This window comes from Streptomyces sp. NPDC048496, from assembly GCF_043200055.1.
Taxonomy (GTDB): Bacteria; Actinomycetota; Actinomycetes; order Streptomycetales; family Streptomycetaceae; genus Streptomyces.
This window is the reverse complement of the sequence record NZ_JBICXB010000008.1, coordinates 170152-224918: the sequence shown is the minus strand read 5'-3', so window position 1 is coordinate 224918 and position 54767 is coordinate 170152. Positions and strand designations below refer to the sequence as shown.

The 54767-nt window shown below is 69.8% G+C and carries 46 protein-coding genes and 1 riboswitch; of the genes, 34 read left to right on the top strand and 12 right to left on the bottom strand.

Going from position 1 to position 54767, the window contains the following annotated elements; translation table 11 throughout:
* Window positions 1–223: 223 nt before the first annotated feature.
* Together ACGFSA_RS12120 and ACGFSA_RS12115 are read right to left on the bottom strand one after the other, a co-directional pair.
* Window positions 224–874 carry an IS3 family transposase gene (locus ACGFSA_RS12120; RefSeq protein ID WP_393303170.1) on the bottom strand — a complete coding sequence of 217 codons (651 nt, stop codon included), beginning with the start codon at window positions 872–874 and terminating at the stop codon, window positions 224–226.
* Window positions 871–1179 carry a transposase gene (locus tag ACGFSA_RS12115; protein WP_393303168.1) on the bottom strand — a complete coding sequence of 103 codons (309 nt, stop codon included), beginning with the start codon at window positions 1177–1179 and terminating at the stop codon, window positions 871–873. Before ACGFSA_RS12115 ends, ACGFSA_RS12120 begins: the two co-directional genes overlap by 4 nt.
* 285 nt (window positions 1180–1464) lie before the next feature.
* Between ACGFSA_RS12115 and ACGFSA_RS12110 the strand changes: the two genes are divergently transcribed.
* From ACGFSA_RS12110 to ACGFSA_RS12090, 5 genes are all read left to right on the top strand, one after another.
* On the top strand, window positions 1465–1962 hold the full coding sequence (locus tag ACGFSA_RS12110) for a hypothetical protein (protein ID WP_393303166.1): 498 nt from the start codon (window positions 1465–1467) through the stop codon (window positions 1960–1962).
* Between the two features lie 79 nt (window positions 1963–2041).
* Window positions 2042–3742: a hypothetical protein gene (locus ACGFSA_RS12105; RefSeq protein WP_393303164.1), complete on the top strand. Its 1701-nt coding sequence runs from the start codon at window positions 2042–2044 to the stop codon at window positions 3740–3742.
* 11 nt (window positions 3743–3753) lie between these two features.
* On the top strand, window positions 3754–4479 hold the full coding sequence (locus ACGFSA_RS12100) for an ABC transporter ATP-binding protein (RefSeq protein ID WP_393303162.1): 726 nt from the start codon (window positions 3754–3756) through the stop codon (window positions 4477–4479).
* Complete coding sequence (locus ACGFSA_RS12095; RefSeq protein ID WP_393303160.1) at window positions 4476–5693, top strand: ABC transporter permease; 1218 nt, start codon at window positions 4476–4478, stop codon at window positions 5691–5693. The genes ACGFSA_RS12100 and ACGFSA_RS12095 overlap by 4 nt, the downstream gene beginning before the upstream one ends.
* 4 nt (window positions 5694–5697) lie before the next feature.
* Window positions 5698–6723: a hypothetical protein gene (locus tag ACGFSA_RS12090; protein WP_393303158.1), complete on the top strand. Its 1026-nt coding sequence runs from the start codon at window positions 5698–5700 to the stop codon at window positions 6721–6723.
* Window positions 6724–7328: 605 nt separating this feature from the next.
* On the opposite strand, the gene ACGFSA_RS12085 is transcribed toward ACGFSA_RS12090, so the two are convergent.
* The 4 genes from ACGFSA_RS12085 to gcvT form a co-directional block, all read right to left on the bottom strand.
* Window positions 7329–8711 (bottom strand): L-serine ammonia-lyase, encoded by a 1383-nt coding sequence (locus ACGFSA_RS12085; RefSeq protein ID WP_393303156.1) that lies wholly within the window; start codon window positions 8709–8711, stop codon window positions 7329–7331.
* Between the two features lie 156 nt (window positions 8712–8867).
* Window positions 8868–10127 carry a serine hydroxymethyltransferase gene (gene glyA, locus ACGFSA_RS12080; protein WP_393303154.1) on the bottom strand — a complete coding sequence of 420 codons (1260 nt, stop codon included), beginning with the start codon at window positions 10125–10127 and terminating at the stop codon, window positions 8868–8870.
* A gap of 20 nt (window positions 10128–10147) precedes the next feature.
* Window positions 10148–10525: a glycine cleavage system protein GcvH gene (gene gcvH / locus ACGFSA_RS12075; protein WP_037690095.1), complete on the bottom strand. Its 378-nt coding sequence runs from the start codon at window positions 10523–10525 to the stop codon at window positions 10148–10150.
* A 69-nt stretch (window positions 10526–10594) separates the two neighbouring features.
* Complete coding sequence (gene gcvT, locus ACGFSA_RS12070) at window positions 10595–11710, bottom strand: glycine cleavage system aminomethyltransferase GcvT (RefSeq protein ID WP_393303152.1); 1116 nt, start codon at window positions 11708–11710, stop codon at window positions 10595–10597.
* A gap of 142 nt (window positions 11711–11852) precedes the next feature.
* Window positions 11853–11950, bottom strand: a riboswitch (glycine riboswitch).
* Window positions 11951–12109: 159 nt separating this feature from the next.
* On the opposite strand from gcvT, the gene ACGFSA_RS12065 reads away from it, so the two are divergent.
* The 3 genes from ACGFSA_RS12065 (at window position 12110) to ACGFSA_RS12055 (ending at window position 14787) form a co-directional block, all read left to right on the top strand.
* Entirely contained in the window at window positions 12110–12784 is a 675-nt protein-coding gene (locus ACGFSA_RS12065; RefSeq protein WP_393303151.1) for an AAA family ATPase, read from the top strand.
* A 103-nt stretch (window positions 12785–12887) separates the two neighbouring features.
* Window positions 12888–13658 (top strand): enhanced serine sensitivity protein SseB, encoded by a 771-nt coding sequence (locus ACGFSA_RS12060; RefSeq protein WP_393303149.1) that lies wholly within the window; start codon window positions 12888–12890, stop codon window positions 13656–13658.
* Between the two features lie 352 nt (window positions 13659–14010).
* The gene (locus tag ACGFSA_RS12055; protein WP_393303147.1) at window positions 14011–14787 is read left to right on the top strand and encodes an enhanced serine sensitivity protein SseB C-terminal domain-containing protein; all 777 of its coding nucleotides are present in this window, start codon (window positions 14011–14013) and stop codon (window positions 14785–14787) included.
* A gap of 131 nt (window positions 14788–14918) precedes the next feature.
* Here the strand turns inward: ACGFSA_RS12055 and ACGFSA_RS12050 are convergent, their stop codons facing one another.
* Window positions 14919–15050 carry a hypothetical protein gene (locus ACGFSA_RS12050; RefSeq protein WP_393303145.1) on the bottom strand — a complete coding sequence of 44 codons (132 nt, stop codon included), beginning with the start codon at window positions 15048–15050 and terminating at the stop codon, window positions 14919–14921.
* A 129-nt stretch (window positions 15051–15179) separates the two neighbouring features.
* On the opposite strand from ACGFSA_RS12050, the gene ACGFSA_RS12045 reads away from it, so the two are divergent.
* The 8 genes from ACGFSA_RS12045 to ACGFSA_RS12010 all read left to right on the top strand — a co-directional run bounded on the left by ACGFSA_RS12045 (window position 15180) and on the right by ACGFSA_RS12010 (window position 24454).
* Window positions 15180–16178 (top strand): ABC transporter permease, encoded by a 999-nt coding sequence (locus tag ACGFSA_RS12045; RefSeq protein ID WP_393303143.1) that lies wholly within the window; start codon window positions 15180–15182, stop codon window positions 16176–16178.
* A gap of 116 nt (window positions 16179–16294) precedes the next feature.
* Entirely contained in the window at window positions 16295–18076 is a 1782-nt protein-coding gene (locus ACGFSA_RS12040) for an ABC transporter substrate-binding protein (RefSeq protein ID WP_393303187.1), read from the top strand.
* A gap of 113 nt (window positions 18077–18189) precedes the next feature.
* A complete protein-coding gene (locus ACGFSA_RS12035; RefSeq protein ID WP_393303141.1) occupies window positions 18190–19188 on the top strand; it encodes an ABC transporter permease in 999 nt (332 codons plus the stop codon).
* Window positions 19185–20294: an ABC transporter ATP-binding protein gene (locus ACGFSA_RS12030; RefSeq protein ID WP_393303139.1), complete on the top strand. Its 1110-nt coding sequence runs from the start codon at window positions 19185–19187 to the stop codon at window positions 20292–20294. The genes ACGFSA_RS12035 and ACGFSA_RS12030 overlap by 4 nt, the downstream gene beginning before the upstream one ends.
* Window positions 20295–20314: 20 nt before the next feature.
* Entirely contained in the window at window positions 20315–21526 is a 1212-nt protein-coding gene (locus ACGFSA_RS12025) for an ABC transporter ATP-binding protein (protein WP_393303137.1), read from the top strand.
* 18 nt (window positions 21527–21544) lie between these two features.
* On the top strand, window positions 21545–22216 hold the full coding sequence (locus ACGFSA_RS12020) for a trimeric intracellular cation channel family protein (protein ID WP_393303135.1): 672 nt from the start codon (window positions 21545–21547) through the stop codon (window positions 22214–22216).
* 89 nt (window positions 22217–22305) lie between these two features.
* Window positions 22306–23151: a thioesterase family protein gene (locus ACGFSA_RS12015; RefSeq protein WP_393303133.1), complete on the top strand. Its 846-nt coding sequence runs from the start codon at window positions 22306–22308 to the stop codon at window positions 23149–23151.
* A 133-nt stretch (window positions 23152–23284) separates the two neighbouring features.
* Window positions 23285–24454 (top strand): cysteine desulfurase family protein, encoded by a 1170-nt coding sequence (locus tag ACGFSA_RS12010; RefSeq protein ID WP_393303131.1) that lies wholly within the window; start codon window positions 23285–23287, stop codon window positions 24452–24454.
* On the opposite strand, the gene ACGFSA_RS12005 is transcribed toward ACGFSA_RS12010, so the two are convergent.
* On the bottom strand, window positions 24447–25163 hold the full coding sequence (locus ACGFSA_RS12005) for an N-acetylmuramoyl-L-alanine amidase (RefSeq protein ID WP_393303129.1): 717 nt from the start codon (window positions 25161–25163) through the stop codon (window positions 24447–24449). The two genes, ACGFSA_RS12010 and ACGFSA_RS12005, sit on opposite strands and share 8 nt — an antisense overlap.
* A gap of 61 nt (window positions 25164–25224) precedes the next feature.
* Between ACGFSA_RS12005 and mnmA the strand changes: the two genes are divergently transcribed.
* The gene (gene mnmA, locus ACGFSA_RS12000; RefSeq protein WP_393303127.1) at window positions 25225–26376 is read left to right on the top strand and encodes a tRNA 2-thiouridine(34) synthase MnmA; all 1152 of its coding nucleotides are present in this window, start codon (window positions 25225–25227) and stop codon (window positions 26374–26376) included.
* A 3-nt stretch (window positions 26377–26379) separates the two neighbouring features.
* Here mnmA and ACGFSA_RS11995 read toward each other — a convergent pair whose 3' ends face one another.
* Window positions 26380–26715, bottom strand: a complete 336-nt coding sequence (locus ACGFSA_RS11995) for a DUF427 domain-containing protein (RefSeq protein ID WP_393303125.1) — start codon at window positions 26713–26715, stop codon at window positions 26380–26382.
* 98 nt (window positions 26716–26813) lie between these two features.
* On the opposite strand from ACGFSA_RS11995, the gene ACGFSA_RS11990 reads away from it, so the two are divergent.
* From ACGFSA_RS11990 to ACGFSA_RS11920, 15 genes are all read left to right on the top strand, one after another.
* On the top strand, window positions 26814–27353 hold the full coding sequence (locus ACGFSA_RS11990; protein WP_393303123.1) for a TIGR00730 family Rossman fold protein: 540 nt from the start codon (window positions 26814–26816) through the stop codon (window positions 27351–27353).
* Between the two features lie 28 nt (window positions 27354–27381).
* Complete coding sequence (locus ACGFSA_RS11985) at window positions 27382–28071, top strand: SDR family oxidoreductase (RefSeq protein WP_393303121.1); 690 nt, start codon at window positions 27382–27384, stop codon at window positions 28069–28071.
* Between the two features lie 119 nt (window positions 28072–28190).
* Entirely contained in the window at window positions 28191–29216 is a 1026-nt protein-coding gene (locus ACGFSA_RS11980) for a methionine synthase (protein WP_393303119.1), read from the top strand.
* A 29-nt stretch (window positions 29217–29245) separates the two neighbouring features.
* Window positions 29246–31441, top strand: a complete 2196-nt coding sequence (ligA, locus tag ACGFSA_RS11975) for an NAD-dependent DNA ligase LigA (RefSeq protein WP_393303117.1) — start codon at window positions 29246–29248, stop codon at window positions 31439–31441.
* 301 nt (window positions 31442–31742) lie between these two features.
* Window positions 31743–33899, top strand: a complete 2157-nt coding sequence (locus ACGFSA_RS11970; protein ID WP_393303115.1) for a putative bifunctional diguanylate cyclase/phosphodiesterase — start codon at window positions 31743–31745, stop codon at window positions 33897–33899.
* 163 nt (window positions 33900–34062) lie between these two features.
* Window positions 34063–34359, top strand: coding sequence for an Asp-tRNA(Asn)/Glu-tRNA(Gln) amidotransferase subunit GatC (gatC, locus tag ACGFSA_RS11965; protein ID WP_358862620.1), 297 nt, complete (start codon window positions 34063–34065; stop codon window positions 34357–34359).
* Window positions 34360–34364: 5 nt separating this feature from the next.
* Window positions 34365–35867: an Asp-tRNA(Asn)/Glu-tRNA(Gln) amidotransferase subunit GatA gene (gene gatA / locus ACGFSA_RS11960; RefSeq protein ID WP_393303113.1), complete on the top strand. Its 1503-nt coding sequence runs from the start codon at window positions 34365–34367 to the stop codon at window positions 35865–35867.
* Window positions 35864–36103: a hypothetical protein gene (locus tag ACGFSA_RS11955; RefSeq protein WP_393303111.1), complete on the top strand. Its 240-nt coding sequence runs from the start codon at window positions 35864–35866 to the stop codon at window positions 36101–36103. Before gatA ends, ACGFSA_RS11955 begins: the two co-directional genes overlap by 4 nt.
* A 16-nt stretch (window positions 36104–36119) precedes the next feature.
* Window positions 36120–37628, top strand: a complete 1509-nt coding sequence (gene gatB / locus ACGFSA_RS11950; RefSeq protein WP_393303109.1) for an Asp-tRNA(Asn)/Glu-tRNA(Gln) amidotransferase subunit GatB — start codon at window positions 36120–36122, stop codon at window positions 37626–37628.
* Window positions 37629–38023: 395 nt separating this feature from the next.
* Window positions 38024–40135: a phosphocholine-specific phospholipase C gene (locus tag ACGFSA_RS11945; RefSeq protein ID WP_393303107.1), complete on the top strand. Its 2112-nt coding sequence runs from the start codon at window positions 38024–38026 to the stop codon at window positions 40133–40135.
* 314 nt (window positions 40136–40449) lie between these two features.
* The gene (locus ACGFSA_RS11940; protein ID WP_393303105.1) at window positions 40450–42669 is read left to right on the top strand and encodes an MMPL family transporter; all 2220 of its coding nucleotides are present in this window, start codon (window positions 40450–40452) and stop codon (window positions 42667–42669) included.
* 21 nt (window positions 42670–42690) lie between these two features.
* Window positions 42691–43245 carry a GNAT family protein gene (locus tag ACGFSA_RS11935; RefSeq protein ID WP_366136806.1) on the top strand — a complete coding sequence of 185 codons (555 nt, stop codon included), beginning with the start codon at window positions 42691–42693 and terminating at the stop codon, window positions 43243–43245.
* A gap of 102 nt (window positions 43246–43347) precedes the next feature.
* Window positions 43348–44004: a hypothetical protein gene (locus ACGFSA_RS11930; protein WP_393303103.1), complete on the top strand. Its 657-nt coding sequence runs from the start codon at window positions 43348–43350 to the stop codon at window positions 44002–44004.
* Window positions 44005–44312: 308 nt separating this feature from the next.
* Entirely contained in the window at window positions 44313–44486 is a 174-nt protein-coding gene (locus ACGFSA_RS11925; protein ID WP_393303099.1) for a hypothetical protein, read from the top strand.
* A gap of 58 nt (window positions 44487–44544) precedes the next feature.
* Window positions 44545–47667, top strand: coding sequence for an AAA family ATPase (locus ACGFSA_RS11920; RefSeq protein ID WP_393303097.1), 3123 nt, complete (start codon window positions 44545–44547; stop codon window positions 47665–47667).
* Between the two features lie 149 nt (window positions 47668–47816).
* Here ACGFSA_RS11920 and ACGFSA_RS11915 read toward each other — a convergent pair whose 3' ends face one another.
* The 3 genes from ACGFSA_RS11915 to ACGFSA_RS11905 all read right to left on the bottom strand — a co-directional run bounded on the left by ACGFSA_RS11915 (window position 47817) and on the right by ACGFSA_RS11905 (window position 50412).
* Window positions 47817–48068: a DUF6191 domain-containing protein gene (locus ACGFSA_RS11915; protein ID WP_393303095.1), complete on the bottom strand. Its 252-nt coding sequence runs from the start codon at window positions 48066–48068 to the stop codon at window positions 47817–47819.
* 37 nt (window positions 48069–48105) lie between these two features.
* Entirely contained in the window at window positions 48106–49341 is a 1236-nt protein-coding gene (locus ACGFSA_RS11910) for a PQQ-dependent sugar dehydrogenase (RefSeq protein WP_393303093.1), read from the bottom strand.
* A 114-nt stretch (window positions 49342–49455) separates the two neighbouring features.
* Window positions 49456–50412: an aldo/keto reductase gene (locus ACGFSA_RS11905; protein WP_393303185.1), complete on the bottom strand. Its 957-nt coding sequence runs from the start codon at window positions 50410–50412 to the stop codon at window positions 49456–49458.
* A 154-nt stretch (window positions 50413–50566) separates the two neighbouring features.
* On the opposite strand from ACGFSA_RS11905, the gene ACGFSA_RS11900 reads away from it, so the two are divergent.
* Window positions 50567–51517: a 2-hydroxyacid dehydrogenase gene (locus tag ACGFSA_RS11900; RefSeq protein ID WP_393303091.1), complete on the top strand. Its 951-nt coding sequence runs from the start codon at window positions 50567–50569 to the stop codon at window positions 51515–51517.
* Window positions 51518–51802: 285 nt separating this feature from the next.
* Entirely contained in the window at window positions 51803–54640 is a 2838-nt protein-coding gene (locus tag ACGFSA_RS11895) for a putative bifunctional diguanylate cyclase/phosphodiesterase (protein WP_393303089.1), read from the top strand.
* The last annotated feature ends 127 nt before the right edge of the window (window positions 54641–54767 follow it).

The window sequence follows — 54767 nt, the reverse complement described above, 5'->3', positions numbered from 1 at the left end:
CCTCGACCCCGCGGCCATCACCCGGATCGCCCGAGCCGCCCTCGTCCTGCTCCAGCTCGAACACGGCCGCACCGCCTGAACGAAGATCACAAAGCGTCACGAGACGTTACCGAGAAAGGTTCACTGACCAGGTGGTGCCCGGCGTGGAGGCGACGTGAATCTGGTCTGCTGCTTTCTTGTGGAACGTGGGAAGACACACTTCGATGCCTCAACTCTGCGTTTTTTACGCAGTGTTGTGAAAGGGAGCCTTCCAAGCGGACAACCCGCAAGGAACTGAGTACCGATGCGAGGTGTGTTGGCGGACCGGGAGTTCGCCGGGGGCGACCTCGCGGCTGGCCAGCGCGTACTCCAGCGAGGTGAGGACCAGGTCGGCGTCCGCGCGGGCGGAGGTCTCCCAGGCCACGACTCTGCGGGAGAAGGCATCTCGGATCGCCGACAGCCAGAGCGGTCCCTCCACGGTCGAGATCATGGTCGGGTCGGTAACCCACAATCGGTTCGGTGCGGACGCCGTGAAGTCGCGTTGTACCAGGTCAGGGGCAAGGTCGGCGTCCGGGTCTCGGCGAGTGGAACCCTTGCCCCTGCGAGGGCTGATCCCGGCCAGGCCGGCCTCCCGCATGGGGCGCTCGACCCGCTTGCGGCCGACGTGGACGCCCTCGCGTTTGAGGACGGCGTGGACCCTGGGCGATCCGTAGATGCCGCCGGAATCCTGGTGGATCTGCCGGATCTGCCCGGTCAGTTCGATGTCCTGGCGGCTCCGCTCGCAGGGCTGCTTCTCGGCCCGGCGCCAGCGGTAGTAGGTGGAGGAAGGGATGTGCAGTTCCCGGAGTACGGGCTCGACCCCCAGGTGCGGGTGCTCGGTAAGGAGCGCGGTCACCTGGGCCGGGTCGGGTCGACCTGTGCGGCGAAAAAAGCCGAGGCCGTCCGCAGGACCTCGTTCACCCGGCGCAGTTCCCGTACCTCGCACCGCAGTTGGGCGAGCTCTTCCTTCTCCTCGGTGGTGAGCAGGTCATCACGCTCGCCGGCGTCGGCTTCGGCCTGCCTGATCCAGTTGCGCAGGGCCTCGTGATGCACGCCGAGATCCTCGGCCATGCGGCGGATCACGGGCTTCGGCTCGGCAGTCCGGTACATCCGCACTGCACGCTCACGCAACTCCAGCGGGTACTTCCTCGGGGCAGGCATCGTCTGGGCTCCTCTCATGAAACCCATCTGACCTGCTGTCACCACTCCCCACATCGTGGGGGATTCTCACCCGCGACTGCTGACCAGGCCATGTCAAGACGGACATTTCTGCCCTGCTTCCTCAAAAAAACCTCAGGAAAGTGAAGGTTTCTGGGGTCTCATGGATCACCTATGTATGTTCTCCACCACGACCTCGGGGGGAGCGTCGGCTGCGGCCGAACGCTGGCCCTTGCGGTCCGATGTCGACGTCATCAAATCCGTACGACAACGACCAAGGAGCGCACCATGGGTATATCGATCCGCACTCGTCTCGCGGGGGCCGGCGCCGCAGCCGTCGCCGTCGCCGGGTTGGTCCTGGCAGCTGGCCCCGCCAGCGCCACCAGTGACTCTGCCACCTGGAACCTCTCGGGTGGCGACCAGTTCCAGGTCAACGCCTGGCACTGTGGCACCTACGTGAGCGCGTGTGACTGGACGGCCTCGACCAAGTTGCTGGGCAACAACCCGTCCAACGCCCAGTGGATTCAGAACCGCGCCGAGCTCGAGGCGCACGGCATCAGCGCCAGCCTGACGATCTCGAAGTCGCCCAGCGCAACGCTCACCATGAAGAGCAAGTCGCTCGGCGAGGTGCGCTGGCGTAACACCAACACGTGGATCGCTGACACCAGCGGTCAGATGAAGCCGAACTTCAGCACCACCTACGTCTCCACCCGGAGCTGCGGTTCGGGCCAGGTGACATCGTCGATCTCCGTCTCGGAGAAGTGCGTCTACGCCGGGGCCTTCTGACAGATGTTCCGGCTGGGGTGGGCACCGTCCCGCCCCAGCCGTTCCCGCCCCTCGCCGACGGAGTATCACGGAGTCTCTGATGACCACGCGCACCGCGACCTGGTGGAGCCGCTCGCTCACCGTTTCGGCAACCGGCCTCGCGTGCTGCCTGCTTCTGGTCGGCTGCGAGGCCAAATCCGACGCAGCTGAACCCGGCGACGCCGCACCTGTCACGCAAGAACTGTCGCTCCTGGTGAGCACACAGAATGGCATGTATTACCCCCCGTTCCTGCGAGACGAACCCGCGGGCCCGGAGAGCAATTCCTACGCGATGCGCCTGAAGACACTGCTCGGCCCAAAGCCCCAACTGGGCCTGAGCGCCAAATCGGGGGCGTTCTTCCGGCAGGAGGCCATCGGAACGTCCCCCCTGTGGGGGCGTAGTTGGCTCGCCCCTCTTGCCTCCGCCGGCGCAGCAGATCTGCTGACCGCATCCGACGCCGCCGCGCTGCGAAGCATGCGCACGCCGCAGGGATGGTTCAGCGAGCCCGGTAACCAGCACCCGGACGACGGCCCCTACCGGGCGGCGGCTACCGCGGCAGCCTTGGAGGCACTCGCTGCGAGTGGTGGGATCACCGAGGACGACCGCACTCTGACATTGCCGTGGCTGAAGCAGGCCGCCGAAGCCGGCGACGGCCTGGCACTCAGTGAGGCCGCTGACCTCGCTCGTGGCTTCCGATTGGTGGGAGCCTCCGTTCCGCAGATGCTCGTGGCAGTGCGTGCACCTTCCATCTCTGACTTCACCACCCTGGGGGAGAAGGAGCGCTACCAGGCGCTGCTGGACGCATACAATTACGCGGTGTTGACCCAGGCTGCGGGCGTGCCCTCGAAACTCGACACGAAACTTTGGGCCAAGCTGGTGCAGCACAATGCCGCGTCGCTTGACTACCGCGACCTGTACTACGCGGTTACCGTCGCACAGGCCGCTGGTACGCCGTCAGACTCCTACGCTGCAGTGCGGAACAGGGTCACCGCAGACACTCTGCCTGATGGAACGATACGCGACTCCACTGCTTACGCGGGCAGTCCGGAGGCGTCGGTCTACGGCTTGCGACTGCGTGCGCTGGCAGGAGAGTCCACGCGTGACAGCACTCAGGCAGCGGCGCTCCGCAAGATCGCGGCTGAGCCGCAGATATCTGCGGACCTGCATGTCCGGCTCACGATCGCCGCCGCCCTGAAGCTGGCAAGCGGAGCTGAACCAACCGCCGCAGACAGTGCGTTGTGCCACTCCGCCCAGGCGGTGCCCACCGCTGTTTCCCCGGAGAACGCCGAGGCATGGTCGCGGGCGGCTCTGGCCTGCGCGGACATGGGTGTCAGCACACCGCAGCCACAGGCTGCCGCGTGGTCCCTGGACGACCCTGCCAAAGTAACGGCCGCAGCCACGGTGGTCACGACACTCTCCGACACCGGCCATTCAGGATCGGTTCCGCAGTGGGTCACCGCGGCCGAACTGCGGTCCTGGGCCGCCAATCCGGAGCGTCTGCCATCGGTGAGCGCCTATGCGACGGTGGTCAGGGCTTACCTGGTCGTTGGCGGATCGATGGACAGCGAGATCGGTGAGGCGATTGACAGAGGCATGGAGGCGCATCGCGGCTGCGCGCAGCTGCCCAGTCTGTATCGTGCCGATCCCTCGCAGTCTGGCTGTGACCTCAAGGCCACCTGGAGCGCCTGGAAACTCACACTCCTCAGGGGCGGTCAGCTACGCGCCCGCACGACGCCATCAGGTGAACCTTCTAAGAAATGAGCCGCCGAACCATGACCGACAGGCCACCCGTGACACTCTCCGTGCAGTCGGTACGCAAGTCGTACGTGCTGCGCGGGCAGCGGGTTGACGTCCTTGACAACGCTGCGCTGGAACTGCCTGCCGGGCGTATTACCGCACTGATTGGCCGCTCGGGGTCAGGCAAGACCACGCTGCTCCAGATCATGGGGCTACTGCTGCCGCCCGACAGCGGCACCGTGCTGGTCGATGGCTGCGACGCCTGGTCACTGCCCGAACGGGAGCGGACCCGGCTGCGACGCTCCTCGCTTGGGTTCGTCTTCCAGGCGTTCAACCTGCTGCCGCAGCACAGCGCCCTGCGCAACGCGGCCCTGCCGTATCTCGGCAGCACCAAGGCCGGAGCGCAACAAGCCCGGGATCTGCTGGAACGGGTCGGCCTGGCCGATCGGGCCGAGCACCATCCCAGCGAGCTGTCCGCCGGCGAACAGCAGCGCGTCGCCCTGGCCCGGGCCCTGGTCAACAACCCCGGCACAGTCCTGGCCGACGAGCCGACCGGCAATCTGGACGCCGACAGCGAGCAGCGCATGCTCGAACTCTTCCGGCAGGTTGCCGACGAAGGCCGGGCCGTGCTGCTGGTCACGCACAGCGCCACCGTCGCCTCCTACGCCGACAGCGTGCTGCGGATGGACCGCGGAGCGCTGACTACAGAGGAAGACCGCGACACTGACCTGGCCGCGGATACGCAGGAGACCCCCCGATGAACCCCTTCGCCATGGCAGCCGCCAACGTCCATTCCATGTGGCGCCGGTTCATCGGCCTCACCGTTCTCCTGGCCGTGGCAGCCGCGGTCTGCGTCACGGCCCTCGGCATCTCCGACCGGGCCGACAGCGCCGCCCGCGACCGTGTCCAGGAGGGCACGGCCAACCGCAGCGTCACGGTCGACAGACTCATGGAGCGGACCGACTCCAAGCCGCTCAGCACCGAGACTGTGCGGACCCTGTCCGGCATGCCGAACGTCACCTCGGTCGAGCCACGCGCCCAGGTGTCCTTCGGCTACAAGGACCAGCAGGTGCCCGGCGTACTGCTCTACGCCACGACCCCGCGCCCCTCGCTGCTGCCCCCGCTGCTGAAAACCGTCCGCACGCAGCTGTTTCCGCTGCACCCGGGTGAGATCGTGCTACCCAAGCGGGCCCAGGGGAGCGACCTGACACCCCTGCTGGGGCACAGCATCACCGTCACCACCACCCGAAGCACCTCCGCCGGACAGGGCACCGGGGTGCCCGTATCGGTCCGGGTGGTGGGCCTGTTCGACCCGGCCTGGCAGCTGGACGGTCCTGACGCAGCGTACGCCGACGAGGCCACAGTGGTCCGATGGGCCGCGGCGAAGGCCGGTGTCACCGAGTCCGAGTTCACCACCTCCGTCGGATACGACCGCATCACCGTGCTGGCCCGCACCGCGCATGACGTCCCCGGGCTTCTGAGCGACATCCAGTCTGCCGGGTACGCGGCCACCTCCCTGCAGCAGGAAATGTCCGCACTGCCAGGCGTACTGTCCCTGATCCACACCGCCGGCCAGGTGCTGCTCGTCGTCCTCGGCCTGGTCGCCCTGGTCGGTGCGCTGGTGGTCACCGGCGCGCTGTCCAGGCAGCGGGCCCGGGAGATCGGCATCCTCAAAGCCCTCGGGTTCGGCAACCGGGCCGTCCTGACCATGTTCGTCGCCGAAACCGGGATCATCGGAGCCACGGGTGCCGCGCTGGGCGCCCTCCTGGGTCTCGCGGGGGCCGCCGCAGCAGCTGCCGGACTGCGCGGCAGCTCCGAACTCGCGCCCTACCTCCCCGACGGAATCCCGCTCCCGGACCCGGGCGTCCTGGCCGGTATTCTCCTGCTCACCCTGGCCGTGACCGTGATCGGCGCCTGGGTTCCCGCCCGCCGCGCCGCCCAGCTGTCCCCCAGCGATGCCATCAAGGAATGGTGAACTGATGAACCGACGTGTCCTCCCCGCCCTCGCAGCAGGCGCCCTCATGCTGCCGCTCGCGGCATGCGACGGCCCCGCCGGTGTGGAACTCGGCCACAACTGGGAGGGCTCGAAGGTTTTCGTCCTCACCAAGGTCAGCGGCTTGACCACGATCGCCGGAATCGACCCGGCCCGCCACACCGCTGAACCGCTGGCCGCGGTACCGACCCAGTCCGACGACGACGATACGGCCAGCCCCCAGATCACCAAGACCACCAACGGACGCTGGATCGTGACGATCCCCCGCAAGAACGGCCGCCCCAGTCGGCTGTACGAGGTGAACACCAAGGACCAGGTCCTCGACGCCCTCGGCACGACGGAGGGCGGACGGGTCCTGATCCCTACCGGGGGTTACATCATCGCCGTCGGAGACAAGGCCACATCCAGTACAGGGAAGGCCACCGCCCTGGTCTATGACCCCGCCACCTGGCAGGTCAAACGCGACGTCACCCTGCCGGTCAACCCCGGACTGGCCGCCGGTGGAACTCCCGGACTCTGCGTCGGCGACAACAGCGACAAGGGTTTTACGCTGGCCGTCGTCTCCCCGAAGAACGGCACTATCAAGACACTGCCCCAGGTGCCCAAGACCGAGGCCCAGGCCCTGGACTGCTCCACCAGCCGTCCACTGCTCGCGGGCGGCCCCACCGCGACCAGCACCTCCACAGGCACCGCAACACTGCACCTGGCCAAGCAGGGCGAGATCGATGTGCTGACCACGTCCGCCGGCCGCATCGATCGGGTGACAGCGGACTCCACGAGCATCACGGCGGCGGTCTCACTCCCCGGCCACGTCGAACTGGTCGAAGTGGACCGCAGCACCGGGAAGGAACGCCACCGCACCCGCCTCGATGGGATGGCCGCCACCGACGGGATGCGGAAGACCGGCAAAGACTGGGTCCTCACCTCTGGTGACAGCGCTGTCACGGTTGATCTCGGCCATGGCAAAGCAACGAAGTTCACTCTGCCCGGGCAACTGCTCAACGCAGGCTGATGAGCGGCAGCGTGGGCGAGCCCGCGCCTGGCTGGCCGAGGAGGGCTACTTTCCGAATCTTCCTGCGCCGCGGCGGACGGTGGAGTCCTGACCCGTCCACCGCGTCGTGATGAGACCGAGGCGTTCCGTACTGAGTTCCGCCACGGCTCGCCCAGCCTGGCCACGGGGAAGGACAGCTCCGCCACTCGCACACCATATTGGCGCGCGTCGCCGTCAAGCGTGAGCGCTGCGTGAGCGGACGGGGTGGCACAAGCTGGACCGGGCGGCATACGGTGCTCGGTCGCCCGTCGCTGACCAGTAGAAACACGGCGCGGCGGCACCGCCCGGCAGCCGTCGTCACGATCATGCAGGCCCTCGTAATGCGTAGGTCTCGCTACCTGGCTGTACCCACTGCACTCATACCCTGAGACGGCAAGAGCGCCGACTCGGTCCTGAAGTCGGCCCGTACTCAACCGCAAGCAGCGAAGTGCCCCGGGGACATCCCGGGGACTTTTCGGGGACATTCACGCCTGTCCCAGGGACTTTTCGGGGACATTCCTCCGCGTAAGCAGGGAAGGCCCTGACAGCGCTGCAAGTTGCGAACGCGCTGGTCAGGGCCTATGTGCCTAGCACTCGATGATGTTCACCGCGAGCCCGCCGCGCGCGGTCTCCTTGTACTTCACGCTCATGTCCGCGCCCGTCTCCTTCATGGTCTTGATGACCTTGTCGAGAGAGACCTTGTGGGTGCCGTCGCCGCGCAGCGCCATCTTCGCCGCCGTGACCGCCTTGACCGCCGCCATGCCGTTGCGCTCGATGCAGGGGATCTGGACGAGACCGCCGACCGGGTCGCAGGTCAGGCCGAGGTTGTGCTCCATGCCGATCTCGGCGGCGTTCTCGACCTGTTCGGCGGAGCCGCCGAGGACCTCGGCGAGCGCTCCCGCGGCCATCGAGCAGGCGGAGCCCACCTCGCCCTGGCAGCCGACCTCGGCGCCGGAGATCGAGGCGTTCTCCTTGAACAGCATGCCGATGGCACCGGCCGCGAGGAGGAAGCGGACGACGCTGTCCTCCTTCTCGGCCTCGGTGGCGCCGCCTGCGGCGAAGTTCATGTAGTAGTGCAGCACGGCCGGGATGATGCCGGCTGCGCCGTTGGTGGGGGCGGTGACGACGCGGCCACCCGCGGCGTTCTCCTCGTTGACCGCCATCGCGTAGAGGGTGATCCACTCCATCGCGAGGGCCTGCGGGTCGCCCTCGGCGCGCAGCTGGCGTGCGGTGTTCGCGGCGCGGCGGCGGACCTTCAGACCACCGGGGAGGATGCCCTCGCGGGCCATGCCGCGCGATACGCATGCCTGCATGACCCGCCAGATGTCCAGCAGACCGGAGCGGATCTCCTCCTCCGTCCGCCAGGCCCGCTCGTTCTCCAGCATGAGGGAGGAGATCGACAGGCCGGTGTCGCGGGAGAGCCGCAGCAGTTCGTCGCCGGTGCGGAAGGGGTGCTTCAGGACGGTGTCGTCGAGGACGATCCGGTCCTCGCCCACCGCGTCCTCGTCGACGACGAAGCCGCCGCCGACGGAGTAGTAGGTCTTCTCCAGCAGCGGGGCGCCGTCGCGGTCGAACGCGAAGATCGTCATGCCGTTGGCGTGGTACGGGAGCGCCTTGCGGCGGTGCAGGACCAGCTGCTCGTCGGCGTCGAAGTCGATCTCGTGCATGCCCAGCACGTTGAGCCGGCCCGAGGAGCGGATCGCGTCCACCCGGTCGTCGGCGGACTCCACGTCGACGGTACGGGGGGACTCGCCCTCCAGGCCGAGCAGGACGGCCTTGGGCGTGCCGTGGCCGTGCCCGGTGGCGCCGAGCGAGCCGAACAGCTCGGCGCGTATGGAAACGGTGTGGGCGAGCAGGCCCTCGTTCTTCAGGCGGCGCGCGAACATACGGGCCGCGCGCATCGGGCCGACCGTATGGGAGCTGGACGGGCCGATGCCGATCGAGAACAGGTCGAAGACCGAGATGGCCACGGTGTGACTCCTAAAAAATTGGTAGACGCCGTTGTCTGCCGGGTGGTGCGGTACGGACCGGTCGGTCCGAAGAGCGGCGGGACAAGGGCTGGGGCACCGCGCTCACTGTCCAGTGTGCGTGGTGCCCCGCCCCAAACGTACGAAAAGTGACCCGGACTACTTCAGACCGGGGTACAGCGGGAACTTCTCGGCCAGCGCGATCACGCGGGCCTTGAGGTCGTCGGCGTCGTACGACGGCTTGAGTGCCGACGCGATGATCTCGGCGACCTCGGTGAAGTCCTCGGCCTGGAAGCCACGGGTGGCCAGGGCCGGCGTGCCGATCCGCAGACCCGAGGTGACCATCGGCGGCCGCGGGTCGTTCGGGATGGCGTTCCGGTTGACCGTGATGCCGAGCTCGTGGAGCCGGTCCTCGGCCTGCTGGCCGTCCAGCTCCGAGTTGCGCAGGTCGACGAGGACCAGGTGCACGTCCGTACCGCCGGAGAGGACGGAGACGCCGACCTCGGTGACGTCCGGCTGCACCAGACGCTCGGCGAGGATGCGGGCGCCGTCCAGGGTGCGCTGCTGGCGCTCCTTGAACTCCTCGGTCGCCGCGACCTTGAACGAGACCGCCTTGGCCGCGATCACGTGCTCCAGCGGACCACCCTGCTGACCGGGGAAGACAGCAGAGTTGATCTTCTTGGCGAGCTCCTGCGTCGACAGGATGACGCCACCGCGCGGACCGCCGAGGGTCTTGTGCGTGGTCGTCGTGACGACGTGGGCGTGCGGCACCGGGTTCGGGTGCAGACCCGCGGCCACCAGGCCCGCGAAGTGCGCCATGTCGACCATCAGGTACGCGCCGACCTCGTCCGCGATGCGGCGGAAGGCGGCGAAGTCCAGCTGACGGGGGTAGGCGGACCAGCCGGCGACGATGAGCTTCGGCTTGGACTCCTTGGCCAGGCGCTCGACCTCGGCCATGTCCACGACGCCGGTCTCGTCGACGTGGTAGGGGACCACGTGGTAGAGCTTGCCGGAGAAGTTGATCTTCATGCCGTGGGTCAGGTGACCGCCATGGGCCAGGTTCAGACCCATGATCGTGTCGCCAGGCTTCAGCAGCGCGAACATCGCGGCGGCGTTGGCCTGCGCACCCGAGTGGGGCTGGACGTTGGCGGCCTCGGCGCCGAACAGCGCCTTGATCCGGTCGATGGCGATCTGCTCGACCACGTCGACGTGCTCGCAGCCGCCGTAGTAGCGGCGGCCCGGGTAGCCCTCGGCGTACTTGTTGGTGAGGACGGAGCCCTGGGCCTCCATGACCGCGACCGGAGCGAAGTTCTCCGAGGCGATCATTTCGAGGGTGGACTGCTGACGGTGGAGCTCGGCGTCGACGGCGGCGGCGACGTCCGGGTCCAGCTCGTGGAGGGAGGAGTTGAGAAGCGACATCAGGTGGTCCCTTGGAGTCTTTAGTTGCCGGAGAACTCGGTGTACTCGTCGGCGGAGAGCAGGTCCTTCGGCTCCTCCGCGACGCGTACCTTGAACAGCCAGCCGCCCTCGAAGGGAGCGGAGTTCACCAGTGACGGGTCGTCCACGACGTCCTGGTTGGAGGCGGTGACCTCGCCGGTCACCGGCGAGTACAGGTCGCTGACGGACTTGGTCGACTCGAGCTCGCCGCAGGTCTCGCCCGCGGTCACCGTGTCGCCGACTTCCGGGAGCTGGGCGTAGACGACGTCACCGAGCGCGTTGGCCGCGAACTCGGTGATGCCGACCGTGGCCACACCGTCCTCGAGGGCCGACAGCCACTCGTGCTCCTTGCTGTAACGCAGCTGCTGGGGGTTGCTCATGACCTGAATTCTCCTGTACGCGGGGGAGTGCTGATGAACGGTGGTCTTACGGTGTGAGACGCGACTGCGTCACTTCTGGCGCTTGTAGAACGGCAGGGCGACGACCTCGTACGGTTCGTGGCTGCCACGGATGTCCACTCCGACGCCCGTGGTCCCGGGCGCGGCGTGCGCGGCGTCCACGTACGCGATGGCGATCGGCTTGCCGAGCGTCGGCGACGGGGCGCCGGAGGTGACCTCGCCGATGACCTGGCCCTCGGCGACAACGGGGTAGCCGGCGCGCGGCACCCGGCGGCCCTCGGCGATCAGGCCGACGAGCTTGCGCGGCGGGGCGGTCTCGGCGCGCTCGGCGGCGGCCTCCAGGGCCTTGCGGCCGACGAAGTCGCCCTCCTTCTCGAACTTCACGACCCGGCCGAGACCGGCGTCGAACGGGGTCAGCTCGGTGGTCAGCTCGTGCCCGTACAGCGGCATGCCCGCCTCCAGGCGCAGCGTGTCGCGGCAGGACAGGCCGCACGGGATCAGGCCACGGGAGGCGCCCGCCGCCGTGAGGGCCTGCCAGAGCTGCTCTGCGTGCTCGGGGGCGACGAACAGCTCGAAGCCGTCCTCGCCGGTGTAACCGGTACGGGCGATCAGCGCGGGCACACCGGCGACGGTGCCGGGCAGACCCGCGTAGTACTTCAGACCATCCAGGTCGGCGTCGGTGACCGAGGCCAGGATGGCGGGGGACTCGGGGCCCTGGACGGCGAGCAGCGCGTACGCGTCGCGGTCGTCGCGCACCTCGGCGTCGAACCCGTCGGCGCGGGCGGTCAGCGCGTCCAGCACGATCTGGGCGTTCCCGGCGTTGGCGACGACCATGTACTCGGTCTCGCCCAGCCGGTAGACGATCAGGTCGTCCAGGATGCCGCCGTCCTCGGCGCAGATCATCGTGTAGCGGGCGCGGCCGACGGCCACGGTGCCGATGTTGCCGACCAGTGCGAAGTTCAGGAACGCCGCGGCCTGCGGGCCGGTGACGGTGATCTCACCCATGTGTGACAGGTCGAAGAGACCCGCCTGCGTGCGCACCGCGTTGTGCTCGTCGCGCTCACTGGCGTAGCGCAGCGGCATGTCCCAGCCGGCGAAGTCGGTCATGGTCGCGCCCAGCGAGCGATGCAGGGCGTCGAGGGCGGTGAGACGGGGGGCGTTGCTCATAGGTGTGGCTCCCAGGGCATGACGACGAGGACGATCCCCTCCCCATCTGTCATCGGAACCTGAGAGGTTCGCCGAGAGACCCCCGGGGGGTTCGGCTTGCACCTTGGGTGGAGCCGCGGGGCGACTCGCTTTTCAGATCTGCCTCATCCACGCGGTACGGGGCCTGAGAGATTCAAGGGAGGATCTTGCTCCTTCGGCGCCCGGCACACACTGTGGCCGGAGCTCTCCCGCGCGGATTCAAGCGGCCTTTATGCAGTTGGCCGGGTCATCATCGCACGCATTGCGGAAAAGTGGGGCGTCGGTACCCCATGCGCGGAACGAGTAGTGGGACGGTTGTCTCGCATTACCTTTTCTTTACACTTCTTGGGCAGGCGTGGGCGACCCGACAGGGGGAGGGCGATGACGTTGCAGCGGTACGCGACGACCGCGGGGGTCGCGCACGGCGCGATGCCCGCGCAGCCGGGCGCACCCGCCCGGGAATTGCTGGGCACACACGCGCCCGTCGTGCGGGACCTGCGCGAGCGCGCCGGGCGTAGCCCGCGCGGGCTCCATTTCGCGACAGGGGATGTGGTGGTGGTCTCCGGGCTGCCCGGTGGCGGCAAGTCGACACTGATCCGGCGGGCGGTGGCCGTACGGGCCATCGACTCCCAGGACACCCGGGACCGCTGGGCGCAGCGGGTGCCCCGCTTACTCCCGTACGCCCTCTACCGCCCGCTGGTCCGCGTCGCCCACTACTGGGGGCTGTGGCGGGCGCTGTGCTCCGGTGAGTCCGTCGTCGTTCACGACTGCGGAACCCAGACATGGGTACGGGGCTGGCTGGCCCGGCACGCACGGCGCCGCGGACGCACGCTGCATCTCGTGCTGCTCGACGTCACCCCCCAGGAGGCCAGGGCGGGCCAGCGCGAGCGTGGGCGCGGGGTATCCGGATACGCATTCGCCCGGCACCGCAGGGCCATCGGCCGGCTGCTGCGGGACACCGAGGCGGGCACCCTGCCGCTCGGCTGCGCCTCGGCGGTGCTGCTGGACCGGGAGGCGGCCGGGATGCTGGCGCGGATCACGTTCGCCGACGCCTGAGGGACGGGACAGCCTTTTGGTGCCCGGTCGTCCGTCAGCGCGGAGGGGCACGCCGGAGTTACTGTTCTGCGGCAAGGCATGGGTGAGAAGGGGAAGCAGCGCAGTGGACATTCCGGCACCGGTCCAGAACCATCCGCAGAGCGGATGGCCGGCCAATGAGCTCGAAGAGGTGCTGGTTGCCTCGCTCGGCAGCCCGGAGGCGGGTGGCCGGCTCGTCGAAGTGCTCGGCCGCAGTCACGTCTGGGTGCCGCTTCCCAACGGCGGGGGCCCCGATGCCCCGTCGCTCGACCTGCCGACGGTGGAGATCGAGGGCGCTCCGTACGTCCCCGTCTTCAGCTCCGAACATCAGTTCCTGCAGTGCGTCGGCACCCAAATGTCCTTCACCGTGGCGCCCACCGTCGAATTCGCCCGCGGGCTGCCCCCGCAGCTCGGCATCGCGGTCAACCCGGGCGGCGCCGTCGGCATGCCGCTGCCGCCGCCCGCCGTCGCCGAGCTCTGCCGCACCGGACGCACCTCGCTGGACGGGCCGGCCACCGGCGGCCGGGTCCGGCTGTACGAGCCGGACTGGCAGGAGGAGCCCGTCGACTTCCTCGCGGCCGCGGCCGGGGAATTCGAGGAGAGCGGCGTGCTGCGCACCGCCCGCCGGACGCTGGCCAGCATCGAGGGCGGCGATCCCGTTCTCTTCATAGGCGTCGAGTTCTCCACCTGGGACGGCGCGGGGCGCAACGCCCCGATGGACGCTCTGGGCCGTGCACTGGGCCGTGTCGAGGTGCCCTGGCCGGTCAATCTGGTCCTGCTCGATGTGGCGCAGGACCCGGTCGCCGACTGGATGCGGGCCAGGATCCGGCCGTTCTACCAGCGCGAGGGTTGCTAGGAGGGGCACTGTCTGCCCCATCAGGAGCGTCGTCCGGACGTCCTGGATGGGGTCTCCCCTGCTCGAACGAAGCTGAGAGCCTGGGGAAGGCGCTGCCAGGGCTTTTGGTCAAGGCGGCGAGCGGGCGTGCCGGGCGGTGCGACGGGGCAGAGCTTGCCGGGAGGGGTCCTGGCGCGCGGAGTTCCCGACTCCGGGGATTGCGGGCGTGACACCGTCGACCTGTGGCGTCAAGTCGGTGTCAGGGGCGCCGCATAAGCTGGTTTGATGGCTAGTGCCTCGGCCACCGAGCCGCACCCGTGTGCCCTGGGCGCGGCAGGCCGACACAGTGGATCGAAGAGGGGCGGGACCCAGGGTGAGTGCGTCAGGCACCGCGGCGGCCGGGCAGGTCGAGCACATGCTGCGCCAAGTGACGCCCGGGCGCTACGACGCGTACGAGGCACTGCTCCGGGCGCTCGCCGGCGACCGGATCTGGATGCTGCTCTGGCACGGCCGGGCGGGCTCGCCCGACGCCCAGTACGGGAACATGGAGGTCGACGGGCTGGGCTACGCGCCCTGTGTGACCTCTCCCCAGGAACTTTCGGCCAGCGGCTGGAACCGGGCCCATGAAGTAGTCACCGGACTCGACATCGCCCGCGCTCTCTTCCCGGACCGCTGGGGCATCTGGCTCAACCCGCACGCCCCCGGTGGCGGCGTCGGCATCCCGTGGCTGGATCTGCGCCGTATCGCCACCGGCCTCGACCGGATGCCCGCGGGACCGCTCCGGCTCACCGAGCCGGCCATCGAGATCCCGCAGTTCTACGCCCTGCTCTCGCAGAACGCCCATCACACCCCCGCGATCCGCTCCCTGCGCCGGGCCTGGGTGCAGCCCGCGCTCGGGGTGCCGTATCTCGCCATCGGTCTCGATCTCTACGACACGAGCCAGACGTCCGTCGACGCGGTGCGCGCGATGATGCAGCAGTCGATCGGCGCGGTCCCGGACGGGCTGCCCGTTTCCACCGTCGCGATGTCCGACGAGTACGACCCGGTCGCGATGTGGCTCCGCGCCAATGCCCGCCCGTTCTACGACCGTGAGGCGCACGTCGCGCCCGCTCCCGCCGTTGGTTACGGCTACCCCCCGGCCCACGGCTGACCGACCCGGACACCTGCCAATTGGTGCCGGAATCAGCCCCGTTGGGGTACCTGCCCGATCTGGGTGAAGAGTGCCGACTTGGTTCGCTGGGACGATCACGGCGTCCGGATACCGGAAGCTAGCTGGTCACATCACGGTTGCGCATCCATTCCCCGCCAGGGCTGGCGGGTGATCCGCGACGCGTTGAAGACTCCCCGGAACAAGAAGCGTTCGGCGCCCTGTGCGACCTGCGGCTTCTGGTTGGACCAGTTCAACTGCTCCACTCGCACCACCTGCATCTTCCGTACCACCCGCACAAAACGTGCGACTTGCACCTGTGATGTGAACTAGCCGCTACAGCGGCGGGCGCGGGCCGGCCACAGTCGGTCGAGCCGAGAGGGGTCCCCACAACGATGACGGCACCACTGCATGACACGACAGCCGCTGAGACCACGGCCGTTGATGTCGCCGCGGATGTCCCCGAGAAGGCAATCGAGGGCCGGTCCCCGTGGAAGATCGCCTGGACCCGGCTCAAGCGTGACAAGCTCGCGCTGACCGGTGGATTCGTGGTGCTCTTCCTCATTGCCGTCGCGCTCCTCGCGCCGGTGATCGTGAGCGCTTTCGGGCATCCGCCGAACGAGTTCCACGAGGACAAGATCGACGCGCTCTTCGGCACCCCGAACGGCTCCTGGGGCGGCATCAGCTCCGACTTCCTGCTGGGAGTCGAGCCCGTCAACGGTCGTGACGTGTTCAGCCGCATCGTCTACGGCGCACGCATCTCGCTGCTCGTGGCCTTCCTCTCAGCCATGGTCGCCGTCGCCCTCGGCACGGTCATCGGCATCGTGGCGGGCTACTTCGGCGGCTGGGTCGACGCGGCGATCAGCCGGGTCATGGACGTGATGCTCGCCTTCCCGCAGCTGCTCTTCACCATCGCCCTGGTCTCCGTGCTCCCCAACGAGCTCTTCGGCCTGGAGGGTTCGAACGTCCGCATCGGAGCGCTGGTCCTGGTGATCGGCTTCTTCGGCTGGCCGTACGTCGGCCGAATCGTCCGCGGCCAGGCCCTCTCGCTCAGGGAGCGCGAGTACGTGGAGGCGGCCCGCAGCCTGGGCGCCGGACGCTTCTACATCCTGTGGCGCGAGCTGCTGCCCAACCTGGTCGCGCCGATCACCGTGTACGCCACCCTGATGATCCCGACGAACATCCTCACGGAGGCCGCGCTCAGCTTCCTCGGTGCCGGGGTGAAGCCGCCCACCGCCTCGTGGGGCCAGATGCTCTCGAAGGCCGTCAACACATATGAGTCCGACCCCATGTTCATGGTGATCCCGGGTCTGGCCATCTTCATCACCGTGCTTGCCTTCAACCTCTTCGGCGACGGCGTGCGGGACGCGCTCGATCCGAAGGGGGCCCGCTGATCCGGCCTTGGGCCGCCCGTAAGACCTGCAAGACCCCTCCCCTGCCGATCAGCCAGGAAACCATCGAAAGCCGGCGGCTCCTCGTCAAGGACCGCCACTATCACGGAGGTTGCGAGATCGTGACACCCATCAGTTCATCGAGGCGCAGGCTCGTCGCGGGCTCGGCCCTCGTCGTCGCGGCTCTGCTCGGCACTGCGGCCTGCGGTGGCGGAGGCAAGGACGACAACGGCGGCGGGGGTAAGCCCGCGGCCGCGGGCTTCAACGCCGCGGTCAACAAGGTCGCCAACGCGTCCAACAAGAAGGGTGGCGAGCTGAAGTTCATCGGCACCCAGGACGCCGACTCGTGGGACCCGCAGCGCGGTTACTACGGCTTCATGTGGAACTTCGCCCGGTACTACACCCGTCAGCTGATCAGCTTCAAGGGCGAGCCGGGTGCCGCCAGCACCGAGCTGGTGCCGGACATGGCCACCGACGCCGGTCAGGTCTCGCCCGACGGCAAGACCTACACCTTCAAGCTGAAGCCGGGTCTGAAGTGGGAGGACGGCAAGCCCGTCACCTCCAAGGACCTGAAGTACGGCATCGAGCGCATCTGGGCCCAGGACGTCATCTCCGGCGGCCCGATCTACCTCCAGCAGGTGCTCGACCCCAAGGGTGAGTACAAGGGTCCCTACAAGGACAAGTCCGCGGACAAGCTCGGTCTGAAGGCCATCGAGACGCCCGACGACCAGACCATCATCTTCAAGCTGCCGAAGGCCAACGGTGACTTCCTGCAGATGCTGGCCATGCCCTCGGCCACTCCGGTCCGCGCGGACCTGGACACCAAGGCCAAGTACGGTCTGAAGCCCGCCTCCATGGGCCCGTACAAGTGGCAGGAGTACACGCCGAACAAGTCCATCACCCTCGTCCGCAACGAGAACTGGGACGCGGCGACGGACACCATCCGCAAGGCCCTGCCGGACAAGATCACGGTCAAGCTGACCACCAACTCCGACGACATGGACAACCGGCTGATCGAGGGCGAGTACGACCTCGACATCAACGCCACCGGTATCGGCCAGGCCGCCCGCGCCAAGGTGCTCCAGCAGCACAAGGAGAACGCGGACAACCCGCAGACCGGCTTCATCCGCTACGCGGTGTTCCCGCAGACGGTCAAGCCGCTCGACAACATCGAGTGCCGCAAGGCCCTCATCTACGCGGCCGACTCCAAGTCCCTGCAGACCGCCCGTGGCGGCCCGCAGGCCGGTGGTGACATCGCCACCAACATGCTGCCGCCGGCCATCAAGGGCTCCGACCCGAAGGCCGACCCGTACGGCAAGCTCTCCGGCAAGCCGGACGAGGTCAAGGCCAAGGAAGCGCTGAAGAAGTGCGGCCAGCCGAACGGCTTCAAGACCACCATCGCGGTCCGCAACAACAAGCCGATCGAGATCGCCACGGCCGAGTCGCTCCAGCAGTCGCTCGCCAAGGTCGGCATCACCGCGCAGATCGACCAGTACGACGGTGCGCAGACCTCCGGCATCATCGGCTCGCCCAAGGTCGTCAAGGACAAGGGCTACGGCATCATCATCATGGGCTGGGGTGCCGACTTCCCGTCCGGTCAGGGCTTCCTGCAGCCCCTGGTCGACGGCCGCTTCATCCTGCAGAGCGGTAACAACAACTTCTCGCAGCTGAACGACAAGGCCATCAACGCTCTGTTCGACCAGGCGCTGCTGGAGACCGACCCGGTCAAGGCCGGCGAGCTCTACAAGCAGATCAACACGAAGGTCACGGAGGCCGCGGTCTACCTGCCCTTCACCCACGAGAAGAACATCGTCTGGCGCGGCTCGCGTCTGACGAACGTGTACACGGCCGACGCCTACAACGGCCGCTACGACTACGCCGCCCTCGGCGTCGTCAAGTGACCGTCTGTCAGCTACACCGGCGCACCCGCCGCTAGGCTCGAAGGGCAGGTGATGGCCGTGCGCGCTGGCCGGGGAACCTTCCGGGGTTCCCCGGCCACCGCCGGGCCGACTGCATGCTTGCATATCTCATCAGGCGGCTGACCGCCGTCGTCGTGATGCTGCTCGTCGTCACTCTGGTGACGTTCGGCATCTTCTTCCTCATCCCCAAGCTGACCGGCAGTGACCCTGCCGCGATGTTCGTCGGCAAGCAGGCGGACCCGGCCTCGATCGAGGGCATCCGGCAGAAGCTGGGCCTGGGTGACCCGATCCTGGTGCAGTTCTGGCACTTCGTCTCGGGCATCTTCGTCGGCCGCGACTATGTGGGCGGTGGCGACACCATTCACTGCGGCGCGCCTTGCTTCGGCTACTCCTTCCGCAACGAGCAGGAGATCTGGCCGATCCTGCTCGACCGGCTGCCCGTGACGATCTCCATGGTCATCGGTGCCGCCGCGCTCTGGCTGATCATGGGTGTGAGCACCGGTGTGGTCTCGGCTCTGAGGCGGGGTACGGTCGTCGACCGCGCCGCGATGATGACCGCGCTCGCGGGTGTGTCCCTCCCGATCTACTTCACCGCCATGCTGGCGCTATTGGTGTTCCGTACCCAGCTCGGCTGGGTCCACGGGGAGTACGTCCCCATCTCGGACAGCTTCGGCGCCTGGTTCTCCGGGCTGGTGCTGCCCTGGGTCACCCTGGCCTTCCTCTACGCGGCGATGTACGCGCGGCTCACCCGCGCCACCATGCTGGAGGTCCTGGGCGAGGACTACATCCGTACCGCCCGGGCCAAGGGCCTGACGGAGCCGGTCGTGCTCAGCAAGCACGCCATGCGCTCCACCATGACGCCGATCCTCACCATCTTCGGCATGGACCTCGGTGCCCTTGTGGGCGGCGCCGTCCTCACCGAGACCGCGTTCAACCTGCCCGGCCTCGGCAACCTTGCCTTCCAGGCCATCAGCACCCGCGACCTCCCGGAGATCCTCTCCGTCACCCTCATCACCGCGGCCGCTGTCGTGCTCGCCAACCTCGTCGTTGACCTCCTGTACGCCGTGATCGACCCCCGAGTGAGGCTGGCATGACGGACATCAAGAAGACCGGGGCGGTCAACGAACCCGTCGTCTCCGGCGCTTCGGACTCGGACGTCTTCCTCGACGTACGCGACCTGAAGATCCACTTTCCGACGGACGACGGTCTGGTCAAGTCCGTCGACGGCCTGACCTTCCAGCTGGAGAAGGGCAAGACCCTCGGTATCGTGGGCGAGTCCGGTTCCGGCAAGTCGGTCACCTCGCTGGGCATCATGGGTCTGCACACGGTCGGTCAGTACGGCCGGCAGAAGGCGCGGATATCCGGCGAGATCTGGCTGAACGGCCAGGAGCTGCTGTCCGCCGACCCGGACGCCGTGCGCAAGCTGCGCGGCCGCGACATGGCGATGATCTTCCAGGATCCGCTGTCCGCGATGCATCCGTACTACACGGTCGGCCACCAGATCGTGGAGGCATACCGGGTCCACAACGACGTGGACAAGAAGACCGCCCGCAAGCGCGCGGTCGAGCTCCTCGACCGGGTCGGCATCCCCGAGCCGGGCAAGCGCGCCGACAACTACCCGCACGAGTTCTCCGGCGGTATGCGCCAGCGCGCGATGATCGCGATGGCGCTGGTCAACAACCCCGAGCTGCTCATCGCGGACGAGCCGACGACCGCACTGGACGTGACCGTCCAGGCGCAGATCCTCGACCTGATCCGGGATCTGCAGAAGGAGTTCGGCTCCGCGGTCATCATCATCACCCACGACCTGGGTGTGGTCGCCGAGCTGGCCGACGACATCCTGGTGATGTACGGCGGCCGCTGCATCGAGCGCGGTCCCGCCGAACAGGTCTTCTACGAGCCCCAGCACCCGTACACCTGGGGTCTGCTGGGCTCCATGCCCCGCATCGACCGTGAGCAGACCGACCGCCTGATCCCGGTCAAGGGCTCCCCGCCCAGCCTCATCAACGTCCCCAGCGGCTGTGCCTTCCACCCGCGCTGCTCGTACGCGGATGTGCCCAAGAGCAACATCACCCGCACGCAGCGTCCGGAACTGAAGCTGCTGAGCGGGGACGGACCCGGCCGCCACTACTCGGCCTGCCACATGTCGCCGGAGGAGCGGACCCGGATCTGGACCGAAGAGATTGCGCCGAAGCTGTGAGTGAGACAAAGGATCCCACTGTGCCTGATAAAGATGGGACGATCCCGAAGCAGGCCACCTCTTCGCCCGAACCGCTGCTCAAGGTCACCGGCCTGGTCAAGCACTTCCCCATCAAGCAGGGGCTGCTGCAGCGGCAGACCGGCGCCGTCAAGGCCGTCGACGGCATCGACTTCGAGGTACTGCCCGGGGAGACCCTCGGCGTCGTCGGCGAGTCCGGCTGCGGCAAGTCGACCATGGGCCGGCTGATCACCCGGCTGCTCGAGCCGACCGGCGGCAGGATCGAGTTCGAGGGCAAGGACATCACGCACCTCGGTGTCTCGGGCATGCGCCCGCTGCGGCGCGATGTGCAGATGATCTTCCAGGACCCGTACGGCTCGCTGAACCCACGGCACACGGTCGGCTCGATCGTCTCCGCCCCCTTCAATCTCCAGGGCGTGACGCCCGAGGGCGGAGTGAAGAAGGAGGTCCAGCGGCTGCTGGGGCTGGTCGGCCTCAGCCCCGAGCACTACAACCGCTACCCGCACGAGTTCTCCGGCGGCCAGCGCCAGCGCATCGGCATCGCGCGTGCGCTCGCGCTCAAGCCGAAGCTGGTCGTCGCGGACGAGCCGGTCTCCGCGCTGGACGTCTCGGTCCAGGCCCAGGTGGTCAACCTGATGGACGACCTCCAGAAGGAGCTCGGCCTCACCTACGTGATCATCGCGCACGACCTGTCGGTCATCCGGCATGTCTCGGACCGGATCGCGGTGATGTACCTCGGCAAGATCGTCGAACTGGCGGACCGCAACTCGCTGTACGCGTCGCCGATGCACCCGTACACCAAGGCACTGCTGTCGGCGGTGCCGGTCCCGGACCCGCGGCGGCGCGGCGCGAAGAGCGAGCGCATCCTGCTCCAGGGCGACGTCCCGTCGCCGATCTCACCGCCGAGTGGCTGCCGCTTCCACACCCGGTGCTGGAAGGCGACGGAGATCTGCAAGACGCAGGACCCTCCGCTGCTGACCCTGAAGACCGGTCACCAGGTGGCCTGCCACCACCCGGAGAACGCGCCGGACCAGCTGCCTGGCGACACCGTGCTGGAATCGGCGCGGGACGCGGTGGAGATCGTGGCGCTGAAGAAGGAGCCGGAGCCGGCCGCACCGCAGGCCCCGGGCAAGATCACCGAGGTCTCCCAGGGCGCCGAGGCCGCGACGGATTCGGCGGACTCCGGGGACGCGGGGGGCACCCCGAAGAAGTAGAACCGGCACAATTGCCCGGTGCTCAACGAACTGTTCACGCCCTCCGTCCAGCATGCGCTCGACATCGTCGGAATCTTTGTCTTCGCGATCTCCGGCGCACTGCTCGCCGTACGCAAGAACTTCGATGTCTTCGGCATCGCGGTACTCGCCGAGGTGACAGCGCTGGGCGGGGGGCTGTTCCGTGACGTGATCATCGGAGCGGTCCCGCCCGCCGCCTTCACCGATCTCGGCTACTTCCTCACCCCACTGCTCGCCGCCGGCCTGGTCTTCTTCCTGCATCCGCACGTCGAGCGGATCCAGGTCGCCGTCAACGTCTTCGACGCGGCGGGCCTCGGGTTGTTCTGTGTCGCCGGCACCGTCAAGGCGTACGACTACGGCCTCGGTCTTACCGCATCGGCTGCCCTGGGCCTGGCCACCGCGGTCGGCGGCGGTGTGCTGCGTGACGTGCTCGCCAACGAGACGCCGTCGCTGCTGCGCTGGGACCGCGATCTGTACGCCGTGCCCGCGATCGTCGGCGCCACCATGATCGTGCTGTGCATCCGCTTCGACGCGCTGAACGCCTTCACCAGCGGCACCGCCGCGGTCACCGCTTTCGTTCTGCGGCTGCTGGCGATGCGCTTCCACTGGCGGGCGCCCCGCGCCTATAACCGTTCCTCGGCCACGGCGGAGGAGAGCTCCGCGGTCACCTGACCTGACACCCCGTGCCGGCGATACGCCGACACATCGGCGCCTCAAAAAAAGCTACCGCTCAGTAATGCACTCGGTGTACGGTGCATCTCATGGCACAGGCAGCTCAGGCACTCATCGGTGACAGCGAGTTCGACAGGGACACCGCCGTCACCCTTCGCGAAGAAGGCGTCTACGACGCCGAGCTCTCCGCGGGCTGGACGATCATCCATGCCGTCAACGGCGGGTATCTCCTGGCCATGCTCGGCCGCGCGCTCGGCGAGGCCCTGCCCCACTCCGATCCCTTCTCGGTCTCCGCGCACTACCTCACCGCGTCCGTCCCCGGCCCTGCGGTGATCCGTACACAGGTTGTCCGCACCGGCCGGACCCTCTCCACCGGCCAGGCGTCCCTCTTCCAGTACGCGGAGGACGGCACCGAGGTCGAGCGCATCCGGGTCCTCGGCACCTACGGCGACCTGGGCTCCCTCTCCGGCGACATCCGTACGTCGGCGAAGCCGCCGGCCATGGCGCCGATCGAGCAGTGCTTCGGCCCGGGCGACGGCCCGGCGCCCATCCCCGGAAGCTCCGCGATCACCGAGCGGCTCAGCATCAAGCTCGACCCGTCGACCGTGGGCTGGGCCGTCGGCGCCCCGTCCGGCAAGGGCGAGATGCGCGGCTGGTTCGGCCTTGCGGACGGCCGCGACGCCGACCCGTACTCCCTGCTGCTCACCGTCGACGCGCTGCCGCCGACCTCGTTCGAGCTGGGGCTCAAGGGCTGGACGCCGACCATCGAGCTCACCACCCACATCCGCTGCCGCCCGGCCCCCGGCCCGCTGCGTGTCTCCATCACCACCCGCAACCTCGCGGGCGGCTTCCTGGAGGAGGACGCGGACGTCTGGGACAGCGCCGACCGGCTGGTCGCTCAGTCCCGCCAGCTGGCCCGCGCCCCGCGCAGCTGACCGACGGTGCGCCCCGGCGCGGCTCCCGACCGGATCCGGACAGGCGGCTCAGCACCCGCCCATCGTGCACGGGTACCGGACCGCGATGCGCCCGGCATGCGCCCCGCCGCGGGCTCGTAGAATCGAGCCCACCATGGCATACCTCGACCACGCCTCGACCACGCCGATGCTTCCGGAAGCGATCGCGGCGATGACCGCCCAGCTCGCCGTCACCGGCAACGCGTCCTCACTGCACGCCGCCGGGCGCCGGGCCCGCCGTACCGTCGAGGAGTCGAGAGAGACCCTCGCCGACGCTCTCGGCGCACGCCCCAGCGAGGTGGTCTTCACCTCCGGAGGCACCGAGGCCGACAACCTCGCCGTGAAGGGCCTCTACTGGGCCCGCCGCGACGCCGACCCACGGCGCACCCGCGTTCTCGCCGGTCCCGTCGAGCACCACGCGGTGCTGGACGCAGTCGACTGGCTCGCCGAACACGAGGGCGCGACCGTCGAATACCTCCCCGTCGACACGTACGGGCGCGTCCACCCGGACGCACTGCGCGAGGCGATCGTGCGCAACCCCGACGATGTCGCGCTGGTCACCGTGATGTGGGCCAACAACGAGATCGGCACCATCATGCCGGTACGTGAACTGGCCGCCGTGGCCAACGAGTTCGACGTGCCGATGCATGCCGACGCGGTCCAGGCCTTCGGCCAGCTGGACGTCGACTTCGCCGGCTCGGGGCTGGCCGCGATGACTGTCAGCGCGCACAAGATCGGCGGCCCGTTCGGCATCGGCGCGCTGCTGCTCGGCCGCGAACACACCCCCGTACCCGTGCTGCACGGCGGCGGCCAGGAGCGGCATGTGCGCTCCGGGACCCTCGACGTGCCCGCCGTCGCCGCCTTCGCGGTGGCCGGACGGCTCGCCGCCGAACGGCGCGAGGAGTTCGCCCGCGAGATCGGCGGGCTCCGCGACGAACTGGTCGCGGCCGTGCTGGCCGCGGTCCCCGACGCCATCCTCGGCGGCGACCCCGCCCCCGGCGGCCGGCTCCCGGCCAACGCCCACTTCACCTTCCCCGGCTGCGAGGGCGACTCCCTCCTGCTGCTGCTGGACGCCCAGGGCATCGAATGCTCCACCGGCTCCGCCTGCACGGCAGGCATCGCCCAGCCCAGCCATGTGCTGCTGGCCACCGGCACCGATCCGGACCTGGCCCGCGGCACGCTGCGGTTCTCGCTCGGCCACACGTCGACCAAGCAGGACGTCGAGGACGTGGCACGGGCGATCGGGCCGGCAGTCGAGCGCGCCAGGACGGCGGGGCTCAGCTAGGGGGTCTCGGGCCCCCAGGGCCCTTCGCCTGGTCGGCAGCCGCTGCCCGTACCAGCTTGAGATACCGGTCCCAGTCCCAGTGCGGACCGGGATCGGTGTGGTCCGTGCCCGGCACCTCCACATGCCCGATGATGTGCTTGCGGTCCACCGGAATCCCGTACCGCCCGCATATCGCGGCCGTCAGCCGCGCCGACGACGCGTACATCGCCGCCGTGAAGTCCTGCGGGCGGTCCACGAACCCCTCGTGCTCGATGCCGACACTGCGCTCGTTGTACGACCTGTTCCCGGCGTGGAACGCCACATCCAGCTCACGGATCATCTGCGCCACATGGCCGTCCCGGCGCACCACGTAGTGTGCCGCCGCCCCGTGGTCCGGGCTCTGGAAGACCTTGACCGCGCCGCGGTAGCTGCCCTGAGTGACATGGATGACGACCCGGTCGATGTCGTAGTCGGCGGGGCGGTCCGCCCGCCGCCAGTTCGCCGGGGACGCCGCTATCCACTCCGCCCCGGCGTAGTCCAGCTCACCCGGCTTCCGGGGCTTGTCGACTCCGGGCAGCCGCCACCAGGCATGCTCCAGCTTCGTCCGCGCCAGCGCCGCCGTGCCCACGGCCGTGACGGCAGCGCCGATCAGCAGCCCGCGCCGGCTGATGCCGTGCCCCGACTTCGCCCCTGCGGAGCCCTTGGCGCCCGCCGTCCCCTTGGTCCCCATGTGATCGACAACGCATATCCGCGAGCATTCGGTTCCCGGCGACCCGTACCCTGGTGGAGCTATGAATCAGACTTCCCCGCGCCCCCTCCGGGTGCTCGCCGCCATGTCGGGCGGTGTCGACTCCGCCGTCGCCGCGGCCCGCGCCGCCGAGGCGGGCCACGACGTGACCGGTGTGCACCTCGCCCTCTCCGCGAACCCGCAGTCGTTCCGTACCGGAGCGCGTGGTTGTTGCACCGTCGAGGACTCCCGCGACGCCCGCCGCGCCGCGGATGTCATCGGCATCCCCTTCTACGTCTGGGACCTGGCGGAACGCTTCCGCGAGGACGTGGTCGAGGACTTCATCGCCGAGTACGAGGCGGGCCGCACCCCCAACCCGTGCCTGCGCTGCAACGAGAAGATCAAGTTCGCGGCGCTGCTCGACAAGGCGCTCGCCCTGGGCTTCGACGCCGTCTGCACCGGCCACTACGCCACGGTCGTGCTGAACGCGGACGGCAGCCGTGAGCTCCACCGTGCCTCGGACATGGCCAAGGACCAGTCGTACGTCCTCGGCGTCCTGGACGAGAAGCAGCTCGCCCACGCCATGTTCCCGCTCGGCGACACCCTCACCACCAAGGAAGAGATCCGCGCCGAGGCGGAGGCCCGCGGCCTGGCCGTCGCGAAGAAGCCCGACAGTCACGACATCTGCTTCATCGCCGACGGCGACACCCAGGGCTTCCTGGCCGACCGCCTCGGCGGCAAGGCCGAGGGCGACATCCTCGACGAGTCCGGCAACAGGCTCGGCACCCACGAGGGCGCCTTCGGCTTCACCATCGGCCAGCGCAAGGGCCTGCGCATCGGTCATCCGGCCCCCGACGGCAAGCCGCGCTACGTCCTCGACATCTCCCCGGTGAACAACACGGTGACGGTCGGCCCGGTCGAGGCCCTCGACGTCACCGCGCTGACTGCCATCAAGCCCCGCTGGTGCGGCACCGCCCCGGCCGGCCCCGGCACCTACACCGCGCAGCTCCGCGCCCACGGCGGCGAGACCGAGGTGACCGCCGAGCTCGTGGACGGCACACTGAACGTCACCTTCACCGAGGCGGTACGGGGCGTGGCCCCCGGCCAGGCCGTCGTGCTGTACGACGGGACGCGGGTGGTCGGCTCGGCGACGATCGCGACGACGGTGCGGCGCACCGAAGCAGCGGTCGGCCAGGCACGTGAGAGCGGCGCCTGACGGTCAGTCGGAGACGATCTCGGTGTCGTAGAAGCAGAAGTGGTCCTTGATTGCGGCGACTTCGGGCTTCGGGTCCGGATAGGCCCAGACGAGATCGGCCGCGTCCGGCAGTGACCAGTAGGAGGCATCTCCCTTGAACGGACAGTGGGTGTGGGTGTCCGACGCCGTCAGCAGTTCCGTACGGACGTCGGCCGGCGGCAGGTAGTAGCGCGCCGGACAGCCCGTCTCGCGCAGGACGAGCGGGCGCCGGCTCTCGGCGAGCAGCTGTCCGTCGCGCACCACACGTACATGCTCGGTACCGGGTTCGACGGTGATGATGTGTCCTCGTGTGGAAGTCATGTCTGGTTCAGCCGTGTCACGGGCCGATTTCTTCCCCTTTCCGCCCCGCTGCCGACCGGTTCTCCACCCGCACGCCCGGGTGCCCCTACGGTTGCCGCATGAACATTTGTGTTTTTCTCTCCGCAGCCGACCTCGACGACCGCTACACCGTGCCCGCCCGCGAATTCGCCGAACTGCTCGGCCGGGGCGGACACACACTGGTCTGGGGCGGGTCGGAGAGCGGACTGATGAAGGTCGTCGCCGACGGGGTGCAGGAAGCGGGCGGACGGCTGGTGGGGGTGTCGGTCGACTTCCTGGCCGCGAAGGCCCGTACCAACGCCGACGAGATGGTGATCGCGCGCGATCTCGCCGAGCGCAAGGCACTCCTCCTGGAGAAGGCCGACGCGATCGTGATCATGGTGGGGGGCACCGGGACACTCGACGAGGCGACGGAGATCCTGGAGCTGAAGAAGCACGGCAAGCACGACAAGCCGGTGGTCCTGCTCAACACGGCGGGCTTCTACGACGGGCTGCGCCAGCAGTTCCAGCGCATGGAGGACGAGGGCTTCCTGCCGATTCCGCTCGCCGATCTGGTGTTCTTCGCGAAGGACGCGGTCGGGGCCCTGGCGTACCTCGAGGAGTGGTCCGGGCTGCAGTAGGCAGGTGGGTGGATGCGACCATGGGGCCATGTCCACTCATCTCATCACCGGCTCCGGCTCCGGCATCGGCGCGGCTGTCGCACGCCGTCTTCTGGAGCGGGGCGACGAGCTCGTGCTGCTGGCCCGGGACGCGGGCCGCGCCAAGGAGCTCGCCGCGCTGTACCCCGGCGCCCGCACGCTCGTCGGCGACCTCGGTAACCCGGACCGGCTCTCCTGGGCGTTCGCCCAGCAGTCGCTGCCGGAGCGGCTCGACTCGCTGCTGCACATCGCGGGCGTCGTGGAGCTCGGCCGGGTCGGCGACCTCACGCCCAAGGCATGGCACTTCCAGCTCAACGCCAACCTGGTCGCCCCCGCCGAGCTGACCCGGCTCTTCCTGCCGCAGCTGCGGGTCGCCCAGGGCCATGTCGTCTTCGTGAACTCGGGCGCCGGGCTCAGCGCGCACGCGGAGTGGGGTGCGTACGCCGCGAGCAAGCACGGCCTGAAGGCGCTCGCCGACTCGCTGCGCCACGAGGAGCACGAGAACGGGGTACGGGTGACCTCCGTCTACCCCGGGCGCACCGCCAGCCCCATGCAGGCCAAGGTCCACCGGCAGGAGGGCAAGGAGTACGACGCCTCCCGGTTCATCGACCCGGAGTCCGTGGCCACCACGCTGTTGATGGCGCTCGATCTGCCGCGGGACGCCGAGGTCAACGACCTGACAGTCCGCCCGGGGCACTGACCGGGACCCGGGCCGGGACCAGGATCGCGGTCGGACCGGGCCCCGGGCAGGGGCCGGGCAAGCGCTCTGCCGGGCCCGCCCCGCGACGGGCCCGGCGACCCGGACCGTAGGCTTCCTGCGTGAGCGAGAAAAGCAAGTTCAGCGGGTGCCACGCCACCGGGATCGGGTCGATGCCCGGGGGAGACGCGCGGGAGGCGGCGAAGACCGTCACCGGGTCCTTCGGGGACGGCGAGGGGCTGCCGTATCTGCCGGAGCTGCCCGCACGCGGGCCCGGCGCGGACATGACCGGGCGGACCATCGGGCTGCTCGTCGACATGTACGGCCACGTCGAGCCGAGCGGCTGGCGGATCAGTGACCGGCCGGGCCGCGACACCCGCCGGGCCCGCTCCTGGCTCGGCGAGGACCTCGACGCCCTGGAGGAGTTCACCCAGGGGTACGAGGGACCGCTCAAGGTCCAGGCCGTCGGCCCCTGGACGCTGGCCGCGGCGCTGGAGCGCCGCGGCGGCGAGGCAGCGCTCGGCGACCCGGGCGCCTGCCGCGATCTGGCGGGCTCCCTGTCGGAGGGGCTGCGGAACCACCTCGCCGACGTACGGCGCAGGGTGCCTGGCGCGCAGGTGATCCTGCAGCTCGACGAGCCGTCCCTGACCGGTGTGCTCCGCGGACGGATCCGGACGGCGAGCGGATACCGCACCTACCGGGCCGTGGACCGGCAGGTGGTGGAGGGCACGCTCCGCGATGTGCTGGCGGCGAACGGGGACGGTGCCACGGTCGTCCACACCTGCGCGCCCGACGTGCCGTTCGCGCTGCTCCGTCGCGCCGGGGCCGACGGTATTTCGTTCGACTTCTCCTTGCTCACCGAGCGTGAGGAGGAGGCGATCGGGGAAGCGGTCGAGGGCGGGACCCAGCTCTTCCTCGGAGTGGTGCCCGGCACTGACCCGGCTTCGGGCGCATTGTCGGACCCGGGCGGTAGCGTCATGGGTGTCAGGACGCTGTGGCGCAGGCTGGGGCTGAATCCGGGGACTCTCGCCGAGTCGTTGGTGATCACCCCGTCGTGCGGCCTCGCGGGCGCGTCGCCCGCGTACGCGCGCGCCGCGCTCGCCCATTGCGCCCGGGCCGCGAGATCGCTCGCAGACAACCCTGAGTAACGGGTATCGGGTAACGGGAGGACGAGACGATGACCGGCGTACAGCAGTCGGAAGTGCCCGCGGAGGTACAGGGGCGGCATGCGCTCCTCGCCGAGCAGATCGAGGAGCACCGCTTCCGCTACTACGTGAACGACCAGCCGGTCGTCAGCGACGCCGAGTTCGACCGGCTGATGCGCTCGCTGCAGGAACTGGAGGACGAGTATCCGCAGCTGCGTACGCCCGAGTCGCCGACCCAGAAGGTCGCGGGGCCGTACCGGACGGAGTTCACTTCGGTCGAGCACCGCGAGCGGATGCTCTCCCTGGACAACGCCTTCGACGACGAGGGGCTGGCGGTCTGGGCCGAGCGCGTCGCCAAGGACATCGGCACCACGGACTACCACTTCCTGTGCGAGCTCAAGGTGGACGGCCTCGCGGTCAACCTCACCTATGAACGGGGGGTGCTGACCCGCGCGGCGACCCGCGGCGACGGCCGCACCGGTGAGGACATCACCCCCAACGTCCGTACGATCGCCGAGATCCCGCACCGGCTGAAGGGCGACCGGATCCCGGAGCTGGTCGAGATCCGCGGTGAGGTCTTCTTCCCGATGGAGGCCTTCGAGGCGCTGAACGCCCGGCTGGTGGCGGCCGACGACAAGCCGTTCGCCAACCCGCGCAACGCGGCGGCGGGTTCGCTGCGCCAGAAGGACCCGAAGGTCACCGCGGGCCGCCCGCTGCACATGGTGGTGCACGGCATCGGTGCCCGTGAGGGCTTCGGGACCGACCGTCTCTCGCACGCCTACGAGCTGTTGCACGAGTGGGGCCTGCCCACTGCCGGACACAACAAGGTCGTCGACTCCCTCGACGGTGTACGGGAGTTCATCGCGTACTTCGGCGAGAACCGGCACTCCGTGGAGCACGAGATCGACGGCGTCGTCGTCAAGGTCGACGAGATCGCGCTCCAGGGCCGGCTGGGCTCCACCTCGCGCGCCCCGCGCTGGGCGATCGCCTGGAAGTACCCGCCGGAGGAGGTGAACACCAAGCTGGTGAACATCCGGGTCGGCGTCGGACGCACCGGCCGGGTCACTCCGTACGCGCAGGTCGAGCCGGTCGAGGTGGCGGGCTCCGAGGTCGAGTTCGCCACGCTGCACAACCAGAACGTGGTGAAGGAGAAGGGCGTCCTCATCGGCGACACCGTGGTGATCCGCAAGGCGGGCGATGTGATCCCGGAGATCCTCGGCCCGGTCGTCGATCTGCGGGACGGCACCGAGCGGGCGTTCGTGATGCCGACCCACTGCCCCGAGTGCGGGACGGAACTGCGGCCCATGAAGGAGGCCGACATCGACGTCCGCTGTCCCAACGCGCGCTCCTGCCCGGCCCAGTTGCGGGAGCGCGTCGCCTACCTCGCGAGCCGCAAGTGCCTGGACATCGATCACTTCGGCTACGTTGCCGCGGCCGCTCTGACCAGGCCGCTGGAGCCCGTGGAACCGCCGATGAGCGACGAGGGCGATCTTTTCGGACTGACCATCGAGCAGCTGCTGCCGATCCGGGCCTATGTGCTCGACATGGACAGCGGACTGCCCAAGCGCGACCCGAGGACCGGCGAGGAGAAGACCGCCCTGGTCTTCGCCAATCAGCACGGCGAGCCGAAGAAGAACGCCGTGGCGATGCTGGAATCCGTCGCCGCCGCCAAGGAGGCTCCGCTGGCCCGGATTCTCACCGGGCTGTCGATCCGTCATGTGGGTCCGGTCGCAGCCGCGGAGCTGGCCCGTCAGTTCCGTTCGATGGACTGCATCGAGGCGGCCACCGAGCAGGAGCTGGCCGACGCCGACGGGGTCGGACCCATCATCGCCGCCTCGGTCACCCAGTGGTTCGCGGAGGACTGGCACCGGGAGATCCTGCGCAAGTGGCGGGAGGCCGGGGTCCGGATGGCGGACGAGTCCGCGGGCGGGGACGAGGGGCCCCGGCCGCTCGAAGGCCTCACCGTCGTCGTCACCGGCACGCTGGCCGACCACACCAGGGACGGTGCGAAAGAGGCCCTGCAGAGCCGGGGAGCCAAGGTCACCGGTTCCGTTTCGAAGAAGACCTCCTTCGTCGTGGTCGGCGACAACCCGGGCTCGAAATACGACAAGGCCATGCAGCTGAAGGTTCCGGTTCTGGATGGGGCGGGCTTCGCCGTTCTGCTCGAAGAGGGGCCGGAAGCGGCGCGCGCGGCGGCTGTACCTGTCGCCGAACCGGCTGAGGAGTAGCGGGCCGCGGTGGCGCCGGACGGGGTTCGGGACGGATCCGGACGCGATACGGAAGGGGCCCGTCCGGGCAAGAGGCGCGGTCGGGGCGTCAGGGTTCACCCGTTCGGCGCACAACCGACGCTGACGGATGGTCGGATTGCATTCGGGCAACAGCTGTAGAGCGCTGCCCGTAGGGGGTTTCGCGGCCTACTGTTGAGACGTGCGCCTGCCGTGCCCCGGCTGCACGACCGCCGTGGGGCCGTGGTGGCATGGGAGCGGGACAACAGGTGACATCGGCACCGCCGGCTGTGAGAGGGACGGAATGAAACCGACCGAGAGCGCCGCACCGGTGTCGCGGCTGCAAGGTTTCGTCGGCCTTACCCCCAAAGTGGGTGCCGTCGTCATGGCGATCGCCGCTGTCCAGCTCGCGACCGGTTTCTACCGGAGCGTGAGCGACGGGCACGCGCTCTTCCCGGACGGCGAGGCCGGCTGGTCGCTCGCCGTCCTCACCGGAATCATCGTCGGCCATCTGGTGGCTCTCGGGCGCGACCGCTGGTGGGGCGGGACCGGATCCGGCGCCGCCCTCACCCTGGCCGTCCTGCTGCTCTACGGCTGGGTGCCCGCCGGACTCGTCAGCATGGGCGTCGTCGTCCTCGTCGGCGTCGCACGAAGACACCGCTGGTCGCAGGGGCTGCTGCACGGGGCGGTGGACATCCTGGGGATAGGGGCGGCGGCGCTGGTCCTCGCCGCGTTCGGTGAGGTACAGACCGTCGAGTCGCCCTGGCAGCCACTCGACTGGGGCATCCACGCAGTCCCGGAAGTCCTCCTCGCCGCCGCCACCTATCTCCTCGTCACCCGGGTCCTCCTGTGGTACGCGCGGGCAACTCAGGCCGGCGGGCTGCCGACCGTCGCGCGTACGGCCCTGCTGCGGCAGGGACTCGTCGCGGTCGCCCTGCTCGGCATCGCCCCGCTGATCTGTGTCGTCGCGATGACCACCCCCGTCCTGCTGCCGCTCTTCGCGGTCCCGTTGATCGCCCTGGACTCCACCCTCTGGATCGCCCGGGCCAGAGCCGAGGAGCAACTGCGGGACCCGCTGACGGGACTGCCCAACCGGCAGTGGATGCTGGAACGCGCCTGGACGGCCCTGGAGGACGCCGAGAGCATCGGCGCCAGATCCGCCCTCGTCCTGATCGACCTCGACCGGTTCCGGGCTGTCAACGACACCCTCGGTCATCTGGCGGGGGACCGGCTGCTGCTGCAGATAGCGGAACGGCTCCGGCTGGCCCTGCCGCGCGGAGCGGAGGCCGCGCGGCTCGGCGGCGACGAGTTCGCCGTACTGCTCCCGACCACGGACTCCACCACCAGCGCCCAGCGCGTCGCCCGCCATCTGGTCGCCGAGCTCTCCTCACCGCTGGACCTCGACGGACTCACTCTGGTGCTGGAGGCCAGTGCCGGTGTCGCTGTCTACCCCGAGCACGCACTGGACGCCGAAGAGCTGCTCAGGCGCGCCGATGTGGCGATGTACCAGGCCAAGCGGGACCGTACGGGCGTCGAGGTGTACGAGTCGAAGCGGGACAGCAACACCCCGGACCGGCTCGGTCTGCTCGGTGACCTGCGGCGCGCCCTGGACGCCGGCGAGGTGGAGCTCCACTACCAGCCGAAGGTCCGCTTCGACGGGCAGGTGGCCGGACTCGAGGCGCTGGTGCGCTGGGTGCATCCGGAGCGCGGGCGGGTCCCTCCGGACGAGTTCATCGCCATCGCCGAGTCGTCGGGTCTGATGCCGCATCTCACCGAGTACGTGCTGGAGACGGCGCTGGCGCAGGTCGCCCGGTGGCGGGCACAGGGGCTGTTGGTCCCCGTCGCGGTCAACGTCTCCCCGCGCGACGTCCACACCCCCGGCTTCGCGGGCGGCGTCGCGGCCCGGCTCGCCCGGCACGGCGTCCCTCCCGGCTCCCTGCAGCTGGAAATCACGGAGCACGTGCTGCTCGAGGACCCGCAGCGCGCCGCGGACACGCTGGCCGGGCTGACCGGGCACGGCGTGAAGATGTCGCTCGACGACTTCGGTACGGGGTACTCCTCGCTGGTCCACCTGCGCCGGCTGCCGGTCAGCGAGCTGAAGATCGACCGGTCGTTCGTGGCCCGGCTGGCTGTCGACCACGAGGACGCGGAGATCGTCCGCTGCACGATCGACCTGGCCCACTCGCTGGGCCTGCTGGTCGTCGCCGAGGGCGTCGAGGACGACGAGACGTGGGAGCGGCTGCGGGATCTGCGCTGCGACGCGGTGCAGGGGTGGCTGGTGGCTGCCGCGATGCCGCCGCAGGAGACGACGGCCTGGCTGAGGGCTCGCGGTGAGCACGGGTGGCGTCGGCCGGCCGAGCTGGAAGCGGCGGCTGCGGCCGCGGCCGCAGCGACGGGGGTGGCCGAGCTGGAGCCGCGGTCCCCCGGGCGAGGGATTCCCTCGCGTCCGGCGACGACGTGAGCGGGCGGGCCGGTCGGTCTTATACGGGGGCCTTCTCGACGGGCCCGACCGGCCCCGATACGCGCAGAACGGAGCGGAGTGTTCCATGGGTGGCGGTCCCTCCCATGGCGGACCCCATAGGATTGGGGCCAAAACCACAACACTCACCCCTGAGGATCGCTGCATGCCTGGCATCACGCGCGAGGAGGTCGTCCACCTCGCCCGGCTGGCGCGTCTGGAGCTGAAGGGCGAAGAGCTCGATCACTTCGCCGGTCAGCTCGACGACATCATCGGCGCGGTCGCCCGCGTCTCCGAGGTCGCCGACCAAGACGTACCGCCGACCTCCCACCCGCTGCCGCTGACCAACGTCATGCGCGCGGACGAGGTCCGTCCGTCGCTCACCCCCGAGCAGGCGCTCTCCGGCGCCCCGGCCCAGGAGCAGCAGCGTTTCAAGGTGCCGCAGATCCTGGGGGAGGACTAAAAGTCATGACGGACAACAGCTCCATCATCAAGCTCACCGCTGCCGAGATCGCCGCGAGGATCGCCTCCGGTGAGCTCACGGCCGTCGAGGTCACCGAGGCGCACCTGGCCCGGATCGACGCGGTCGACGAGAAGGTCCATGCCTTCCTGCACATCGACCGTGAGGGCGCGCTCGCGCAGGCCCGCGCCGTCGACGCGAAGAAGGCGGCGGGCGAGAAGCTCGGCCCGCTGGCCGGCGTCCCGCTCGCGCTCAAGGACATCTTCACCACGAAGGACATGCCGACCACCGTCGGCTCGAAGATCCTCGAGGGCTGGGTCCCGCCGTACGACGCGACCCTGACCAAGAAGCTGAAGGCGGCCGACGTCGTCATCCTCGGCAAGACCAACATGGACGAGTTCGCCATGGGGTCCTCCACCGAGAACAGCGCCTTCGGTCCGACCGGCAACCCGTGGGACCTCACCCGCGTTCCGGGCGGCTCCGGCGGTGGCTCCTCGGCCGCCCTGGCGTCGTACGAGGCCCCCCTCGCCATCGGCACGGACACCGGCGGTTCCATCCGCCAGCCCGCCGCCGTCACCGGCACCGTCGGCGTCAAGCCCACCTACGGCGGCGTCTCCCGCTACGGCATGGTCGCTTTCTCGTCCTCCCTCGACCAGGGCGGCCCCTGCGCCCGCACGGTCCTGGACGCGGCCCTCCTGCACGAGGTGATCGCCGGACACGACCCGCTGGACTCGACGTCCATCGACGCCCCGGTCCCGCCCGTCGTCGAGGCCGCCCGCAACGGCAGCGTCGACGGCATGCGCATCGGTGTCGTCAAGCAGTTCTCCGGCGAGGGCTACCAGGCCGGTGTCGTCCAGCGGTTCAACGAGTCGGTCGAGCTGCTGAAGTCGCTCGGCGCCACGATCGTCGAGCTGGACTGCCCGTCCTTCGACCTGGGTCTGTCGGCGTACTACCTGATCGCGCCGTCCGAGTGCTCGTCCAACCTGGCCCGCTTCGACGCCATGCGCTACGGCCTGCGGATCGGCGACGACGGCACGAAGTCCGCCGAGGAGGTCACCGCGCTCACCCGCGAGGCCGGTTTCGGCGACGAGGTCAAGCGCCGCGTCATCCTCGGGACGTACGCACTCAGCTCCGGCTACTACGACGCGTACTACGGCTCGGCGCAGAAGGTCCGCACGCTCATCACGCGGGACTTCGAGAAGGCCTTCGAGCAGGTGGACGTCATCGTCTCCCCGACGACTCCGACCACCGCCTTCCCGATCGGCGAGCGTGCCGACGACCCGATGGCGATGTACCTGGCCGACCTGTGCACCATCCCGACCAACCTGGCCGGCAACTCCGCCATGTCGCTGCCCTGCGGTCTGGCACCGGAGGACGGCCTGCCGGTCGGTCTGCAGATCATCGCCCCCGCCATGAAGGACGACCGGCTGTACAAGGTCGGGGCCGCAGTCGAGGCCGCCTTCGTGGAAAAGTGGGGGCACCCGCTGCTGGAGGAGGCTCCGTCACTGTGAGCGCACTGACCAAGGCCAAGGGCTTCAAGAAGTCCAAGACCGGTACGTACCTGTCCATCGGCACCACCGCCTTCGGCGCGATCGGCGTGCTCAAGCAGGCCAAGAAGGCACGCTTTGAACACGACACGCTCCGGCTGGTCGACGCCGTCGTCTCCGCTGCCGCCATCGCCACCGGCATCGCTCTGCTCTGCCGAGAGCTGAAGCGCCTGGGCGACGACGACGTACTGCTGGGTTGAGAGGGAAAGTTTCACCGTGACTGTCACTGACCTGGTGCCGTACGAGGACGCCCTCGCGACGTACGACCCCGTCATGGGCCTTGAGGTCCATGTCGAGCTCGGCACCAAGACCAAGATGTTCTGCGGCTGCTCCACCGAGCTCGGCGCCGAGCCGAACTCGCAGACATGCCCGACCTGCCTCGGCATGCCCGGCTCGCTCCCGGTCGTCAACGCGATCGGCGTCGAGTCCGCCATCAAGATCGGCCTCGCGCTCAACTGCGAGATCGCCGAGTGGTGCCGCTTCGCCCGGAAGAACTACTTCTATCCGGACATGCCGAAGAACTTCCAGACCTCGCAGTACGACGAGCCGATCGCCTTCGACGGCTATCTGGACGTCCAGCTGGAGGACGGCGAGATCTTCCGGGTGCAGATCGAGCGCGCCCACATGGAGGAGGACACCGGCAAGTCGCTGCACGTCGGCGGCGCCACCGGCCGTATCCAGGGCGCGTCCCACTCGCTGCTCGACTACAACCGCGCGGGCATTCCGCTCATCGAGATCGTCACGAAGCCGATCGAGGGAGCGGGGGCGCGCGCACCCGAGGTCGCCAAGGCGTACGTCGCCGAGCTGCGCGAGCTCATCAAGGCGCTCGGCGTGTCCGAGGCCCGCATGGAGCAGGGCCAGATGCGCTGCGACGTGAACCTGTCGCTGCGTCCCAACGGCACCGAGACGTTCGGTACGCGCTCCGAGACGAAGAACGTGAACTCGCTGCGTTCCGTCGAGCGTGCCGCCCGTTACGAGATCCAGCGCCACGCCGCGGTGCTGAACTCCGGCGCCGAGGTCGTGCAGGAGACCCGGCACTTCCACGAGGAGGACGGCTCCACCACGGCCGGCCGCATCAAGGACAACGCCGAGGACTACCGCTACTTCCCGGAGCCGGACCTGGTGCCCGTCGCTCCGGCCCGCGACTGGGTCGAGGAGCTGCGCAAGGGACTTCCCGAGCTGCCGCGCGTACGCCGCAACCGGCTGCGCGAGGAGTGGGGCGTCTCCGAGTTCGACATGCAGTCGATCCTCAACGCGGGCGCGGTCGACCTGATCGTCGCCACGACCGAGGCGGGCGCCCCGTCGGACCAGGCCCGCAAGTGGTGGATGGGAGAGCTGGCCCGTCACTCCAACGAGACCGGCACCGCCCTGGACGAGCTGGCGATCACCCCGGCGCAGGTCGCCCGGGTGACCGAGCTCGTCGCCTCCGGCGACCTCAACGACAAGCTGGCGCGCCAGGTCATCGAGGGTGTCCTCGCGGGCGAGGGCGACCCGGACACCGTCGTCGAGAAGCGCGGCCTGAAGGTCGTCTCGGACGAGGGTGCGCTGGGCACGGCCGTCGACGAGGCCATTGCCGCCAACGCGGCCATCGCGGACAAGATCCGCGGCGGCAAGGTCGCGGCGGCGGGCGCGCTCGTCGGCGCGGTCATGAAGGCCACCCGCGGCCAGGCGGACGCGGCCCGGGTGCGAGAGCTGATCCTGGAGAAGCTCGGCGTCGAAGGCTGAGCCCTTCCTGCCGCTGCGCGCGGATGAAGGGGCGGTGCACCCGTTGACCGGGTGCACCGCCCCTTCCTGTTCTTCCCGCGCCCGGAGAAGGTCAGCTGAACACCGTCACCGCCGAAATCGTCTCCGCCGCGCTGCTCCTCGCACTGCTCTCGCGGGCCGACGTTCGCCGTCGTACGCTCCGTAGGGCTGCCCGAGGCGACCGTTGCCGTACCCGCGGCCCCGCTGGTCATCGGCGCCGTGCCGTTCGCCGACACCCGGGCTCGGACCGGGGGCCTGCGGGTGGGATTTTCGGGGCGACTTCTTGGACGTTCACCGCCGGGCCGTGCTGCGGCCTTTCCGCAGCCACCTGCCTTCATTAGCTTCCCCGCTGTACGACCGGACTCGGGAGGCTCAACTTGACCACGGACATTTCACGGCGCCGGCTCCTCGCACTGGGGGGCGGCGCGCTCGGCGTCGCGGCGGCCGGTTCGCTGCTGCCGCCGTCGCTGCAGGCCGCGATGGCCGCACAGCCTTCGCCCGCGGCGGGGCCCGGCGGCGGGCTCGGGGACATCAGGCACGTGGTGATCCTGATGCAGGAGAATCGTTCCTTCGATCACTACTTCGGGGCCCTGCGCGGCGTACGCGGGTTCGGCGACCGCAATGCGATCGAGCTGCCCTCCGGAAAGCCGGTCTTCGAGCAGCCGGGCGCGGCAGGCACCTCCGTGCTGCCCTTCCCGGTCCGGGACGCCGCTGCGACGCAGAAGAAGGACCTCCAGTACATCGGCGCCCTCGACCACTCCTGGAGCGGCGGCGGCAAGGCATGGGCCGGCGGCTGGATGAACGGCTGGGTGACCGCGAAGACGGCCGCCACCATGGCGTACTACGACCGCCGCGACATCCCGCTGCACTACGAACTGGCCGACACCTTCACCGTCTGCGACGCCTACCACTCGTCCATACACACCTCCACCAGCCCCAACCGCAACCACCTGTGGAGCGGGAAGACGGGCTTCGAGGCGAACGGCAAGCGGGCGGTCGGCAACGACGCGTACAACGAGGGCACCCATCCGGGGTACGGCTGGTCCACGTACGCGGAACGGCTGGAGGAGGCCGGGCACAGCTGGAAGACGTACACCGAGTGGGAGAACTTCACCGACAACCAGATCGAGTTCTTCGCCACCTTCAAGGCGATCGCCCGCAAGGCGCTGGCGAAGACCGGCGGCCACACCTACATGGAGTCCTTCTACGCGGCCGTCCGCGACACGGACGACGCGGCCGAGCGGGCCAGGCTGCTCGGTCTGCTGGAGGACGGTGTCGCCACGCTGACGGACACGGAACGCAGCCTGTTCGAGCGGGCGCTGCGCCGGGTCGAGACCGGCACGCTGGCCGACGCGTTCGCCGCGGACGTGGCGGCGGGCACGCTGCCCGAGGTCTCCTACCTGGTGCCGTCGGCGGTCGACTCGGAGCACCCGAGCGTCTCCTCCCCGATCCACAGCGCGACGATCGTCTACAAGGTCCTGGACGCGCTGGGCAAGCACCCCGATGTGTGGCGGCACACCGCCGTCATCATCAACTACGACGAGAACGACGGCTTCTTCGACCACGTCCCGCCACCCGTGGCACCGCCCGAGGTGACCGAGGAACAGTGGGACTCCAAGCCCACCGGCCTCGGCGTACGGGTGCCGCTGCTCGTCGTGTCGCCGTGGACCGTGGGCGGCTACGTCTGCTCCGAGGTCTTCGACCACACCTCGGTGATCCGCTTCCTGGAGCGGTGGACGGGTGTGAAGGAGCCGAACATCAGTGGCTGGCGGCGCACCGTCACCGGCGACCTGACCTCTGCGTTCGACTTCACGCGCGGGCAGCGCAGGCCCGAGATCGAGCAGCCCGGCTCCATTCCGCCGTTCAGCGGACGCTGGCAGCCGAAGCCGCCGGCCGTCCAGCAGATGCCCGTACAGGAGCCCGGTGTCCGGCCCGCCCGTCCGCTGCCGTACCAGCCGGACGCCCAGTCGACCGTGGCGAACGGGGCGGTGCGGGTGGCCCTCAGCAACACGGGCCGTTCGTCGGCGCACTTCGCGCTGTACCCGTACGCGGGCGAGTTTCCCGTACCGCAGCATCGGGATGTACGGGGCACGGCGCAATGGACGGTCCCCGTTACCGGTGACGCGTATCGGTTCACGGTGACCGGGCCGAACGGCTTCCGGCGCGAGTTCGCAGGACCTGCCGCCGGCGGACCCGAGGTCGCCACCTGGATCGATGCCCACGAGCGCGATCTGCACGTCACCCTGCGCAACACGGGGCAGCGGACGCTCACCTTCACCGTCCGGCCGCTGGGGTACGTCGACGAGGCGGACCTGCGCGACTGGACCCGGACCATCAAGGTCAAGCCCGGCCGGAGCCGTACGGTCGTCCACTCGGCCGCCGACGCGCACGGCTGGTACGACCTGTCCGTCACCGTCGACGGGGACGACGTGTTCCGCCGCCGGCTGATGGGGCACATCGAGAATGGCCGGGCGAGCGTCTCCGGCTGACCGCCGGACACCGCCGCGGATACGCGGAACCGCGGCGCGCGCGACGGACGTATTCGAACTGCAGGCGGAGGAGGAAGCGGAGGAGGAGCTGCGGTAGGAATCCATGGAGGCGGGGACGAGGCGTCGGAGGGCGGCGCGCGGTCAGCAACCGGCAGTGCGTGTAGGGGAAATATCAGTCCCTGTGAGCATCGACACGAAACAGGCAAAGGATCACTGAGTGCTGCCAGAGTGACGATCCTCAGGTCATGTGTTCTTTGCGGGCCGTTCATCAGATCTCCCGAAAAAGATCCACGAACCACCAGGGAGCACGTCCGTTGGCTGCCATCGCCCGCTGGTGCATCAGGCACCGTCTCCTCGCCGTCCTCATCTGGCTGCTCGCCCTCGGCGGCGCGGCCACCGCGGCGGGGTTCGCGGGGTCCGCCTACTCCACCAACTACGACGTGCCCGGCACCGAGTCCGGGCAGGCGAACGACCTGCTCAAGAGCGGATTCACGGACCTCGGCGGCGACACCGACACCGTCGTCTGGCACACCACCGACTCCACCGTCCGGGCCGCCGACGTCCAGCAGACGATGACCCGGACCCTTCACACGATCGAGCAACTGCCAGGCGTCGGCGGCGTCACCGGGCCCTACGGGGCCTCCGGCGCGGGGCAGATCAGCGCGGACGGACACACCGCCTACGCCACGATCACCTTCGACCATCAGGCCGACGACATCCCGCTGCAGCAGGCCCGGTCCGTCGTCGACACCGCGAAGGCGGCCGCCGGCGACGGACTCCAGGTGGAGCTGGGCGGCTCCGCCGTCGCCCTCACCGAGGCACCGTCCGCCCATCTCAGCGAGGCCATCGGAGTGCTCGTCGCCGCGGTCGTCCTCTTCCTCGCCTTCGGTTCGCTTGCCGCCAGCCTGCTGCCCATCGCCACCGCCCTCGTCTCCGTCGGAACGGCGTACGCGGGCATCGTGCTGCTCGGGCACCTGATGACCGTCGCCGACTTCGCCCCCATGCTCGGCATGCTGATAGGGCTCGGCGTCGGCATCGACTACGCGCTGTTCATCGTCACCCGGCACCGCACAGGACTGCGGCGCGGCATGACGGTCGCCGAGGCGGCGCAGAACGCCGTCGCGACGACCGGGCGCGCGGTCGTCTTCGCCGGGGCCACCGTCTGCATCGCCCTGCTCGGCATGCTCGTCCTGCGGCTCGGTTTCCTCAACGGCGTAGCGATCGCCGCGTCGCTCACCGTGGTGCTGACCGTGGCCGCCTCGGTGACCCTGCTGCCCGCGCTGCTCTCCTTCATCGGGATGCGGGCGCTGAACCGGCGCGAGCGCAAGCAGCTCGCCGAGCACGGACCGCAGCCTGAGCTGCCCACCGGTTTCGCCGCGCGCTGGTCGGCGTTTGTCGAACGCCACCCCAAACTGCTCGGCGCGGTCGCCGCCGTGGTGATGCTCGTCCTCGCACTGCCCACGTTCGCGCTCCATCTCGGCAGCTCCGACCAGGGCAACAACGCCGCGTCGTCCACCACCCGGCAGGCGTACGACCTGCTGGCCGATGGATTCGGGCCCGGCGTCAACGGCCCGCTGACCATCGCCGCGCAGCTCGACGGGGCCGACGACCGGCTCGCGATGGACGGTCTGCCCGCCACGCTCCGGGCCACCGACGGTGTCGCCTCGGTCAGCCCCGTCACGTACAACAACAGCGGCGACGTGGCCTTCGTCACCGTCGTCCCGGCCTCGTCGCCGCAGTCGCGGGAGACCAGCGCGCTCGTCGACCGGCTGCGCACGGACGTCCTGCCGCACACCGAGGAGAACACCTCACTGCACGCGTACGTGGGCGGTGTGACGGCCGGCTACGACGACTTCGCCCACGTCGTCATCGGCAAACTCCCGCTCTTCGTCGGCGCGGTCGTCGGGCTCGGCTGCCTGCTCTTGCTGCTGGCGTTCCGGTCGATCGCAATCCCGCTGAAGGCGGCCGTGATGAACGTGGCCGCCGTCGCTTCCTCCTTCGGCGTCGTCGTCGCGATCTTCCAGTGGGGATGGGGGAGCGAACGGCTGGGGCTGGGCAGCGCCGGGCCCATCGAACCCTTCCTCCCGGTCATCATGGTCTCCGTGCTCTTCGGCCTTTCCATGGACTACCAGGTGTTCCTCGTCGGCCGGATGTACGAGGAGTGGCTGGAGACCGGCGACAACCGGCGCGCGGTCCGGGTCGGCCTCGCCGAGACCAGCCGGGTGATCAACTCCGCCGCGGTGATCATGATCTCCGTCTTCCTCGCCTTCGTCCTCAGCGGAGACCGGGTCATCGCGATGTTCGGCATCGCACTCGCCGCCGCGGTCGCCCTGGACGCCTTCGTCCTGCGCACCCTGCTGGTTCCCGCCTTGATGCACGTGCTGGGCGGCGCCAACTGGTGGCTGCCGCGCCGACTGGACCGATGGCTGCCGCGCATCAGCATCGAGCCACCCGACTGCCGGGCCCCGCATGCGAAAATTCTTTCGGCGCGCAGCAGCGAGGACGACGAACCGGCCGCGCAGCGCGTCCACTGACATGACAGTTGGAGGAGCACGATGTTCGCGGTATCCCTGGGTGACGACGGCGCGGAACTGCGCCCGCTGGAAGTCTGGCAGGCGGAGGAGTTCCTCGCGCACATCGACCGGGCCCGCGAGCTCGTCGACCCGTGGATCCCCTTCGCGGCCTTCGCCACCGATCTCGAATCGGCGCGCGCCCTGCTGCAGCGGTACGCCGACAAGCAGGCGGCCGACACGGGCCGGCTGTACGGCATCTGGCTGGACGGCACGCTCGTCGGCGGCGTCCTCTTCCGGATCTTCGACACCGAGTCCGGGAACTGTGAGGTCGGCTGCTGGCTGGAGTCCGCGGGAGAGGGGCGCGGTCTGGTGACCCGGGCGGTGCGCAAGCTGATCGACTGGGCGGTCGAGGAGCGCGGGATGCACCGCGTGGAGTGGGTGGCCTCCTCCGCCAACACCCGCAGTGTCGCGGTCGCGAAGCGGCTCGGCATGACGCGCGACGGGGTGCTCCGCGAGAGCTACCCGTACCGGGGGACACGGCACGACTCGGAGATCTGGTCCGTGCTGGCACCCGAGTGGCGCGCCCAGCGGGGCTGAGACGGGACCGCTGCCCGGCGCGGGTCCGCTCCGGGCCGGGCAGCACCGGATCGGCCGCCGACGTTAAGAGGGTTCTCATCCGGGCCGCCTAGCGTGCGGCGCATGAACCCCACGACGTCCAAGACCACCGAAGCCCCTGCCACCGAGGCGCCCGAAGCCACGGACCCGACATCCACGACGCTTGTGAAGGGCGCGTCGGACGCTTCCGATGCGTCCGACGAGGCGGAGGGCGAGGCCGAGGGCGGGCGGGCGCAGGGCGACGGCGACGGTCCCGGGCCCTGCAGCAGCGCCGATACCGACTCCGATCCGGACCTCGACTTCGATCCGAAGGACGACGACTTCGACCGGGCGCCGTCCGGGCTCGGCGCGGCCGCCGCGGCCGTCGTCGCCGCCGGCCTCGGCGTCGTCGGTCTCACCGGGGCATGGTCGGGCCGGGTCGCCGCCGAGCGGGAGACCCTGCTGGGCCAGATGAAGACCGCCTCCGGTGGCTCCGTGGCCCAGCAGATCTCCGAGATCTACGGCGACGCCTGGCACTCCACCGCCCTCGTCAACGGCCTCTTCGCGCTCCTCGCCCTGCTGGTCGGCGTCTTCGCCCTGGTCCGCCCGGCCTTCGGCGCACCCGCCAGGGACCCGCAGCCGGGCTGGGTCCGCGCCGTGGCGACCGCCGGAATCGCACTCGGTGTCCTCGGCGTACTGATCTCCGTCGGCATGTACTTCGACCTCATCGTCGCCCTGCCGACCGCGAGCGCCACCGGCTGAGACAGGCGATCGGGCCGCGGCTGGGGCGGGTGATCGGGTCGCCGCCAGGGATGGCCGATCGGGCAGTACGCACCAACCGGCGGTGCCCTAAGGCATCCGCCCGGGGGGCCTTGGTCCGGATGCGGCACCTGCCGTCTGCGACTAAGGCCCCCCGCCCCGCAGAGACGCGGAAGTCGCCCGATGCGGCGACGCCCCCTGGAAGACGAAAGTAGAGGCACGGCAGAGAACGAGCCCGGCAGAACCGGGACCGTCGCACCAACTGCCCCTCCATCAGGCCCCACCGGGCCGTCGACATCCAGGAGAACCACATGTACGCGTACGACTTCCACAAGATCAGGGAAGCCGAACTCCTGCACCGGGCCGAGCACGAGCGCATCCTCCGGCAGGTCCGCCGGGACCGCCGCGCCGCTCGCCGGTCCGGACACAAGGAGGACGAGGGGGCGGTGAGTTCGCTACGGAACAGGTTCGTCCACGCCGCGTAACGGGCGTGAGATGAGCACCGGATTCCCTCCCGCCGCCACGGTGTCGCACCCATGTGCAATGCTCGGCGACGTGGAGACCAGGTCTGTCAGTCCCGTGTTCGTCGGTCGCGCAGGCGAACTCACCTCGCTCACCGATGCGCTCGCCCGCGCCACCGGCGGACGCCCCGAAAGCGCCGGGGAGCCGCAGGCGCTGCTCATCGGTGGCGAGGCCGGCGTCGGCAAGACGCGGCTGGTCGAGGAATTCCTGATCGCGGCCGGCCGCCGCGAGGCAGTCGTCGCCGTCGGCGGCTGCGTGGAGATCGGCGCCGACGGGCTGCCGTACGCCCCGTTCTCCACGGCCCTGCGCGCACTTCGCCGCACCCTGCCCGACGAGATGGCCGCAGCCTGCGCCGGGCAGGAAGGCGAACTGGCCCGGCTCCTTCCCGAACTCGGCGAGGCCGACCGGGACGCCACCGACGAGCACGGCACCGCCCGGCTCTTCGAGCTCACTGCCCGGCTGCTGGAACGCATCTCCGCGGACCGGCCCGTCGTTTTCGTCCTGGAGGACCTGCACTGGGCCGACGCCTCCACCCGTCACCTCCTCGCCTATCTCTTCCGCACGCTGCGCAGCGGCCGCCTCGTCGTCATCGGTACCTACCGGGCCGACGACATCCACCGCCGCCACCCCCTGCGCCCCCTCCTCGCCGAACTGGACCGCCTCCGCACCGTCCGCCGGATCGAACTCGCCCGGTTCAACCACGCCGAGGTCCGTCGTCAGCTCACCGGCATTCTCGCGGCCACCCCCGAGCCCGCCCTCGTGGACGAGATCTTCGAACGCTCCGACGGCAACGCCTTCTTCGTCGAAGAGCTCGCCTGCAGCCTGGAATGCGGCGACAGCGCCGGACTCTCCGACTCGCTCCGCGACCTCCTCCTCGTCCGCGTCGAAGCGCTCTCCGAGGATGCCCAGAAGATCGCCCGGGTCATCGCCGAGGGCGGCTCCACCGTCGAGTACGAACTGCTGGCCGCGGTCTGCGGGCTGGCCGAGGACGAACTCATCGAGGCGCTGCGCGGAGCCGTCGGCGCCAACCTGCTTCTCACCACCGGGGAGGGCAACGGCTACCGCTTCCGGCACTCGCTGGTCCGCGAAGCCGTCAGCGACGACCTGCTGCCCGGCGAACGCTCCCGCCTCAACCGCCGCTACGCCGAGGCGCTGGAGGCCGACCCCACGCTCGTCCGCACGGGCGAACGCGCGACGCGTCTGGCCAGCTACTGGTACGGCGCCCACGATCCGGCCAAGGCCCTCCCCGCTGTACTGAAGGCCTCCGTCGAGGCCCGCCGCCGCTACGCCTTCACCGAGCAACTCCGGCTGCTGGAACGCGCGATGGAACTGTGGGACGACGTCCCCGACGAGATACGCCGCACCCTGCGCCCCATCGACTACGCAGAGGCCTACCCGGCCTGTGGCTGCGACCCCGAAACCACCCCGCTCCGCTATCTCGACCTGATGGCCGAAGCCACCGTTGCCGCCCGCTTCGGCGGCGAACGCGAACGCGCCCTCGCCATCTCCAAGAAGGCCATGCGGGTCCTGGACGACGACCCCGACCCGCTCCGGGCCGCCTGGTTCTGGGTGCAGCGCTCCCGGCTGATGCAGGACCTCACCCGGGGCGACGGCTGGCAGGAACTGGCCATCGCCCAGGACCTGGTTCGTGGCCTGCCCCCGTCCGCCGTCCACGCCGATGTCCTCATGAGCGTGGCCGGATGGGGTGCCATGCACCGCCCCGGCGAGGAGACGCTCGCCGCAGTCGACCGGGCCGTGGAGTACGCGCAGCTCGTCGGCGACGAGTACATCGAACTTCACGCCCGGCTCACGCGCGGCTGGCTCACTGCCGATGCGGGCGGTATCGACGACGGCATCGCCGAGATGTACGCCGTTCGCGACCGGGCCGATGAACTCCACCTCGTGGGCATCATGGGCCGCGCCAGCATCAACCTCCCCTCGGCGCTCGAAGCCATGGGCCGCTCCCTGGAAGCGGTCGCCGCCGCGGACCACGGCATCGAGGTCTGCCACAGCCACGGTGTCGCCGACATGGAGGCGTGGGTCCGCGCCAACCAGGCGACGTCGTACTTCTCCCTCGGCCACTGGGACGAGAGCCGGGCGACCACGGATGCGGCGGACCGCACCGCACAGTCCCGCAAGGCGCAGGGCGTCGTGGCCGCGCGCCGCACCGAACTGGCCCTCGCCCGCGGCGACTTCACCGAGGCCGAGGTCCAGCTCGCGCTGACTCAGCGGCACTTCGGTTCACGCGACCCGCAGCCCCAGCACCTCATCGATCCCGCGCGTCATGCCATGACCCTCGCCGTGCAGCAGGGGCGACTCCTGGAGGCGCGGGCCATCTTCGAGGCGCAGGCGGAGCAGGGCTTCCCGCCCGGCACCCAGCGGTACGCGCTGCCGCTCCTCCATACCGCCGCCGCGGCGGAGGCGGACGCCCGCGGGCTGCCCGCCACGGAGCCCGGCCGGCCTGCGGTCCTCGCTCTCATCCGCAGGCACCTGGGGCAGCTGCCCATGTTCGTCCAGGTCTGGGCCGCGTACGGTCTGCTGATCAACGCTGAGCTGGCCCGGGCGGAGGGCGCCGACACCCCCGACCACTGGTCCCGCGCGGCCGCCGCCTTCGCCCCGCTCTCCCGCCCGTACGAACAGGCCCAGGTCCACCACCGCTGGGCGGAGGCCATCCTCGTCGCCTCCGGTGACCGTGCCACGGCGGCCGGTCTCCTGCGCGACGCCCACAGCATCGCCGAACGGCTCGGTGCGCGCCCGCTGACCGAGACCGTCGAGCTGCTGGCCGGCCGCGCGCGCATCCCGCTCGCCCCCTCGCCCGACGAGATTCCGATCGCCGTCACCGTCCCGTCCGAGGCGGGCTCCACAGGCGGGGCCGCGGAACGGGAGCACCCCGAGGACCGACTCCAGGACGCGGCCCTCGCTGCAGTGAAGTCGTTCGGGCTGACGAGGCGCGAGCAGGACGTGCACCGGCTTGTCGCTGCGGGGCATACGAACCGGCGGATTGCCGAGGAGCTGTACATCTCGCCCAAGACCGCGAGCGTGCATGTCTCGAACATCCTTGCCAAGCTCGGCGTCTCCAGCCGCGGCGAGGCTGCGGCCCTGGCGCACCGCCTCCGCCTGTACCGGGGCAACGGGGCGTCTTAGCTTGACTATTAACCCCACCAAGACATGATCTTGGTGGGGTTAATAGTCAAGCTTAGAGGCCGCGCACATAGGTGGGGCGGCGTCGCGTGCCGATGGGCGGGGCCGGTGCGGGGAGCGGGTACCCGGGCCGTCCGGTGAACGTTCCGTCCTCAACCGCCGGACGGGCCTGAGCGGCTTGAGGGGGCCTCGGTGTCTTCTGGGCCCGGAAGCGAGGTCGACGGGGATGACGGGGTGCCCTCAGGACCGGGGACGCGCACCGTCACCTTCCCCGAGCTCAGGTCCACCGGGCCGCGGGTGGGGTCGCCCGTGCCCAGATCCACCCGGGTCAGCTCCAGCCGCTTCTGTTCTTCCGCGGCGTGCTTGCGGCCCGGGGCGAAGAGTTCCTCGAAGAAGTTGAACACCGGCTCGCACCCTTTCACCTTCTGTCGCTTGTCGCCGCTACCGCACCTGAAGCACCAGGATTCTGTCGTCTCCCGGTTTCGGGGTGCCGCGGGTGTCCGTGTTGCTCGTGACCAGCCAGAGTCTGTCACCGCCCGCTGCGAGCACCGTGCGCAGACGGCCGTACTTCCCTTGCAGGAACGGCTGCGGGGCCGCCAGAGGTTCCCTGCCCGGGCTGCCGGACAGCGGAATCCTCCAGAGCCGCTCACCGCGCAGGCCCGCCATCCAGATCGAGCCCTGGGCGAAGGCGATCCCGCTCGGGGATGCCTCGGACGGTCTCCACTGGGCCACGGGGTCGACAAAACCCGCCTTGCCCACCTTGCCCTCGTACTTCGGCCAGCCGTAATTCCCGCCGGGCACGATCAGATTCAGCTCGTCCCAGGTGTCCTGCCCGAATTCGGACGCCCACAGCCGTTTCTGCCCGTCCCAGGCCAGACCCTGCACATTGCGGTGCCCGTACGAATACATCAGCGAGCCGGGCACGGGGTTGCCCGGTGCCGGTCTGCCGTCCGGGGTCATCCGCAGGATCTTGCCAGCCAGGGACTTCTTGTCCTGTGAGAGCCCCCTGGTCTGCCCTGTCTCGCCCGTGCCCGCGTACAGCATGCCGTCCGGCCCGAAGGCGATCCGGCCGCCGTTGTGGATGTAGCCCTTCGGGATGCCCCGCAGGATCGTGTGCGGTGCACCGAGCTGCCGGCCGGGAGTCCTGCCGGTCGCGTCGTACCGCATGCGGGCGATGCGGTTGTCGGACGTGGTCGTGAAGTACGCGTAGAGCAGGTGGTCCGTGTCGAACGCCGGGGAGACCGCGATCCCCAGCAACCCGCCCTCGCCAGCGGGCGACACGCCGGGCACGGTGCCCAACAGCGTCTGCTTCCCCGTGCTGCCGTTGATCCGGGTGATCGTTCTCCCGTCGCGCGAGGACACCAGCAGATCGCCGCCAGGCAGCTCCGCCAGCCCCCATGGAGACGCGAGCCCCTCCGTCAGCGTCGACACCACCTTCACCGAGCCCTTCGCCGACGGTGGAGAGGAGGACGGCGAGGAGAACGGCGAGGAGGACACCGTGGCGGGTGCGCCCGTGGGGCGGACCTGCGTGTTTCCCGAGTCGTCGTTCGACGAGCAGCCCGCGGACAGCAGCAGCGAACCCGCAGCCAGCGCGGCCACCGCCGCGCGGCGCGCGCCCGGGAGGACGCGCGGGTGTCCCGCAGGGGTTCTCGGCGATCCGAATACAGCAATGCGCACAGCACCGGTCCCTTCGACGGCTGCCTGACTACTGTTCCTACACCGCAGCCCGGCCCCGGGTTCCGCAAGCCCACGAACTTTCTCGGCGGGTGCAGGACCCGTGCACCCCCGCTCTCAGTCCCACGACCCCCGCGCCCGCGGCAACCGCGCGATCTCGGCCAGATCCTGCGCCGTCAGCTCCAGCCCGGCCGCCCCCGCGTTCTCCACCGCCCACTGCTCCCGCTTCGTGCCCGGCACCGGCACCACATGCGGGCCCTGCCGCAGCACCCAGGCGAGCGCCACCTGGGCCGGAGACGCCCCGTGCCGCTCGGCGATCCGGCGCAGTCCCACCACCAGCGGCTGGTTCGCCGCCATCATCTCGGCGGTGAACCGCGGATGCCTGGCCCGAAGATCGTCCGGCTCGAAGCCCTGGCCCGGCGTCAGCGTGCCCGTCAGATAGCCGTTCCCCAGCGGCATCGCAGCCAGCAGACCCACACCCCGCGCCTCGCACCACGGCAGCAGCGCGTCCAGCGCCTCCGGCGACCACACCGAGAGTTCCGCCTGGACCGCGCTCACCGGAAAGACCTGCTGCACCCGCTCCAGCTGCCGGATCGTTCCGTCATGCATCCGCGCCCCCGGCCGACGCGAGGCCCGTGCCCCGACCGCACTCAGCCCGAGCGCCCGCACCTTCCCCGCGGTGACCAGCTCCGCCATCGCCCCCCAGGTCTCCTCCACCGGCACCTCGGGGTCGGCCCGGTGCAGGTGGTACAGATCGATCACATCGGTCTGCAGCCGACGCAGCGACGCGTCACAGGCTCGGCGCACATAGCCGGGACGGCCATTGGCCACGATGTGCTGATCGCCCACCAGCAGCCCGCACTTGGTGGAGACGAACGCCTCGCCCCGGCGCCCCTTCAGCGCCCTGCCGATCATGAGCTCATTGGTGAAGGGGCCGTACATGTCGGCCGTGTCGAGCAGATCGACACCCGCGTCGAGCGCGGCGTGCACCGCTCGCAACGCACGGTCACCACGCTGCTGCGACGCGCTGTACGCCCAGCTCATAGGCATGCAGCCGAGTCCGACCGCACCCACGGCGAGCGCCGCCGCCCCGAGACTCCTGCGCTCCAACTCCCCGAACCCTCCTTGGTACCCCGCCCGGCGAGGCACTCGGCCCCGCCGTCAGGGGACCGCACCGCACCCAAAAGTAACCTCTGCCGCCCGCCGGGCTTCGCATAGCCTCCTGACCATGACTTCTACGAAGACTCCCGACGTATGGCTGCCGATTCCCGCGGACGAGATCGAAGGGCTCCCCAAGGGTCTCAACTACCGGTTCTGGGACGGTGCGCAGGACTTCCCCGCCGATCCCGCGGACTGCGCCTTCTACGTTGTTCCCTACATGAAGGGCCTGGAGATCGCGGTCCGCCCGCTCGCCGGGATGGGGGCCGTGCAGGTCGTGCAGACGCTCTCCGCGGGCATAGATCATGTCCAGCCGGGGCTCGGCCAGTTGCCCGCCGGGGTGCTGCTGTGCAACGCCAAGGGCGTCCACGAGGCCTCGACGGCGGAGCTCACCCTCGCCCTGATCCTCGCCTCGCTGCGCGGCTTCCCCGGATTCGTCCACGGACAGGACAAGGAGGAGTGGCGTTCCGGTTTCTACCCGGCGCTCGCGGACAAGTCCGTACTGATCGTGGGGTACGGATCGATCGGCGCCGCCATCGAGGACCGGCTCGTGCCCTTCGAGTGTGCGCGGGTGGCCCGCGTCGCGCGCTCCGCACGGACAACTGCGCGCGGCCCCGTACACCCGCTCGACGACCTCCCCGCACTGCTGCCCGAGGCCGACATCGTCGTCCTGTCCACTCCGCTGAACGCCTCTACACAAGGGCTGGTGGGCGCCGCCTTCCTGGCCGCGATGGCGAACGGCGCGCTGCTCGTGAACGTCGCGCGCGGCGGCGTCGTGGACACCAAGGCCCTGCTGTCCGAACTCGAGTCCGGCCGGCTGCGCGCCGCCCTCGATGTCACCGACCCCGAACCGCTGCCCGCCGGCCATCCCCTCTGGCATGCTCCGAATGTCCTGATCACGCCGCATGTGGGAGGCAGCACCTCGGCATTCCTGCCGCGTGCCAAGCGCCTGCTGGCCGGCCAGCTCACCCGGTTCGCAGCGGGGGAGCCCTTGCAGAACGTCGTACTCACCACCGGCTGACCACGCTGCGGATCCGTTCCGCAGCACACCGTGTCGACAACCCCCCGGATCGTCACGGAGAGTAGAGGGGCTATGTCACTGTGTGACGAGTCTGGTGTATCGTCCCGGATGGGGGGCAGCGTTGTGGAAGGGGCGGCACCGGGGTGGCAGCGGAACGCGAGGGGGGCGACGGGCGATGTATGGCCGATGGACGAACGATCCGACGCGACAGGACGGTCGACGGCGACCGCCGGGCCGGCCGCCCCGCCGGGCCCGCGCCCATCCGATGACATCGGGGGTGCCCCGGTGAGCGCCCCGGCAAGCGCACTCGGGGCGCTCCTCTCCCGGCAGCCGGCCGCCGGCGGGGCCTCCGGGCTGGTCTCGCAGCTCCTCCTCGGCCTGGTCTGCGGTGGTTACGCCGTGGGGGCGGCCCTTGGCTGGGGCTCGCCCGAACTGGCACTCGTCATGGGTGACTTCGGCCTCAGCGGTGCCGCCCTGATCGCGGCTGTCTCCTGCTTCCTCTACGCGCGCGCCGCGGAGAACCGATTCCGGCCCGCCTGGCTGCTGTTCTCGCTCTCCTCGCTGATGGCCGCCGGGGGCAACGCCGTCTGGGGGTGGTACGAGGTCGTGCTCGGGCTCCCGGTGCCCACACCGTCCCTCGCCGACGTCTTCTACCTGTGCTTCGCCCCGCCCGCGATCGTCGGACTGCTCGTCCTCGCCAAACGCCCCGCCACCCGGGCCGGCTGGGTCTGTCTCGTACTGGACTCCTGGCTGATCGGCGGATCGCTCCTGACCCTGTCCTGGAGCCTCGCCCTCGCCCACACCGCGCACCTCGCGGACGCTGGGGGGACGAGCGTGGCCCGCGTGGCGCTCTCGCTCGCCTATCCGCTGCTCGACATCGTGCTGGTCTCCATGGTCCTCGCCCTGCATTTCCGGCGGTCCAACGTCAACCGCTCCGCGGTGAACACCGCCATCGCCGCGCTTGCCCTGACCGTCCTGTCGGACGCGCTGTTCACCTCGCCGCTGCTCCGTCAGACCTACCGCTCCGGCCAGTTGCTGGACGCCGGCTGGTTCGCCGGGTCGCTGCTCCTCGCGTACGCCCCCTGGGGTGCGAACCGGGCATCGGACAACGCTGTCCAGCAGCGCCCCGCCGCGCGTACCACCAGCCGCCCGATCGCCGGTTCGCTGGCCGCCCTGACGCCGTATCTCGCCGCGGCCGTCTGCACCCTCGGCATCCTCTACAACGTCATCGAGGGCCACAGGGTGGACCGCGTCGTGGTGTTCACCGGGTGCACGGTGGTGCTCGCCCTGGTCGTCCGGCAGGGCATCATGCTCGTCGACAACATCGCCCTCACCCAGGAGCTGGCGCAGAAGGAGAACCACTTCCGCTCCCTGGTCCAGGGCTCCAGCGATGTCATCATGATCGCCGCACCCACCGGCATACTCCGGTACGTCAGCCCCGCCGCCTCCGGGGTGTACGGGCGCGAGGCCGACGACCTGATCGGTGCCGAGCTCGCCTCGATCATCCACCCCGAGGACCTGGGGCGCGTGGTCCACGAGGTGCGGCGGTTCCTGGCCGCCCCGCCCAGCGAGGAACCCACCACCCGGATCGAGTGCCGGTTCAGGTCCGGCACCGGTGACTGGCTCAATGTCGAGTCCACCGTCAACCGTCACCAGGGCGGCCTGATCCTCAACAGCCGGGACGTGACCGAACGGGTCCGGCTCCAGGCCCGGCTGCAGCACAACGCCGAGCATGACCCGCTCACCGACCTGCCCAACCGCGCCCTGTTCACCGACCGGGTCCGGCAGGCCCTCGGGGGCCGCCGCTCCGGAGACCCGGGCACCGCGGTGCTCTTCATCGACCTCGACGGCTTCAAGGCGGTCAACGACCGGCTGGGCCATCAGGCGGGCGACGAACTGCTCATCCAGGCCGCCCGCCGCCTCCAGGAGTCCGTACGGGTGGGGGACACCGCCGCCCGCCTCGGCGGCGACGAGTTCGCGGTGCTGATCCTCGGCGACGGCACCCGTGACCAGTCGGCGCGTGAGTACCAGGTCCACGAGATCGCCGACCGGCTGCGCCTCACGCTCTCCCAGCCCTACCGGATCGGCGGCGGCGACGTCCGCGTCGCCGCCTCCATCGGCGTCGCCTTCGCCGAGCCCGCCATCACCCCGACCGACCTCATGCGCAACGCCGATCTCGCCATGTACCGGGCCAAGGCGGGCGGCAAGGACCGCGTCGAGCTGTATGCCCCGCAGATGCAGGCCGACGTGGTACGCCGCTCGGAACTCGCGGCCCGGCTCCGCACCGCCCTGCGGGACGGTGAGTTCGCCCTGCTCCACCAGCCCGTGATCCATCTCGCCACCGGCAATGTCGCCGCCGTCGCCGCACAGGCCCGCTGGCGCTCCGCCCAGGGAATCCTGTTCACCCCCGCCGAGTTCCTCCGTGTTGCCGAGGACAGCGACCGCACCGCCGAGCTCGGCCGCTGGCTCCTCGAAGAGGCCGTCGCGCAGGCCGCGGACCGGGCCAGGGCCGGGCACCACGTCTCCGTGGCCGTCCGGCTCTCCGCCCGCAGACTGCTGGACAAGTCGATGTCGTTCGGTTCCGTCGAGGCCCTCCTCACCCGCTACAGCCTGCCGTCAGGGGCGCTGATGATCGAGGTCTCCGACAGCGACCCCCGGGTCTCCTTCGACGAGCTCGAACAGCGCCTCGTCGCGCTGCGCCGGCTCGGTGTACGGATCGCGCTCGACGGCTTCGGCAGCGGTTACGCCGCGATCAACGCGCTGCGCCGGCTCCCCATCGACGTACTGAAACTGGACCGCGGTCTCGTCGAGGGCGTCGTGGAATCGGCCCGGCTGCACAAGATCACCAACGGGCTGCTGAGGATCGCCTGCGATCTCGGCCTGCAGTCCGTCGCCGACGGTGTCGACGTACCGGAGCAGGTCCTCGCGCTGCGTGCCATGGGCTGTACGCATGGGCAGGGAATGGCCTTCTCGGGGCCGCTGGACGAGTACCGGCTGCGCCGCGCACTGGCCCGCGGCGAGTTCCCGGTGCCCGGTGGTCCGGTCGCACAGCCCGTCCTGGCAGGCGGCTCGATCCCACTCCTCAGCGGCCCACATGGTGAGACGCCCATCCCACCAACTTGACACGTCGGGAGCGTCGGAGAGAGGGTCAATGCCATGCGCACCCGAATTCTCGTACTTGGAAAGCGCGTCGGCTGAAGCAGAGTCCCTCGATGGCACTCTGCAGACCACACCGACGCGCTCCCCTCGC

What these genes read in the sequence shown, in the direction of transcription:
- ACGFSA_RS12110 (WP_393303166.1), top strand. Translation starts at nt 1,465, where the DNA reads ATGGGTATATCGATCCGCACTCGTCTCGCGGGGGCCGGCGCCGCAGCC.
- gcvH (WP_037690095.1), bottom strand. Translation starts at nt 10,525, where the DNA reads ATGAGCAACCCCCAGCAGCTGCGTTACAGCAAGGAGCACGAGTGGCTG.
- ACGFSA_RS11900 (WP_393303091.1), top strand. Translation starts at nt 50,567, where the DNA reads ATGACTTCTACGAAGACTCCCGACGTATGGCTGCCGATTCCCGCGGAC.
- ACGFSA_RS11970 (WP_393303115.1), top strand. Translation starts at nt 31,743, where the DNA reads ATGAAACCGACCGAGAGCGCCGCACCGGTGTCGCGGCTGCAAGGTTTC.
- ACGFSA_RS11995 (WP_393303125.1), bottom strand. Translation starts at nt 26,715, where the DNA reads ATGACTTCCACACGAGGACACATCATCACCGTCGAACCCGGTACCGAG.
- ligA (WP_393303117.1), top strand. Translation starts at nt 29,246, where the DNA reads ATGACCGGCGTACAGCAGTCGGAAGTGCCCGCGGAGGTACAGGGGCGG.
- gatA (WP_393303113.1), top strand. Translation starts at nt 34,365, where the DNA reads ATGACGGACAACAGCTCCATCATCAAGCTCACCGCTGCCGAGATCGCC.
- ACGFSA_RS12035 (WP_393303141.1), top strand. Translation starts at nt 18,190, where the DNA reads ATGCTTGCATATCTCATCAGGCGGCTGACCGCCGTCGTCGTGATGCTG.
- ACGFSA_RS12030 (WP_393303139.1), top strand. Translation starts at nt 19,185, where the DNA reads ATGACGGACATCAAGAAGACCGGGGCGGTCAACGAACCCGTCGTCTCC.
- ACGFSA_RS12100 (WP_393303162.1), top strand. Translation starts at nt 3,754, where the DNA reads ATGACCGACAGGCCACCCGTGACACTCTCCGTGCAGTCGGTACGCAAG.
- ACGFSA_RS12010 (WP_393303131.1), top strand. Translation starts at nt 23,285, where the DNA reads ATGGCATACCTCGACCACGCCTCGACCACGCCGATGCTTCCGGAAGCG.
- ACGFSA_RS11990 (WP_393303123.1), top strand. Translation starts at nt 26,814, where the DNA reads ATGAACATTTGTGTTTTTCTCTCCGCAGCCGACCTCGACGACCGCTAC.
- mnmA (WP_393303127.1), top strand. Translation starts at nt 25,225, where the DNA reads ATGAATCAGACTTCCCCGCGCCCCCTCCGGGTGCTCGCCGCCATGTCG.
- gatC (WP_358862620.1), top strand. Translation starts at nt 34,063, where the DNA reads ATGCCTGGCATCACGCGCGAGGAGGTCGTCCACCTCGCCCGGCTGGCG.
- ACGFSA_RS12045 (WP_393303143.1), top strand. Translation starts at nt 15,180, where the DNA reads ATGACGGCACCACTGCATGACACGACAGCCGCTGAGACCACGGCCGTT.
- ACGFSA_RS12015 (WP_393303133.1), top strand. Translation starts at nt 22,306, where the DNA reads ATGGCACAGGCAGCTCAGGCACTCATCGGTGACAGCGAGTTCGACAGG.
- ACGFSA_RS11985 (WP_393303121.1), top strand. Translation starts at nt 27,382, where the DNA reads ATGTCCACTCATCTCATCACCGGCTCCGGCTCCGGCATCGGCGCGGCT.
- ACGFSA_RS12090 (WP_393303158.1), top strand. Translation starts at nt 5,698, where the DNA reads ATGAACCGACGTGTCCTCCCCGCCCTCGCAGCAGGCGCCCTCATGCTG.
- ACGFSA_RS11925 (WP_393303099.1), top strand. Translation starts at nt 44,313, where the DNA reads ATGTACGCGTACGACTTCCACAAGATCAGGGAAGCCGAACTCCTGCAC.
- ACGFSA_RS12095 (WP_393303160.1), top strand. Translation starts at nt 4,476, where the DNA reads ATGAACCCCTTCGCCATGGCAGCCGCCAACGTCCATTCCATGTGGCGC.
- ACGFSA_RS11920 (WP_393303097.1), top strand. Translation starts at nt 44,545, where the DNA reads ATGCTCGGCGACGTGGAGACCAGGTCTGTCAGTCCCGTGTTCGTCGGT.
- ACGFSA_RS12065 (WP_393303151.1), top strand. Translation starts at nt 12,110, where the DNA reads ATGACGTTGCAGCGGTACGCGACGACCGCGGGGGTCGCGCACGGCGCG.
- ACGFSA_RS11930 (WP_393303103.1), top strand. Translation starts at nt 43,348, where the DNA reads ATGAACCCCACGACGTCCAAGACCACCGAAGCCCCTGCCACCGAGGCG.
- ACGFSA_RS12115 (WP_393303168.1), bottom strand. Translation starts at nt 1,179, where the DNA reads ATGCCTGCCCCGAGGAAGTACCCGCTGGAGTTGCGTGAGCGTGCAGTG.
- gcvT (WP_393303152.1), bottom strand. Translation starts at nt 11,710, where the DNA reads ATGAGCAACGCCCCCCGTCTCACCGCCCTCGACGCCCTGCATCGCTCG.
- ACGFSA_RS11935 (WP_366136806.1), top strand. Translation starts at nt 42,691, where the DNA reads ATGTTCGCGGTATCCCTGGGTGACGACGGCGCGGAACTGCGCCCGCTG.
- glyA (WP_393303154.1), bottom strand. Translation starts at nt 10,127, where the DNA reads ATGTCGCTTCTCAACTCCTCCCTCCACGAGCTGGACCCGGACGTCGCC.
- ACGFSA_RS12105 (WP_393303164.1), top strand. Translation starts at nt 2,042, where the DNA reads ATGACCACGCGCACCGCGACCTGGTGGAGCCGCTCGCTCACCGTTTCG.
- ACGFSA_RS12005 (WP_393303129.1), bottom strand. Translation starts at nt 25,163, where the DNA reads ATGGGGACCAAGGGGACGGCGGGCGCCAAGGGCTCCGCAGGGGCGAAG.